We start from the raw sequence: 57,671 nt of genomic DNA, 5'->3' as shown, positions 1-57,671 counted from the left end.
TTTTTGGGTTCGCCAATACTTTATCTGCATAAACTACTGCTTTTGCATATTCTTTTCCATCATAATACGCTTTCATCAGATTCGCTTGGGCATAGGTTCTGTTTTGAGGAAAATCGGCTTCAGACTCTAAACGAAGTAAAACAGGAAGTGCTTTGGTATAATCGCTTTTCTTGATGTAAATTTCGCATAAGCGTGACAGCGATTGTTCTGTAAATTCACTGTGTGGCTTGGAAATTACATATTCGTAATTTGGAACCGAATTAGTGACTGAACCGTCTTTATAATACGAATCGGCTAAATAAAAATTAGCTTTAAGCGAATGAATTCCGTTAGGAAAAGCAGTTACATAGCTCGATAGATTTGTAATGGCTTGCTTGGTATTTCCCTGTAAATATTGCTTTTCTGCTGCTTCCCAGGAATCATTGTCCAATTCGGCATCAGAAACTTCTACAAAATCCAATGTTTTAACCCAAATGGCGTATTCATCAACCCTTCCTTTATCAACATAGATTAGTCTCGCGGTTTTCACTGCTTCCAATGCTTCTTCCGATTTTGGAAAATCAGCAGCTACTTTTTTGAATTTAACCAAAGCCAAATCATCTTTGTCTCCATTATAATAAATTAACCCCTGACGAAGAATTGATTTTGAAGTATAACTTCCGGTTCTGAATTCCGAAATTAACTGATCGTATGTTTTAATGGCAGATGCTGTTTCGTTTTCTGCAGTATAGGTATTGGCCAATTCAAACAACGCATCGTCACGGTATTGTGAATTCGGATAGGTTTTTAAAAATTGATTGAAATCTGAAATCTTCTTATCGTTTTTACCCATAAAACCATAACTGATGGCTTTTTGGTATGCGGCATAATCTGCATCAACCGTTTTAAGTGTAATGGCTTTATCATAAGCTTCCATTGCTGCGGAATACTTGGTTGTCACAAAACGGGAATCGGCCAAACGCAGGTAAGCATCGGTTAAACGGGTTTTATCGTCTTTTGAAACCTCAATGTATTTTTGAAAAAAATCGCCAGCCTGATCGTATTCTTTAAGTTTAAAATGCGAATAGGCAATATTGTAATTGGCATTTTTGAATTCCGGCGTATCTTTTGCTTCTGCATAACCCAAAAATTGTTTAAAACTTAGCAATGCATTCGAAAAATCATCTAAAACATATTCAGTTTCTGCTTTCCAGAAAGTGCCTCGGGCCGAAAAATTAGCGTCTTTTTGCTCTGCTATTGATTTTTTGAAAAGCGTTAGTGCTTCTTTGTAATTCCCATCGGTAAACAATTCTAAACCTCTGTAAAAAGATACTTTCTGGTAAGCTACTTTATTTCCGAAAGATTTATTTTTTTCCAATAAAGACAATGCTTCTTTGTAATTTTTGGAAGTGATGTAGGAATTAATCAAAAGATTTTCGATTTCTGTTTTATTTGGATTGTTTGGATATTTTGTCATAAATCCGTTGAGAACATCCGGAACACTTTGGTAAGAATTTCCAATATCGTAACTCAAACGTGCGTAATTTAAATGCGCATCTTCCTGAATTTTTGCATCAAAAGTCATTTCAGATGCATTTTTGAAAGCATTTAACGCTTGTTGTTTTTTATCGGTTTTCAAATAACTTTCTCCAAGATGATAATAGGCATTCTGGGCTACAAAATCATTTCCGCCAATGATTTTATTGAATTGGGAAATGGCATTCTCAAAATCGTTTTGCTTGTAATAAGCATACCCTAACTGGTAAAAATCAGTGTTATTCCATTTTCCTTTTTTCCCTTTATATTCGGTTAAAAACGGGATGGATTTGTCGTATTGTTTCAGGTTAAAATAGCTTTCTCCGATAATTTTATTCAATTCCGATTTTTCCATGGCGTTAGAGCCTGCCATTGCTGCTTTTCCTAATTCTATGGCTTTGTCGAATTTCCCTAATTTGAAATTCATATCCGCCTGAAAATAAGATAATTTCTCTTTGTATTTTTCTTCGCCTGAAACCTGATCGAAATATTTGGTTGCTTCTTTATAGTCATCCCCCTCATACGCTAAAAAACCCAGGTAATATTTGGCTTGCGAACCATATTCCGGCGAATTAACCACTTTGTTAAAATATTGCGTGGCTTCTTTCTTTTTCCCTGAATTGAAAAAACTGTATCCTTTGTAAAAATTGTATTTATCCAGATCATCTTTAGTTAAACTTCCTTCTTCAACTCTATCAAACCATTGTAATGCCTGCGGGTATTTTCCTTGTTCGAAATAATAAGTGGCCACTTCAGTATAAGCCATGTTTTGTTTAGTACTGGTAGGATAATTTTTTACAAAGCTTTCCATTGCTTCATCCGCATTCATCTGATTTAAACGGATAGCACAATTCGCACTGTAATATGTACAATCCGACTGAATTTCAAGGTTTGAATTCTCTTGCTTGATTCTGTCGAAAATAATTTGGGCCGACTGGTATTGCTTATCATTATACAATGACAAGGCCTTATTATAATCCGCTAAATTGTTGGTGTAAATTTCGGATTGCTGAGAGAAAGCTGTTGAAAACCCTAATAAAAATATGGCGATAACGGAGAATGAGAATTTCTGCATGAAAAGACAATTTAGATTTCAAATATAGCACTTTTATAGCACTTTCTTCTTTCTTAAAACGAGGAAAAAACAGCTTTAGTATTCAATTTTTGAATATGGATACAATTTTATTTTGAATAAGAAAGTTAACTTATTACTTTTACGAAATAAATAATCAAAATCATGTCGAAAACAATTTTATCGTTACAGGACGTTACTATATATCAAGAGGGAAACAAAATTTTATCGAATGTAAATCTGAATGTAAGTCCGGGTGAATTTTTGTACATTATTGGGAAAACCGGAACAGGAAAAAGTAGTTTTATGAAAATGCTTTATGCTGATTTACCTTTGACAGAAGGAGAAGGAACAATTGTTGATTATGATTTGAACGGATTGATTGATAATGATATTCCTTTTTTAAGAAGGAAAATAGGAATCGTATTTCAGGATTTTAAACTGTTACCGGACAGAAGCGTAAATGAAAATATGCTTTTTGTACTGAAAGCAACAGGTTGGACTGATGTTAACGAGATGCAGGACAAAATTGATGAAGTATTGGATAAAGTAGGAATGAAGAATTTATCCGGAAAAATGCCGCACCAATTATCCGGTGGTGAACAACAGCGTGTTGCCATTGCAAGAGCACTGCTGAATGATCCTGAATTAATACTTGCCGATGAGCCTACTGGAAATTTAGATCCTCAAACGAGTGTTGAAGTTTTGGATGTTTTGAGAGAAATTAACCAAAACGGAAAAACAATCATTATGGCAACACACGATTATGCCTTACTGATGAAATTCCCATCGAAAACATTAAAGTGCGAAGACGGAACCATCTTTGAAGTAGTTCAGAGAACGGTTTAAAAATAATTAAAAAAAAAGAGTTCGCTTTAGGCGAACTCTTTTTTTATTTAGGCATATCAGTCGGGCCACTCCACTCGGAAAAACCGCCCATTAGATTGTAAGTGGTTTCAAAACCCATTTGACTCATAATACTGCAGGCTTGAGCGCTTCTTCCGCCAGCTTTACAATACACATAGTAATTTTTAGATTTATCCAGTTCTTCTACCTGATAAATAAATCCCTGACCTTTGTAAATATCGATATTGATCGCATTTGGAATGATTCCGTCGTTCCATTCGTCTTCAGTACGAACGTCTAAAATCACGGCATTTTCATCGGACTGAAGCTTATTCCACCAATCTTCTTGTGTTAAATTCATTGTTTTTATTATTTAATATTTCAAAAATACTACGCTTTAATGGAACAACCAATAGCTTTGGTTACTTTTACAGGAACATCTTCGCTTTTTAATAAAGCATTCACTGCATTTTCAACATATTTAGTTTTTACAGCACTTTCATCTGAATAATTATCATCAATAGCACCGATGTATTTTACCTGATTTCCAGCTTTAGTCTTTTGCAATACATAAACATGCGGTGTTTTGGTAGCTCCGAATTGCGGATATATTTTCTGTCCTTCATCAAACAAATAAGGGAATGTAAATCCTTTTTCTTTCGCTCTTTTTTGCATTAAATCGAAACTGTCCTCACTCTGAACGGCCGGGTTATTCGGATTAATCGCTATAACAGGATAGCCCAAATTCTTGTATTTTTTGTCCAGTGCCATTATCCTGTCCTCGTATGCTTTTGCATAAGGACAATGATTACAGGTAAAAACGACGATAAATCCTTTGGCATCTTTAAAATCGCTTAAGGAAACCTTTTTGGAATTTACATTTTTCAGACTAAAATCGGTTGCAACATCCCCTATCTAGTATCCTGAACCTGATTTAACATAAGTAAAAGCACTCATTACTCCTACAAGAATAATAAACGCAGTAATTTTGATTGTTTTCATAATTTTATTTATTTAATATTGATAAGACTTCTTTTTCTAATTCTTCAAAAGTAAAAGAGCGTTCATAAAACATATGGCTCTTTTTATTATAAATATACGTTGCCGGTATAGCTCCACTCCAATTCTTGTCTACTTTTTCTATCCATGAATTAGCATCGGGATCATCTAAATGAATTACTTCAGACTCCATCTTTTTCTTAAGCAGGAATGGGATTAAATTGCTTTCCACCTTTTTAGACATATCCAAACTTACCAGAATTACCTTTACTTTATCTTTTTTATATTTTTGATTAATCTGTTCAAAAGAAGGCAATTCTTTTACACAAGGTAAACACCATGTTGCCCAGAAATTGATGACATAAGTTGTATCATCATCCAATTTTAAAAACGGTTCAAATGAATTAAAATCATATGATTTTACCTGAATTCCGCTACTTTCATAAAGCTTAGCATTCTTCAGTTGCGCAAAAGAAGTAAAATTCGTCAGAACTAATAAAACAATAAGTTTTCGCATTATCCGTTTTTTAAAGATTTCTAAAATTAATCAAACTAAATACCTTCAAATAAAAATTAACAAAAATTTAATACACATTTGTATATACAAACAAACAAATCATACTACATTTGTACCTACAAATTTGGTATTTACAAATATGAGAATCGAGGACATTATAAAATCAACCGTAACATTAAACAATGCAAAAAGAGTATTGCTTAATATTATGATTGCAGAAATTATAATTAATGATCACTTCAATGAGATTTTGAAACCATTTGATTTATCTCCGGAGCAATATAATGTATTACGGATATTAAGAGGCCAAAAAGGAAATCCGGCCAATATGTGTATGATCCAAGAGCGAATGATTGCAAAAACCAGCAATACAACTCGGTTGGTAGATAAACTTTTATTAAAGGATTTTGTCACCCGCAATGTGTGTCCTGACAACAGAAGAAAAATTGAGGTTACTATCACTCAAAAAGGTTTAAATGCTTTGTCTGCAATTGACCCGCAATCTATTGAACATGAAAATTATTTTGCAGAAAAACTAACACAAGAAGAATTAGAACAGTTAAATTATTTATTAGAAAAATACAGAAGTTAAAAAAACATGAGTAAATTTATAGAACATCAGAATTGGCGTTATGCTACAAAAAAATTTGACAGCACAAAAAAAATCACGGATGAAGATTTGAACATCCTAAAAGAAGCAATCAGATTGAGTTCATCATCATATGGATTACAACCTTATAAAATTCTTATTGTAGAAGATCCTGAATTAAGAGCAAAAATTCAACCGGCTGCTTGGGGACAATCACAAATTGTAGACGCTTCACATCTGTTTATTTTCGCAAATATAATTAATTTAGGTGATGAAGAAATAGATACTTATATTACAAATATTGCTGAAACCAGGGGTATTCCAGCGGAAAACATTCAAGGTTACGGAGATTTTATGAAATCAAAAATCACAACACTTCCTGAAGATGATAAAAACAACTGGACGTCAAAACAAACGTATTTGGCTCTTGGAAATTTATTGAACGCTGCAGCTGAATTAAAAATTGATGCCACTCCTATGGAAGGTTTTGAACCTGAAAAAATAAATGAAATTTTAGGCCTTACAGAAAAAGGATTAAATGCATCTTTAATTGCAACCGTTGGATACCGTCATGAAGAAGATGCGACACAACATAATAAAAAAGTCAGAAAATCAAAAGAAGAATTATTTATCAATTTATAATTATTAACTAAAATCAGATTAAACACATGAAAAATTTAAAATCGATTGCATTAGCATTAGTAGTAGCACTTGGAACACTTACAGCTACAGCTCAAACAACAAAAAAAGTAGATCTAGCGAAAAGTAAAATTGACTGGGTTGGAAAAAAAGTTACAGGACAACATTCAGGAACAATTAACTTGAAAGAAGCTTCTTTAATTTTCAATGGAAAAAAATTAGTTGGAGGTAACTTCACTGTAGATATGACATCTATCAACACTACTGATTTAAAAGCTGGTGAAGGTAAAGAAAAATTAGACGGACACTTAAAAGCGGATGATTTCTTCGGTGTTGAGGCACACCCAACTGCAACTTTAGTATTCAAATCTTTAGGATTGAAATCGAAAAATGTTTACACTGTTACTGCTGATTTGACTATCAAAGGAATTACAAAACCAATCACTTTTGATATCCTTGTTAACAAAAACGATGCAACTGCAAAATTATCTGTAGACAGAACTAAATATGATATCAAATACGGATCTGGAAGTTTCTTCGAAGGTCTTGGAGACAAAGCAATTTTAGACAACTTCGATTTAGTTGTAAATTTGAAATTCTAAGTAAAAAAATCAATATATAAAAAAAGCTGTTCAAATTGAGCAGCTTTTTTTTATTTAAATATAGTAAGCAGTCATCATTACCTTTTTAGACAAACTGTCTACATTTAGTCCGTATTCAGATAAACCGTTTTAATAAAATTCTAAAATTATTTAATCGTTAATAAATTCATTTAAAGTATTTTAAATATTATTTTGTATTATTTTTACTACAATATTAATTTTAACCATTTAAAAATGAAAACAAAATTTGCAACCGCCTTTAAGTTGTTTTTAGTATTATTTGTACTAACCTTCAACAGTTGTCAGGACGACAGCACAGAAACTATTCATGAAAATGCCGTTCAAAAGCAATCCATTGATGATTTAAAAAAAGAATTGACTTTGCCATCATCACAAGAGTTGCCGGAAATTGTTCAAGAGCAACTTACGCTTTCAAAAGCAAACCTTACTGCTTATTTACAAAATCAATTACAAATTACCGAAGTAACTGTTTTAGGAAAACTTTCCACGGAAAAAAGCTTGCTTATTGTACAAAATCTGATTGCTGATGAAGAAAGCCCAATCGCTTTTGGAAATATCAAAACTCCGGCATCAGTAGTGATTGGAAAAATGCAAAATATACATTCCGGAAAGCAATTGACAGACAGTCAAAATAATTTGAAAGATTTAGCTGCTCATGAAATAAAAACCGGAGATAATGTTCTTCAAATTACATGGATAAGTAAAGGAGAAAAACTGACAACGCTTTGTTTTTATGGAAATGATGGAATTATTTGGGACAATATCCTTGGTGGATTAATTATGATGGATGCTGACGGAAGATCGCAATCTTCTGCAACAGATTCAAAAGTAGTATCCAAATGGTACAAACAATGGTGGACTGCAGATTGGATTTGGGGTTCACAACGTGGTGAAATTGGTTACCAGATTACAATTTACTATTCCGGTTCAACGGTTTCTAATACAGATGTAAATGATTGGGGAAATATGTCTTTAGGCTCTGCAAGAAGTGAAAGCAAAATAACAAAGAATACTGGAAGTTACGGACAATGCAGATATGCTCTTGGATTATGTACCCCAACGGGATCATTAAGTTTTAATACTTCTTCTTTTTCCGTGTCTTTTTCAGGCCTTGGAAGTAATATTGTAAGTAATGGTTACAAATCGCTTTATCCTTGATAACTCGGTTCATTAAAAAAACTCCTTTGTTTTATTGAAGAACAAAGGAGTTTTTATTTTAAAACACTTTAAACAGCATTCTGATGCTAAAAACGATAACTAAAAAAGCAACCAGCAATACCGCTGTTTTTTGCTGAAGTTTTCCAGCCAGCCTAGCGGCCAAAGGTGCTGCCATTGATCCACCAATAATTAAGCCCAAAACAATATACCAATTACTTACTCCCAAAGAAGCAAAAAAAGTGATTGATGCAGCCAAGGTTACAAAAAATTCTGCTAAACTGACCGTCCCAATAACGTAGCTTGATTTTCTTCCTTTTGCTAACAGCGTTGATGTCACGATGGGTCCCCAACCTCCACCTCCAAAAGCATCAAAAAGACCTCCAAAAAAACCTAATATACCTGTGTTTTTTATCTTCTGCTTTTCAATTTTTTTTCGGAAAGCAATAGCAATAAGACGGATACCAATAATCATAGTATAGGTAGCCAAAACCGCATAAGTAATGGTCTCATATTTATTACCCAGATAAATCAGTAACAACGCACCAAAAACGGCTCCAATCACACCTGGAATTGCCAGCCAAAACAGTAATCTCTTATTTACATTACCGAATTTATAGTGTGAAAAACCACTGATTCCGCTAGAAAACATCTCAGCAGTATGAATACTTCCGCTTATCGCCGGTAATTTTATTCCGAAAAGCATCATAGCCGTCGCACAAGTTACTCCATATCCTAATCCTACAGCTCCATCAACTAATTGCGCGAAAAAACCAACTAAAAGCATTCCGTAAAAGGCAGGAGGTATTTCATTTATATAACCAGTAAGAGTAGGAACAGAAATTAGAGAAGATAAGCTGTATCCAAAGAAAACTGCCAAAAAAACTACTGCAATTTCAAAGGCGAGTTTTTTAAACTTTTTCCCTTCTTTTTTAGTTTTAGCATGATCAGACAATACGGCTGTTGCCTTGTTAAGAGAACTTATTTTCGTTTGAATATCTCCTTTATGTTTTGCTCTGAACTGATTTAAATTTTCAATGCTATCATTAATATTATCCGGAATTGCTTCTTCTAAATGTTCCCTTAACCGACGTGCTAAAACCGGAGATTTACCGTTAGTGGAAATAGCTATTTTAAGGGATCCTTTATTAACAATGGATCCCAAATAAAAATCACATAAATCCGGCTGATCAGCTGCATTGACTAAAATCCCTTCTTTATTTGCTTTTTGCTTTATTTCCCTGTTTAATGCTGCATTTTCAGTGGCAATTATTATAAAATCAGCATCTGTTAAATCGTGGCTTTCAAAAGGACGTTCTTCCCATTCTACGTGAGGATTTTTATGTAGCAACTGCCGTAAATCATGACCAATTTCTTTTGCTATAATCTTAATAGCCACAAAAGGATTTTGCCGCAATAAAGTTTCGGTTTTTTCCAGGCCGACGTTCCCTCCGCCAACAATCAAAAATCGGGCGGATTCTGTTTTTAAAAATATCGGAAATAATGTATTATTCATGGTTCTTATTTTTTAATGAAAGGCTATGAAATAGCGAAAATCTGATAATGTCTCTGTTGTAAAAATCCACTCCTGAATTTCTTTGCTGAAACCAATTCATATAACCAACTTCCACGGCTATTTTAGGGCTTAAAACATAATTTAAAGCCAAATAAACCCGGTTTTGATCGAAAGTGTTTTTTACAATTTTACTCCCAATGTTAACCATCACTTCGTCTTTTACTTTCAGAATAATTTTATCCGATTTTTCCTTTTTTACTATTGGAATATCAACCCCTAACTGATAGCGAAATCTAAAACTTGAAAAACGATAACCTCCAACTAATTCCTCATTTTCAACATCATGAAAAAACCGGGCTTCTGCTTTATATCTATGAGATATTGTCAAAAAAGAAAGTTTTTGTTTGTTATTAAAACCAATGTCGGGTCGCAATTCAGGAACAATCAAATCACTTTCAGAATACGGATCATTTGGACTCTGCAAAAAAAGTATCATTCCTACCGAAGCTGACCAATTTTCAATTAGTTTTCGCTCTAAATTGGTTCTGAAGACTAACTGATTTTGGACCGAAGGATTAATGAAATGCCGCTCTTGGATTTCACTTTTCAAATCCCAATTCTCATTAATCATCATCGAATTATAATAACCATACCAAATTAATTGCTGGTGCGTTACTTTCTTCTGAGCCAATGCCTTAAATTGAGGAGAGAGCAGTGTATAAAAAAGCACTGCACCACTACCGACGCTATTCATTCTGCGAAATAATTTTTCTATATGTAAAATCACCAAATGTTTCGCTTTCAATCCGTTCTTTTGTATATTGGTTAAAAAGAGAATCTACTTCGGTCAGAATTTCTGATTCTGTTTGCTTCTCTTTGTATAATTTATTCAGCCTTTCGCCGAAACGATCACCGCCCAGCATAAAATTATATTGTCCGGGTCCTGTTCCTATAAAACCTAATTCTGCAACATAAGGACGTCCGCAACCATTAGGACAACCCGTCATTCGAATAGAAATTTCGTCATTTTGAAGACTATATTTCTCTAGAATAGGTTCAATTTTAGTGACTAATTCCGGTAAATAACGTTGTGCTTCAGCTAAGGCTAACGGGCAAGTAGGCAGCGCCACACAAGCCATCGAGTTTTTACGCAAGGCACTATCGTTTTTGTTTATTTCATACTTCAAAAGCAGTTCATCAACTTTGGCTTTATTGCTGTCCTCAATTTCTCCTAAAATCAAATTTTGATTTCCCGAAAAGATAAAATTGGATATTTTCAATTGGGCCAGTTCGTATAAAAATTGTTTCTGATAAGGTTTCACAACACCATGCTCTACAAATAAAGTATAAAACCATTTACCTATGTGATTTTGCTCCCATCCAAAGCGGTCGCTTCTTTCAGTGAAAGTAAAAGGCTCTTCAGGTAAAAAATCAAATCCGATGCGGCTTTCCAGTTCTTTTTTGAAGCCATCAACCGTTAATTTATCAACGGTGTATTTCATTCTGGACAATTTTCTGTCGACCCTATTTCCAAAATCCCTTTGAACAGTTAATATCTCATAAACCGCTTTTAGTGTCTTTTCTTCAAAATCCGTAAACCCAATAATCGACCCCAAACGTGCATACGTATTTGGGTTTCCATGAGTAGTCGCCAATCCACCGCCAATAGCAATGTTGAATCCTTTCAATTTATTATTTTCGATAATCGCAATCAAGCCAATGTCATTGGTAAAAACATCCACATCATTTGAAGGAGGAATCGCAATGGCTATTTTGAACTTTCTTGGCAAATAACGGTCTTCGTATAGCGGATCTGCTTCTGAAGAGCGTTCGTAAATCTTCTCTCCATCCACAAACACTTCATAATACGATTGTGTTTTAGGCAATAGCAACGTAGAAATCTTATCCGCGTATTCATAAATTTCCTGATGTAAAGGTGAAATTTGCGGATGCGAACTCACTATTACATTTCTGTTTACATCGCCACAAGCCGCAATTGAATCTAGTTTTGCCGTGTTAAATGCTTGAATTGTTGGTCGCAGCTGATGTTTTAGCAAACCGTGCAATTGTACCGTCTGACGGGTCGTAATTTTTAATGTTCCAGTTCCGAATTCCTCGGAAATATCATGTGTTGCAATCCATTGATCTGCATTGATAACCCCACCGGGAATACGCAACCGAATCATAAAAGAATACAATTTGTCTAATTTTTTCTCTGCACGCTCCACTCTCCTATCCCTATCGTCCTGTACATACATTCCGTGGAATTTCACCAGCGTTTCATCATCCGGACGAACGTTCCCTGTGTGATTATCTTGATCTATACTTTCCTTTAATGTCCCTCTTAGGCCATCACTTTTCGTTTTTATGGCTTCTATGGGTGATAATTTTTCGCTCATTGTATTTTGTTTTTGTGACAATTCTTCACGTTATACTATATTTCTTATGTTACCAGACGTGGTAATTGGGGTTCCCAACATCATTGACCACGTTATAAGACGTGATGTTTGGCGTTATAGACGTGGTTGACCACGTTACCTGACGTGGTAATTGGGGTTCCAAACGTCATTGACCACGTTATAAGACGCGATGTTTGGCGTTATAGACGTGGTTGACCACGTTACCTGACGTGGTAATTGGGGTTCCAAACGTCATTGACCACGTTATAATACGTAATATTTGGCGTTGTAGACGTGGTTGACCACGTCAGGTAACTGCCGTACTGCCTTCTGAACCCCTTAGTACACGTCTTTTTGATAACGACCTTCGGTCTCTAAAGCTTCTAAATATTCTTTGGCTTCTGTTACGCTAATTTTTTTCTTAGTTTGAATAATTTCCAGCAATGCATTTTCAACATCTGTGCTCATTGGATTTTTTTGACCACAGACATAGATGTATGCTCCGTTTTCAATCCATCGATACAATTCATCCGCATTTTGTTTTAATCGGTCCTGTACATATATTTTATCTTTCTGATCACGTGAAAAAGCGGTGTCTAATTTGGTTAAAACCCCAGTTGACAGCCATTCCTGTATTTCAGTCTGGTAATAGAAATCGGAAACAAAATGCTGTTCGCCAAAAACCAGCCAATTCTCCCCTTCAGCTCCTGTAGCATCACGATGCGCTAAAAAACTTCTGAAAGGTGCAATTCCTGTTCCCGGTCCGATCATGATGACAGCTTTATCGGCTTCAGGCAATTTGAAATTCTGATTTTTGTGAATGTAAAATTCAATCTCGCCTTCTTTTGGAAAATCGGCTAAAAACTGAGAACACAAACCAGTTTTCTCCTCTCCATCAACCGAAAATGTACTCAGATTGACCGTTACGTGCACTTGTTCTTCATGTGCTTCCAAAGCAGAAGAAATAGAATACAACCGCGGAGCAATAGGATGAAGCAGTGCTACTACAGCCGCTGCTGCAACACTTTCTGGTTTATTGTATTTCTTGAGAATATCTAATAAATCAGCCTTTTCTTCCGTAATTTCAGTTTGAAATAGTTGAGATAAAGCGTCCAATGATTTTTTGCTTAGCCCTCTTACATTTTTATCTAAAAACTCTTTGCTGTTTGCTTCTGTTCCAAAAAAAGAAGTGATTTCTGTAATTTCCTGTGCCTTGTTTTTCGGATAAAAACCAATAGCATCACCCGGCTCGTACACAAGTGTATCATCGGCAGTAATTTCGATATGATACGTTTCTTTATTTGAACCGCTGTCATTTAGAACCACTTTATGACTGACAATTCCTGTATAAGTCTTCTTACTAGCAGCAACTTTTTCGGTTGTTTGCTTCTGAATAGGAGCTTCTATCCCTGCATTTTGAAGATTTGCCAGAATTTCATTAAACCAAGCTTCAGCAGTTTGCCCATAATCAACATCTGCCTTTTGAAAAGCAGTAATCCGCTGGCCTCCCAGACGATTCAATTGCTCATCGATAGCTTCACCAGCACGACAAAACAAAGGATAAGATGAATCTCCCAAACCTAAAACACTGAACTTAGTTTTAGACAAATCTGCCGAAGAATTACTCAAGTTATGAAAGAATTTTATAGCATTTTGAGGAGGATCTCCCTCTCCTTGCGTACTCATAATGACTAGGAGCAGTTCTTCTTTAGTCAGTTTTTCAATAGGATACTGAAAAGCATCCACTACTTTCGACTGGATTTTATTTTTTTTCAGCAAAGCCTGCAGCTGAGTTGCCAGTTTTTTAGAATTCCCAGTTTCTGTTCCGTAAACAATCGTTGGTTTAATCGAAATTACCGAAGGTATGACTGAAGCAGGCAAGGTTTCATTTTGCGCTAAAATTCCAGCCAAATATCCTTTAGTCCAAATGATTTCCTCACGTGAATAGTGTCTGACTAAATCTTTAAGTACCGTTAATTTGTTTTCAGCTAGCATGTTGAATGTTTATTATATGATTATCAAAATAAGAATTTGATGTGGCTTGTTCTTTATACCAATTGTATTGCTTGTGCAAGTTGACCACATTACCCACAATTAAAATTGTAGGCACATATTCAAATTGAGGAAGTTCCTTCACTTTCAGCTCCTCAAACGAAAAAACAGTAGTTTTTTGAAAAGGTGTTGTGGCTTGTTGCACAACAGCAATACCTTTATTGGACTGTATTTCATTTAGAAGTAAATAATCCGCCAACTGATGTAATCTTTGTCCGCTCATATAGAAAACCAGGGTATCGTCAGTTTTAGCCCAATCTTTCCATTGGCTTGGTGCTACAGAATGCAGATCGAACAACGTCAAAAAGCGAACACCACGAGCATGCTCACGAGCTGTCAATGGAATCCCTGTATAAGCAGCAGCTCCAAATGCAGCAGAAATCCCAGGAACGATTTCATACGGAATTTCGTTGGCTTTTAATACCTGCAATTCATCCAGAATATTAGAGAAAAGCGAAGCATCTCCGCCTTTCAAACGTAAAACCAGTTTGTTTTGCTGCGCAAACCTGACCATCTGATTATTGATATCTTCCTGTGGTGTATGAATTCCTTTGGAACATTGCTTTCCCACATAAATCACCTCTGCCTCTTTTCGGGCATTGTTAAAAATCATTTCAGGCGACACCAATCTGTCGGTTAAAATGACATCTGCTGTCTGTAAATATTTTAATGCTTTCACACTTATTAAATCAGGATCACCAGGACCAGCTCCGGCTAAAATTACTTTCCCTATTTTTTCTATTTTCATCGTATCTCTTTTTTACTTCACTCTGATTCTTCTAAAAAAGAAGAAAAGAAAATGTGATTAGTTTTCTGGTACACTTTATCGGTTTACCAGATTTTTATTTTCTGTTGTATCATATTCAAATAACCCTTCAATGGACAGGTAACGTTCTCCTGTATCGTAATTAAAAGTCAGAATGGTTGCTCCATCCGGGGTCTGATCCAGCTTTTTGGCAACAGCCGCTAAAGAAGCCCCTGTGGAAATCCCTACTAATATTCCTTCCTGTTTCGCAATATTCCTTGCATATTCAAACGCTTCTTCTTTCCCAACTTGCACTACCTCATCGATTAAATCATTTTGAAAAATAGAAGGCACAAACCCTGCACCAATACCTTGTAAAGGGTGTGGTCCCGGAGCACCACCACTTAATACCGGAGACAATTCCGGTTCGACGGCAATTACTTTCAGTTGAGGAAATTTCGCTTTCAATACTTTCGCTACGCCAGTAATATGTCCGCCAGTTCCTACGCCAGTGATGATGTAATCTAGACCTTCAGGAAAATCTGAAATGATTTCCTGAGCTGTGGTTCTTTCATGGACTTCAACATTCGCAGGATTGTCAAATTGTTGTGGCGACCAGGCATTAGGGATTTGTGCAACCAGTTCGTTTGCCTTTTCGATAGCTCCTTTCATTCCTTTTTCGCGGGGTGTCAATTCGAATTCCGCTCCATAGATTTCCATCAGTTTCCTTCTTTCAACACTCATAGATTCAGGCATTACCAGAATCACTTTATACCCTTTAACAGCAGCCACTAAAGCCAATCCTATTCCTGTGTTCCCAGAGGTAGGTTCTACAATAATACTATCCGGATGCAAGATTCCTTTACGTTCCGCATCTTCAATCATTGCTAATGCAATTCTGTCTTTGATACTGTTTCCTGGATTATTTTTTTCTAATTTGATCCACACTTTTTTATTGTTCCCATATAGTTTATTAAGTTGGACAACCGGTGTATTTCCTATGGTTTCTAAAATATTATTTGCTTTCATTTTACTACGTTTTTATTTCTTTTTAATTGTGTTGTTTCTTTTTTTTCACAGATTTCAATGATTATCATTGATTTTTTGTATTGTCTTACTTCTTGTCTCTAAATCACAAAGTTTAGTGGCTCAGGAAAAGGATCTTTATTCTTTATGACTATTTCACTTTTGTGATAAACCAGTGATTTCGGTGGGATAGAATGGGTAATCCAGACATTTCCTCCAATAACCGATTCTTTCCCTATGATTGTATTTCCGCCTAGTATCGTTGCATTGGCATAAATAATAACCTTATTTTCGATGGTTGGATGGCGTTTTACTTCTGCTTTGTCCTTACTCACCGTTAATGCACCGAGTGTAACACCCTGATAGATTTTTACGTCATTGCCAATTACCGATGTTTCCCCAATTACAACTCCTGTTCCATGATCGATAAAAAAGCGTTCCCCAATTTTTGCTCCCGGATGAATATCGATACCTGTTTTGCTATGCACATATTCCGAAATTAATCGCGGTAACACTGGAACCCCCATTTTCCAAAGATGATTGGACAACCTGTAAACAGCGATGGCAAAAAAGCCTGGGTAAGCCACTAAAACTTCGCTTCGGGATTTAGCAGCCGGATCAAAATTGAAAACCGTTTCCAGATCTGCTTCCAGCCAACTGTGAATCAATTCAAGTGCTGAGAAAAAATCTTCTGTTATTGCTTTAGTATTTTCAGTATAAATGAGAACGCTGTTTAATAATCCGCTTAAATCATCCTTTAATTGTTTTTCCTTTTTCAGAAAAAAATCGGCATCTTCATATGATTCTCCTATTGAAAACAGCCAGTAAAAAAGATCCTCTACCCAGATTTCCGTTTTGATTTTATCCGGCAGTTTTTTGACCTTTGAATTATTCTTTTTATAAATAGGATGTATCATATTCTAAAAAATATTAAGCCAGAAAAAGCAAGGCACCCACTGTATTATGTGTTGTTTCATCGATTAAAATAGCATTCCCGTTTTTTGAATTTTCCGAAAAAGCATCAAAGAATAATGGCTGGTTCGACTTTAATGAAATTTGACCAATGTCATTCAGTTGAATCTCGTTTGCTTCGCTGAACTGCCATTCGTTGCTGTCCCATTTTTTATCAATAGATTGAATTTTTACCCGAACCTTCCTGAAGCGATGCTGTAAAACATAAGTTTTTCCAATTTGCAGTGCCGTATGATCCAGCCAGGAAACCCAAGATTTCAAATCATTCGAAGAAAGTGGCAACTCATTTGTTTTAACGATACTATCGCCTCGGCTGATGTCGATATTTTCAGCTAAATGCAGAACGATATTCTCCCCTGCAATTGCTTTTTGAATAGCTTCCTGATGCTTTTCAATTTTCAGAACAGTTGTTTCAATACCGGAAGGCAAAATAGTGATCTGATCCCCTACCTGATACGTACCGCTTAACACTTGGCCGGCATAACCCCGGTAATCATGGTTTTCCGTATCTTTAGGACGGATGACCCATTGCACCTGAAAACGGGAAGCTAAGTTTTCGCTTGACGGGATTTCGATATACTCTAATGTTTTCAGCAGCGTATCCCCTTCAAACCAAGGTGTGTAGATTGATTTATCTACAATATTATCTCCTTCAAGTGCGCTGATAGGAATATATATGATCTCGTCAAAATTCAGATTCTCTTTCAAGTTCTCGAAATCTCCCTTTATCGAGTTGAAAACAGGCTCCGAATAATTGACTAGATCTATTTTATTGATAGCAATAATGGCTTTTTTGATACCAATCAGCGAACCGATACTTGCATGTCTTTTTGTTTGGGTCGTGATTCCTTTTCGAGCATCCACAAGAATGATAATTAAATTGGAATTGGAGGCCCCGGTAATCATATTCCTGGTATATTGCTCGTGTCCGGGAGCATCGGCAATAATAAATTTTCTCTTTTTAGTTGAAAAATATTTGTAAGCCACATCGATGGTAATTCCTTGCTCTCGTTCGGCGCGCAATCCATCAGTAATTAGTGACAGATCAATATCAACTCCTTCCTGTTTGGTCTGTTTTTGCAAAATACCCAATTGATCCGTGTGAATGCTGTCAGAATCATAAAGTAAGCGGCCAATTAGCGTACTTTTTCCGTCGTCTACATTTCCTGCTGTTATAAATTTTAATGTGTTCATCTTTGTTAATGTTTTAATTTGGTTACCTGAAACCTTTAAAAATATCCTTGTTTTTTTCTGTCCTCCATCGCCGCTTCGGAAAGCTGATCGTCTAACCTTGTCTGTCCTCTTTCGCTAATTCTGGTTTGGATGATATCATCTATTATATCCTGAATTGTTGAGGCTGTGGAAGGAACGGCTGCCGTACAAGTCATATCACCAACGGTTCTGTATCTGACTTTCTCGATAACAACTTCATCAGATGGTAATGGCTGAATAAATTCAGATGTAGCTACCAGCTTATCATGATGAACAATACATTCTCTGTCATGGGCAAAATAGAGGCTTGGTAGTTCAATTTTGTATTTTTGAATGTAATTCCATACATCTAATTCGGTCCAGTTGCTTATTGGAAATACGCGAACATTGTGTCCTTTTTCTATTTTTCCATTTAAGATATCCCACAATTCAGGACGCTGCAGTTTTGGATCCCATTGCCCAAAATCGTCACGGACAGAAAAAATGCGTTCTTTGGCTCTAGCCTTCTCCTCGTCACGTCGTGCGCCTCCGATACAGGCATCAAACTCGTTTTCCTGAATAGCATCTAAAAGTGCATATGTTTGCAGTGCATTTCTGGATGGAAATCGGCCTTGAGTTTCTTTTAAATTGTATTTTTTGATACTATTTTCAACAGAAGCTACAATTAATTTTTCTCCAATTTTATCCGCCAGATAATCTCGGAAGGCAATAGCTTCAGGAAAATTATGGCCGGTATCAATGTGTACCAGCGGAAAAGGAAATTTCCCGGGACGAAAGGCTTTTTGAGCCAAATGCACCAATACGATTGAATCTTTACCTCCTGAAAACAGCAATGCTGGTTTTTCGAACTGCGCTGCCGTTTCCCGAAGAATATAAATAGCTTCGTCTTCCAGTTGATTTAAATAATGTGTTGAATTGCTCATTGTACTTGTATTTATCTGTTTATTATTTTTTAACTATGTAATCCGCATTCTTTTTTTGAGGTATCTTCCCACCACCATCTGCCTGCCCTGAAATCTTCGCCTTCTTTTAGTGCTCTAGTGCAAGGAGCGCAACCAATACTTACAAATCCCTGATCGTGCAATACATTGTAGGGAACTCCTTTTTTTGTTACATAATCCTTTACTTCCTCAGTTGTCCAATGCAATAATGGATTGTATTTGTAGAGTTCGTATTGTTCGTCCCACTGAAGAATTTCGAGTTCGTTCCTGTTGGGTGAATGTTCCGCCCGCAGCCCTGTTATCCAGATTTTCACGTCTTTTAGGGCTCTTTGCAGCGGTTCTACTTTCCGGATATGGCAACATTGCTTTCGTAAATTGACACTTTCGTAAAAAGGATTAATTCCATTTTCATTTATAAATCCTTCTATTTTTTTATTGTTAGGATAATAAGCACTGATTTTCTGTCCATATTGAATTTGAGTTTTATCCCAAGTGGCGTACGTTTCCTGAAATAATCTTCCTGTATCAAGGGTAAACACCTCAACTGCCGAAAGTTTTTGAGAAAAAATCACATCCGTTATTACCTGGTCTTCAATGCCAAAGCTGGTAGAAAACACAATCTTTCCAGAGAAGTTTTCGGCTAAAAACTTCAAATTCTCCCGGATATCCTGATTTTGCTTTAATTGATTACTGATTTCGTGATTCATGTTTTTCTGTTTGATTATGGATATAAAAAAAGCCCCTTGAGATCAAGAGGCTTACGTTTAGGTATACTATTATTTACATCAAATAATAAGATAGACAGCCTCTTGCGAAGTTTCGCATACAACACATCATCATCATACAAATTGCAGATGTTACTATGGCCGTTATTATCATTATTGTGTTCATTTTATTTGTGTAATTTAAATTTAGTGTAAAAAAAAACTCCTCAATTTCTTGAGGAGTTTTGCAAATATGTTTTGTTGTTTTAAAACATTAACGAATAGCAAATACCTCCTCATTATCTGAGCAGCACATACACATCATCATATTTAAAACTTGATTTGTCATTATTTTGTTTCTTTTGAACGGTACAAACTTATAACATTTTTTAAATACATTCCAAATAAAAATTCACTTTAGAACTAAATTTTCATCAAAAAGGAAACATAAAAAAGCATTTTTTACCATGAAATCCTATAAAAACAAGCTTTCCCCTTATTTTTTAATAATTTGAAATTTAATTGACATCTTTCTCATTATCCTCCAAAAAAGTATCAATATTTTTCAGGTTTGGGTCAACAACAATTCGATTTGGATTCCCTGAAACCGTCATTTTACCTTTTACCCGATTGTTTTTTAACTGAAACGTCTGAATTGACAATTTTCCGTTTTCGTCATAAATTCCAATATCAATTGTAGCATCATTTGGAATCAGTTTGCGATTACCTTTTTCACCTTCACTAAATTTAAAACTGCTGATATCAAAAGTAACTTCGTATTTTTTATTTGAAATTTTTCGGCTGCTAACGGATTCAATTTTGGAAGAATAAGTAATTATTTGCTTGAACATTTCATCAATTTTAGGATGCAATTCAATTGGAGAAATTTTATAAATTTCAGCTATTAAATCACGAGTATCAGCAGGTTTATCTGGAAAAGAATAATGCTCACTCAAGTTTTTCAATGCTTTATTCAAATTGGTTTCGCCAATAAGCCATCGTAACTGATGCATAATTATCATTCCTTTATCGTACTGCAGATGTGGCGTATCATAGGTTATTTTATACAAAGGCATTTCCAAATCAAAACTTCTGCTGCTTAAATACAAATCCAAATGTACTTTAATGGTTTCCAGAGCACGTTCGCGTCCATGACGTTTTTCATAAAGCATAAGTTCGGTATACTGTGCCAAAGTTTCAGTTAAAATAACGCCGCCTTCTCTTACTTCAGGACTAAGTTTGTCATTTCCCCACCATTGATGCGATAATTCATGACCTGCTAATTGATTGATAATATCTTCTTTATCACCACGGCTGATGTCACTGTTAAAGCCCATATTTTCTTTCATGTAAATTGTTCCTGGATAAGCTGTAGCTGCAAAACCACTCACAAAAGCAGATATTTCGGCATATCTGATTATTTTATGCGGGTATTTTCCAAAATTTTCCTGACAATAATCCAGCGAGCTTTTAGTTGACCGAATAATTTCATCTACATTCCTGTCATGGCGTTTATCATAGTATATTTCTATTGGGATTCCTTTGTAAATTTCTCTTTTTACTTCGTATTTAGCAGAAGAAAAAGCAAATCGAAATGGCATTTTTCTATCGGCTTTATAATGAAAATAATTACGATTATTGGATTTCCATTGCTTTACTAAATTACCGGAACCCACGGCAATCTGATCTCCAGAAGTGGAAACTATCGCCTCAAAATCAATAAAATTATACGGAACAACAGTAGAATCTTCCAGCTTTTTAAGTGGCGTTATCGGCTTCATTTTCCTCTTAGTCCTTTCATTTTTATCATCAAGTTCGTTATCGCTCTGATACCCGAATTTCGGATAATAACGGCTAATTCTCATAAAAGAACCATTGTCAATAATAGAATTAAAAGAGGTGTGCCCCTTAAATGGCGACCAGAAAGAAGTAAATGAAAAGTCAATTGTTAATTGCTCATTGGGCTGCAGTCTTTTGTTTAATTTATACCAATAATGTCCAAAATCGGAATCATCCTGAATCATTTTTGAATTTGGAATGGAAACGGAGGTCAATGTAGTGTTTCCATCTATGTATAAAAGCAAGCTGTCAATAGCTTCTTTGGAATTATTAACTAATATATATGTTCCTTTTACCTGATAACTATTCGTTTCAGGAAACAAATCAACATCCGTTTTAAGCGAAGTAATTGCAGGTTGTGAAAAATTTTCGAATTTTCGATATTTTACTTCGTATTGCTGGCTCCAGTTTTGCTGATCTTCCTTAATTACATACGGGCATCTGACGTTGGTTTCGTAAAAAATATAGCTTCCAAAACTCATAAAAAACAATCCTCCAAAAATCAAAATTCCTTTTTGCACAAAACTTACTTTAGGGAATTTAATGATTGTTTTTAATGAAATTTTGTTGTTTTTAGGAAAATTTCCGCTTAAAAAGAGTAAAATCAATGTGATTCCAAAACTATAAAGCATTTTAACATGGAAAGAAAAAGCATATTTCCCGAAACCATTCATGTCAAAATATTCCCTGCTTAAAGTTTCGGCAAAACGAAATAGCGGATAATTAATCCCGACCATTTTTCCAACAGAAGTACTTAGTAAAAGTGTGATTACAGTTGCCAAAACCAAACCTACGTAACGATTCCTAATTAAGGTTTGTATCGAAAGAATCAACACGGCCACAAATGCTATCGGAAGCCCCATAAAATAGAATAACGACAGGTATAAACCCCATTCAATTGGTGCATTTCCTTTAATAATCTGAAAAGAAACACCAATCAGAATACTCATAATCAGTAATAAAAAGGGAACGATTACAAGTGAAATCAACTTCGAAATAAAAACAATACTTTGATTGTAAGGTGTGACATTTTCAAGCATTTCAAATCGTGTCGATTCGCTTCTCCAAAGAAGTTCATTGCTGTAAAAAAGCATAACCAGAATCATTACAAAGGATAACCTGTCCATTATTGTTGAAACCATCAATGCAGTATTGGTAATACTTTCAGCCATTCGAATGCCTCCGTTAATTTCATCTTTAATCTCAATAGTAAGCAATCCTCCCAATAAAATAACGATCAGTAAAAATGGAATTCCTTTAATAATCAGTGTACAGTCTATTTTAGTAAAGCTCTTTAAAACTTCGATATTATGCTTTAAAGTCTGAAATTCAATTTTTTGAAGTTGTGTAAATTTCGAAATAATTGGCATTGACTCCAAAGTCTTTTCTTTTTTTAATTTTTTAATTTTCATCTTTCGGAAAGAGAACATTCGGTACGAAAAAAATAAAATCCCTATCGAAATCAGAAAAAACAAAACACGATTGAATAAAAAATTGTCAATCAGCATAATATTATTAGTATTTCGTTCAAAAGCTGTCCAATACCTGCTTTGTTCAAAAAAAGCAGCCATTCCAAAAGGATCTAGTTTTGCCACAACAGACATAGATGCTGTCGAAGCGGGTGAAGCTCCAGCAAATACAGGTGAATTAGAAAATATAGAACCAATCGTGTAGAGTATAAAAATAAACAAACCTCCTACGTAAATGATTAATTTACTTCTTGTTAACCATGCTAAACCAGCTAAAACCGATGTACAAAAGAAAATATTTGGCAAAGCAAAAGTTACAATTGGTATAACATAATTGAAAAACGAAAATGGAGCCATTTCATCTTTTTGCAGCATCAGATGTCCAATCATTATTCCTAAAGCAAACATTACAAAAGAAAAAGCACTAACAAAAAACAGCATCAGAAACCGACTTCCTAAATAATTCCATTTTGAAACAGGAGTCGCATAAACAATCGAGTCAAATTTCGTTTCACTTTCACGTAAAAAAGATTGTGCAACAAATAGCGTAGTTGAAAAAACAGTATTCATAGAAAACAGCCCAATAAAATAAGTAATCATAAAGGGAGAATTCTTATAAATCCCCGGAAAACCTCCATTTATAAAACCTCCAACTGAAATTCCAAAACACAGATAAACCAAAAATGAGGCATAAAACAACAAACTTCTTGTGTGATAATGCCATTCGAATTGTAATAACTTTCTAAACATGGCTTATTTCTTTATGTTGATTTTGAAATAAAACAGTAAAATAAACATCTGCTAAATTCGGTGAAACCGAAATAAAATCAATAGATGGCTGTGTTTCAGAATACACTCGGATATTCATTTTCCCAGCTGATAACTGTGAGGAAATCAAATTTGTTTTTAGCTTATAGTTTTCCAATGCTGATTTTTCAATGGTTTTTGTCCAAATTTTGCCATTCAAAACAGCAATCGATTCATCAGGTTTAGATTCTAAAATCATTTTTCCATCGGAAATTATTGCCATATTGGTACATAAATCACGAACATCGTCTACAATATGTGTCGATAAAAGCACGATAATATTCTCTCCAATCTCACTTAGTAAATTATTAAACCGATTGCGTTCTTCCGGGTCTAAACCAGCTGTAGGTTCATCTACAATAATGATTTTTGGATTCCCTAAAAGTGCTTGAGCAATACCAAAACGCTGACGCATTCCACCCGAAAAAGTATAAACAGCCTTGTTTTTATGCTCCAGCAAATTAGTTTGCTGCAACAAACTTAAAATTTGTTCATGGCGGTCTTTTATATTAACAATTCCTTTCAAAATAGCTAAATGCTCTAATAATCTATAGGCTGAAATTTTTGGATAAACTCCGAATTCCTGTGGCAAATACCCCAAATGTTGTCGAATGTAATTGGGGTTTTCAAGGATGTCAATTCCGTTAAATTTGATACTGCCGCTATCCGGTTGCTGTAAACCGGCGATAGTCCTCATTAAAGATGATTTTCCTGCTCCGTTCGGACCTAAAAGGCCAAACATTCCATTGGAGATTTCAAGCGAAATGTCGTCAATTGCCTGTACTCCATTCGGGTATCTCTTAGAGAGATTTGTGATTGTTAATGTGTTCATTTTTTGATGATTTTTTTCCGCTGCGCTCCAAACAGTTCGGCTGCGCCTCGGGTTTGATGATGATTATTGATTAAAAAAAGACAAAAAAAGTCCTGTCGACTCCAAATTGGCGCCGATAATTACCTGCTATTTAAATGAATTTACTCGCTGACGTATTCCAGAATATCTCCCGGCTGACAATCTAAGGCCTTACAGATTGCTTCGAGAGATTCAAACCGTATCCCTTTGGCTTTTCCCGTTTTTAAGATGGATAAATTGGCTGGAGTTATATCTAAAATTTCTGCCAATTCTTTCGACTGCATCTTTCTCTTAGCGAGCATTACATCTATGTTTACTATAATTGGCATACTTTATATATATAAATCTTGTTCGTCCTGAAGTCCAACTCCTTCTCTGAAAATAGCCCATAAAAAATAAGTAAAAACTCCTATAATTCCATGCGCTATAATCATGGCAAAAAAAGGCATATCCTCAATAGAAAACACGCTCAAAAAACTAAATAATAAAGGAGAAATAAGCAAATTGATCACACAAAAAACTTTTAAGCTTCGAATTCCCTGCTTGGTAAACAAAGGTTTTTGTTTGAAAGTACTAAAAACACTACCTAACATCCAAAAAAACAATCCGTAAAAGCCGATGATTAAAACCATTTCCGTCACGTAATTGAATGAATAATCACTTCCCAATAAAAACTTTTTATCAGTAAATGGATAGTAAATCTCAAACCGATTTTTTTCTAAAAGTTGAAATGTTGGCAACTTAAAAACTACCGAAACAAGCAAATGAAAAGCAGTTAATAAATACCCAATGGCCAATATTCGAGCCAGGTAAAACAAAATAGTTGATATGATTCTTACTAATTTCATGATTTATTTTAATTATTTAACAAAGCAAATATAATAATTAATTATCGTAAAACAATAATTTATAGCTATATTTTAATAAATAATCCCAAAAAGCATTTTTGATGTCAAAATTTAATTTTAAAAAATAGTTGCATTTTAAAAAATCATTTCTATACATTTGCAACATACAATTGAAACAATGAACACATTTTTAAATACTAATTGGTGGTGGAGTAACTTACGTCGAACGTCGTGAGCAAAACCTGCTATATGAATATTTAAAAACCATATATAAAAGGCTTGTCAATCACGACAAGCCTTTTTTTATTCCCAAAATTGAACAAATCACAACATGGAAACATATAAATTACATACCCACTTCAAACAAATCCTTGCCGACACCATTACTCCGGTGAGTATTTACTTGAAAATTAGAGACAAATTCCCCAACAGTCTTTTGCTGGAAAGCAGTGATTACCACGCTAATGACAATAGTTTTTCCTATATCTGCTGTAATCCGATAGCAAGCATAAAAATTGAAAACGAGATTATTTCGAAAACATTTCCTGACGGAACTTCTGAACAATCCAACATCGAAAACGGCAAAGATGTCCTCTCAAATATCCAAGAGTTTGCATCTCAATTTGAATCGGATACAAATCAATTCAAATTCATCAACAACGGATTATTCGGTTTTATAAGCTATGATGCTGTTCGCTATTTTGAAAAAATCGACATCCAAAAGAAAAGCGGCGACTTGCAGATTCCCGATATTTTCTATGCAGTTTACCAAAACATCATCGCTATCAATCATTTTAAAAACGAAGCATATATTTTCTGCCATAGCACTGAAAATCAAAACAATATTCCTGAAATAGAGCAATTAATTCAATCCAGAAACTTTGCTTCTTACACTTTTTCGAAAGAAGGGAATTCAATTTCTAACTTAACTGATGATGATTTTAAAAACAATGTGACTTTAGCCAAAAAGCATTGTTTCAGAGGTGATGTTTTTCAATTGGTTTTCTCCCGAAGATTTACCCAAGGGTTCAAAGGTGACGAATTCAATGTATACCGTGCTTTACGAAGTATCAATCCTTCTCCTTATCTGTTCTTTTTCGATTATGGAAATTTTAAAATCATGGGATCTTCTCCTGAAGCTCAGTTAATCGTTTCCAATCGAAAAGCAGAAATCCATCCTATTGCCGGAACTTTCAAACGAACTGGAAGCGACGAACAGGACGCTATTTTAGCCAAACAATTATCGGAAGACACAAAAGAAAACAGCGAACACGTAATGTTAGTCGATTTGGCCCGAAACGATTTAAGCAGAAACGGACATCATGTCGCTGTAGAAAAATACCGTGAAATACAGTTTTTCTCTCATGTGATTCATCTGGTTTCCAAAGTAACAGGTCAATTGCACGAAAAAGCCACTACAATGCAGGTCGTTGCAGCTACTTTCCCGGCTGGAACATTATCCGGAGCACCAAAACACAAAGCATTACAGCTCATTGAACGCATTGAAAACACAAATCGAGCTTTTTATGGTGGTGCTATTGGTTTTATGGATTTTGATGGTAACTTTAATCACGCCATTATGATCCGTACTTTTTTAAGTAAAAACCATCAGTTGCATTATCAGGCAGGAGCCGGAATCGTAGCAGATTCTAACGAGGAAAGCGAAATGCAGGAAGTATATAATAAATTAGGAGCGTTAAACAAGGCCTTGGATTTAGCCGAAACCATTTAAAAAAACGAAACAGATGAATATAGCAGTCATAGATAATTACGATAGTTTCACGTATAATTTAGTGCATTATCTCGAAGATTTAAATTGTAGCGTAACTGTTTTTCGAAACGACGAATTTGATATTGATGAACTCAAAAGATTCGATAGCATTCTTCTTTCGCCAGGTCCCGGAATTCCTGACGAGGCAGGATTATTGAAAGAGGTCATCAAAACGTATGCATCCACAAAAAAAATTCTCGGTGTTTGCCTTGGCCAGCAAGCTATCGGAGAGGTTTTTGGAGGAACTCTGACTAATCTGGACAAAGTATACCATGGAGTTGCCACAAAGGTTACTATTCTTGTTGATGATGAAATTCTTTTTGCTGGCTTAAACAAACAAATCGAAGTGGGCCGTTACCATTCCTGGGTGGTGAATCCTGATGATTTTCCCGAGGTTCTGGAAATCACTTCTGTCGATGAAAACGGACAAATCATGTCTCTCAGACACAAAACCTACAATGTCAGAGGCGTGCAGTACCATCCGGAAAGTGTGCTGACACCTAATGGGAAGCAAATTCTCAAAAACTGGCTAAACAGCTAATTAACAGAATCATATATTGAAAATCAGGTTCAGTTTTAAGTAAAAAAACTTAAAGCTCAGCCCAACTTATACCTAAAAATCATGAAATCGCCACTAACAATGAGTTTGTTGTAAACAATTGAAAAACATCGAACACCAATAAAGATGGAATATTGTGAGATAAACACCAATAAATATAAGGCGATACCATATGTGACCATAAAAAAATAAAACATACATATATGAAAACAATACTAAACAGACTTATCCAACACGAGACATTGTCTTCCGCCGAAGCGAAAAATGTGCTCGTCAATATCTCTAACGGATTGTATAATCCAAGTCAGATTGCCAGTTTCTTAACCGTGTACATGATGCGAAGCATTACCATTGAAGAACTTTCCGGATTCCGAGAAGCTTTGCTGGAACTTTGCATTGCCATTGATTTATCCGCTTATAATACTATCGATTTATGCGGTACAGGCGGTGATGGGAAAGATACTTTCAACATTTCAACCTTAGCTTCTTTTGTTACTGCCGGTGCCGGAATTCAAGTGGCAAAACACGGAAATTACGGTGTTTCTTCTATTTCCGGTTCCAGTAACGTAATGGAAACTTTGGGAATCAAATTCAGTAATGATGAGGATTTCCTAAAAAAATGTATGGATCAGGCCGGAATTTGCGTGCTTCATGCCCCTTTATTTCATCCAGCTATGAAAAATGTGGCACCCATCCGAAAAGAGCTCGCCGTAAAAACATTTTTTAATATGTTAGGTCCAATGGTCAATCCTTCATTTCCTAAAAATCAGCTGGTTGGTGTTTTCAGCCTGGAACTGGCCCGAATGTATGCGTATTTGTACCAAAATACCGATACGAATTTTACCATTTTACACAGTCTTGACGGCTATGATGAAATTTCACTCACAGGAAACACCAAAACCATTTCCAATGCCATGGAAGGAATGCTCAAACCGGAAGATTTTGGTGTAAATCTTTTACAGCAAACCGACATTCTGGGTGGAACAACTATTGAGGAATCCGCCGCTATTTTTATGAATATTCTTTCCGGAAAAGGAACCGAAGCCCAAAATAATGTAGTCTGTGCCAATGCTGGAATGGCTATCGCTAACGTTAAAAAAGGATCTCCTATAGATGGATTTGCTTTGGCCAAAGAAAGCCTGCTCAGCGGAAAAGCATTGGAAAAATTAAAAATAATGCAGCAATTAAGCCACTAGCCATGAACATACTCGACACAATAATTACAGATAAAAAACGAGAAGTTGAACTAAAAAAATCAATCATCCCTGTTTCCCAATTGGAAAATACAGCGCTTTTTGGAAACAGAACAATCTCCTTAAGCAAGCTTTTAAGAAATGGCAATTCGGGAATAATCGCCGAACACAAACGCCGTTCTCCTTCAAAAGCGGTTATCAATCAAGGTTTTACCGTGGAAGAAGTTGTAAAAGGATACGAAAGCGCGGGTGTCTGCGGAATTTCAGTACTAACTGACAGTAAATATTTCGGTGGTTCGCTCGACGATTTGCTCCTCGCGAGGGCTTCGGTAAACGTACCGTTACTCAGAAAGGAATTTATCGTTGACGAATATCAGATTTTGGAAGCAAAAGCACATGGTGCCGATGTTATTTTACTGATTGCTGCCGTACTGACCCGCTCTGAAATCAAACAACTTTCCGAGTTTGCACAATCGCTGGCACTCGAAGTATTGCTGGAAGTACACAGCAAAGAGGAACTGGACAAATCGATATTGACAAGTTTAGATATGATTGGCGTTAACAACCGTAATCTCAAAACTTTTGAAGTCAGTCTGGATTTTAGCAAGGAACTGGCCGAACACATTCCTGCCCAATTTGTGAAGGTTTCTGAAAGTGGCATCAGCACAACCAAAGCCATCAAGGAATTGAAACCTTACGGCTATCAGGGTTTCCTAATTGGTGAAAACTTTATGAAAACCGAAAACGCTGGAGCTTCTGCCAAAGAATTTATAAATGCTTTAAACTTCAAATCATGAAACTGAAAATCTGCGGAATGAAATACTCCGACAATATTGTGGAAGCAGCAAAATTACAACCTGATTTTATGGGTTTCATTTTCTATGATAAATCCGCACGTCTTTTTGATTCCGAAATCCCTGTATTTGATGAAGGTATTCAAAAAGTAGGCGTTTTTGTCAATGCTTCTTTAGATCAGATTTTAAATAAAATCAAACAATACGATTTGCAGTTAGTGCAATTACACGGAGAGGAAACACCTGAATTTTGCGATCTTCTGAAACATATTAATGTACAGATTATCAAAGTATTTTCTGTCGACAACCACTTTAATTTTAACGAAATACTGCCTTTCGAAAACGTTTGTGATTATTTTTTGTTTGATACCAAAGGAAAACTGCATGGAGGAAACGGGTTCTCTTTTGATTGGCAAATCTTAAAAAAATACCCTTCCAATAAACCTTTCTTCCTCAGTGGAGGCATTGGTTTGGAAGAAATCGAAAAAATAAAAAAAAGCAATTTACCAGTGTATGCTGTTGATGTAAACAGCAAATTCGAAATCGAACCGGGACTGAAAAACATTGAATTACTAAAAAATATCCAACTGTAAAATGAAATATAACGCAAACGAAAACGGATTTTATGGCGACTTCGGCGGGGCATTCATTCCTGAAATGCTGTACCCGAATGTGGAAGAATTACGCCAGAATTACCTCAATTATATGATGGAAGCTGAGTTTCAAAAAGAATTCCAGCAATTACTGACTGATTATGTGGGACGTCCTACTCCTCTTTACTTTGCCAAAAGATTGTCAGCAAAATACAATGCTAAAATCTACTTAAAAAGGGAGGATTTATGCCACACCGGCGCACATAAAATCAACAACACGATTGGGCAGGTTTTACTGGCTAAGAAATTGGGCAAAACGCGCATCATTGCGGAGACCGGAGCGGGACAGCATGGTGTCGCAACAGCTACTGTTTGTGCTTTAATGGGACTGCAATGCATCGTTTATATGGGTGAAATTGACATTCAAAGGCAGGCGCCAAATGTAGCTCGGATGAAAATGCTGGGTGCCGAAGTCCGTCCGGCTACTTCTGGCTCAAAAACATTGAAAGATGCTACTAATGAAGCCATCCGCGATTGGATTAACAATCCAATAGATACCTATTATATTATCGGTTCCGTCGTTGGGCCCCATCCGTATCCTGATATGGTGGCTCGCTTCCAAAGTGTCATTTCTGCCGAAATAAAACAACAGTTGCTCGAAAAAGAAGGTCGTGAAAACCCTGATTATGTAATTGCCTGTGTGGGTGGCGGAAGCAATGCTGCCGGGGCATTTTATCATTTTTTGGATAACCAAAGTGTCTGTTTAATTGCCGTTGAGGCTGCCGGAAAAGGAATAGATTCCGGAGAAAGTGCAGCAACTTCCGTTTTAGGAAAAATAGGGATTATTCACGGAAGTAAAACGCTTTTAATGCAATCGGAAGACGGACAGATTACCGAACCCTATTCTATTTCTGCCGGATTGGATTATCCAGGTGTCGGACCGCTTCATGCGCATTTATTTGAATCGAAAAGGGCTGAATTCATGTCTATTACCGATGATGAAGCCATGCAGGCCGGACTTCATTTATGCAATACTGAAGGGATCATTCCTGCCATCGAAAGTGCTCATGCGCTAGCTGTTTTAGAACAGAAGAAATTCAATGAGAATGACATTGTTGTACTCAATCTTTCGGGTCGGGGCGACAAGGATCTTACTACGTATATCGATTATTTTAACTAATACAACATATCCGTTATTTATTTAAAAAATAACTATATAAATTGAAAGTAATATTCAATTTTTTGAAAAAATAACTATATAAATTAAAAACAATATATAATACATTAAAAAAATAACTATATAAATTGAAAATAATATTCAATTTTTTGAAGAAATAACTATATAAATTAAAAAAATTATTAAATGCATTGAAAAAATAACTGTATTTTTTAATAACAATTAACAATTTATGTCATTATCAGTTATTCTTATTCCGCAACTTATAACACATACAAAATGAACCGTATACATCAAAAATTACAAGAGGAAAAAAAATTATTGTCGCTCTATTTTACAGCGGGATTCCCCAATCTTAACGATACTGTCTCTATTATTGAAGAACTTCAGGAAAACGGCATCGACATGATTGAAATCGGATTGCCTTTCAGCGATCCTTTGGCTGATGGACCTACAATTCAGGCTAGTTCGACCAAAGCTCTAGCCAACGGAATGACTACAAAACTGCTTTTCGAACAATTAAAAGACATCCGAAAAACGGTTCACATACCTTTATTAATCATGGGGTACTTTAATCCTATTATGCAATTTGGGATAGAAGCTTTTTGCAAAAAATGTGCAGAAATTGGTATCGACGGATTGATTATTCCCGATCTTCCGCCGGATATTTATGAAAAAGAATGCAAAGCTGTTTTTGAGCAATACCATCTTAAAAATGTCTTTTTAATTACACCACAAACTTCAAATGAACGCATTCTTGAAATTGATTCGATATCCAGCAGTTTCATTTATATGGTGTCTTCTGCAAGCGTGACCGGCAGTCAAAATGGTTTTGGCGAAGACCAGCAAAGTTATTTTGAACGTATCGCAGGCATGTCTTTAAAAAATCCTCAGATTGTCGGTTTTGGTATTATAGATAAAGACACTTTTAACCAGGCAACTCGATATGCAAAAGGAGCCATCATCGGAAGTGCTTTTATTAAAAACCTAACCGAAAACGGGTCTAAGGGAATCAAAAGCTTTATTAAAAAATTAACATAACTAACTCTATTTCAATAAACAACAAAACAATAAGAATTAGATAAGGATCATTTAAGCATTATTTATGGTGCTTTTCTTACACTTGTTTTTCTTTCTTTTGGCGTCAATTAATTAGTAACCAAACCAATAAAAAAGAATGAAAACAACTAAAAAAACAGGTTTTATCTTGTCAGCTATGGCATTAGGAATGCTATTTGCCTGCAACAAGGACGAATCAGCAGAAAATGCCGTTTCAGAGAAGGCTATCGCGCAGCCAACAGAACTAAACAAAGAATGCAGCTATGTTGATGCGTACTGGAGTTCAACTGCTTACCTGAACACCACTATTATCAACACAACGCAAACTAATTTTATCTATGCACAGAATACTAAAATAGCAAGTGTTTTTGGTCAGGCAGCAGTGCCTTTGAGCATCGTTCATGACAATAGCAATCCAAACTCTACCTACAACGCTATCTCCTATTCTTATCCTAAAAAGATTTATTTCGGTGAAGCTATTTACAAAGCAGCTTTGGCAAAAGGACAAATTGTACCGGCCATGATTTTAGCGCACGAATTCGGGCATCAATTGCAATATACTTACGGATTGCCTTCGGTTTCAGAAAGCACGGCAAGACCAAACGAATTGGAAGCTGACGGATTTGCAGGATACTATATGAGAAAGCCAAGCGGTTACAATGCCACATGGGCTGCCGCCGGGCCTGCCTTCGAATTTGCTTATGCCATTGGAGATTATTCTACTTCAAGCTCAGGACATCACGGAACGCCTCCACAAAGACGTTCAGCAACCCGTTTGGGCTGGTATTTGGGAGAATATAACTTAACTGCCAGATCCTTTGACAGCAACTTCTTCTACTATTATAATAATGTACTAAGCGGTTCTTACAGAGGCCCAAGACCTAGCACTGTAACTCCTGAAATGGATGCGTTCATTAACTCAAAAATGGAAGAACTTAGAAAGATCAATTCCGGAGAAATCGATGGTACCGAATTCGGAAAGCTGAACGATTAAGCACGTCATAACAGTATTAAAAAGGCTGCCTGTGTTAAGGGCAGCCTTTTTTTATGGAGTTACTTTCTCTAATTTCATTTCCAATGTATCTTTATAAAAAATCATTTTCCACTCCATTGACTTACCATTGAAATGATCAACCTGAACCGGTATAGTATCAGGTTCTTTAGGATTCTTCTCGTAAGAAATCATTTTTAAAGTATTCTTTTTATCGTCGTAATTGTATTTCATTAATATTGAAGTACTATCGACATACATACTCGGATTTGGACAATAATAGATTTTTCCTCTCTCTTCAAAATAAATGTTTTTCCATGCCAAACTATCCTTTTCCCATCCATTTTCAGCAATCAGATTTCCGTTGCGGGTCATAGCTGCTACTTTCCATTTTCCAAAATATTTTTTTGAAAGATGTACATCATAATTATAATAAATAACAAATAAGAAAGGAATTACAACACATAATACACGAGCAATTGAACGTGAAATAGCAGTACCGATAGAAGGTAACGTGCTTTTATATTGATTAAAGAAATGTATGATATTAACTTTTTGCTGCAGTAATAAATACAGTAATCCTAATGTAATTGAAATAGATGTAAACAATGTAATCAGCCCGATGCTATAAAAGACATTAATTAAAACTATATTCAGTATAACAGGTAAAAGTATGGCTACACCTACTAAAATAGTACGTTTGAACAATAGAAAAAAGCTTCCGATTATTTGGAATAATGCCAATAGTAAAGAAAGGTTATACGAAAATCCATAATATTTCCAAGTTAACTCCTGACCATTTAAAGCACTTGTTAATGAATCATTTATATGGTATGAATAATTAAAATTAACTTCAAATATTTTTTGAAATCCAAAATCAATCAGAAGAAAAGCAATCCAATAACGCAGCAAAGTTGTAAGCCAGGAAATATATTTTATCGAATTCGAAATGCCTTTTTTTTCTTTATGATGCCAGTACATGGAAAATCCGATGGAGAACAGGATAGCTAATACCAAAGCCAACAATCCGACAGGAACTACAATCTGGCTGAGTTTATTCGGTAAAAGAGGTAAGATGATAAAAAGGGCTGTATTTATAGCACCAACAATTGCTAAAAAACATAAAGATAATTTTGAAAACCATTTTAAATTAGTTTGCCTTTCGTTTGAATTCATACGTTTTATTTTAATTACTGTTTTTTAGTTTCTGTTAGTACCAAATTTTGATTTGTAAATATAGACACATATTATTAACATCTCCTTAGTTTTTTCGCCTCTACTCCTTTAATTTCTCATTTACTTTTAGATTTGACACTTTTGTCATTCCTCACCAGATTCAACTCTGTTAAATAAATGTTAAAATCAATTTAAACAAACGTTTAATTTAAACAAACGTTTAATTTTGTAATCGAATTTAATATCAAACACTAATGACCGAATTTAATGATAAGCAAAATGAGATCCTTCTTGTAGCTGAAAAACTCTTTTCGGAGCATGGTTTCGACGGTACTTCGGTTAGGGATATTGCTAAAGAAGCCAATATTAACATTGCGATGATTTCGTATTATTTTGGTTCGAAAGAAAAACTCCTTGAAAAGTTAATCATCAACAGAATATCAGGTCTGAGACTGGAAATGGAAAATCTTTTCAAAGAAAATCTGACTCCTTTTGAAAAAATTGACAGATTAATCGAATTGTATATAACCCGTCTTAATCAAAACTGCAGGATGTACCAGATTATCCACTTTGAAATTGCGTCTAAAAAAAGAGACATTAATTACGAATCTTTTAATGACGTCAAAAGGACAAATCTTGAAGCTTTAAAGAGAATTATTGATGAAGGACAGGAAAAAGGGCTTTTCACCAAAAACATCGATGTGGCATTAATTGCTCCAACTATCATGGGGCCTTATTTCCACTTTCAGATGAATAAACCTTTTTATACTGAAATTCTAAATCTTAAAACCCCTGAAGATTTCGATAGATACATTCTTAACGATTTGACAAAACACATTCAAAAAACAATTAAAGCATTATTGGTTTATGAAAATTAAAAACACACTCCTACTTGGCGTTTCCTTTTTTGGACTAACTATTGGCTACGCTCAGGAAAGAAAAACGCTTTCGCTGAAAGAAGCTATTTCCTTGGCAACTACCAAAAGTAATGAAGCAAATCTGGCCAACATCAAGGTTGCTACTTCCAAACTGGAAATGGAAACCATGAAAAACAACCAGTATCCTAACCTGAAAATTTCCGGACAATTCCTGCAATTAACAAATGCTAATGTAGATTCAAATATCAAAATGGGTGGGTCTTCATCAGGAGGAAGCTCTTCTCCGGTTGAAGTAAGCCAGTTATTATTAGGTCAGGCGAATGTTTCCATGCCTTTATTTAACGGTTTCAAACTAAAAAACAGTATTTCTGCCTCCGAAAGTCTATACAAAGCAGAAACAGCTAATTCTTCACACACTAAAGAACAATTAGCACTTTATGTAGTTGAATTGTTTGCAAAACTGTACCAATCTCAGGAAACTGCAAAACTTATTGAGGAAAATTTAAAGAGCGCCCACCAGCGTACAACTGATTTTTCAGCTATGGAAGCCAACGGTTTAATTGCACGAAATGATTTATTGAAAGCTCAGTTGCAGGAATCAAACGTGCAGCTTTCATTAGATAGCGCAAATAAAAACGTTAGTGTCATTAACTATCAGCTGGTTACGCTTTTACAATTGCCAGAAACCACTCAGATCGACATCGATATCGAAACTATCAAAAGTGACATGCTCAAAAACCAGAACGTTGCCATCAATGCGCAAAGAAATGATCTGGAAGCACTTAATTTCCAGCAAAAAGCATCAGAATCAGGTATAAAAATTGCCCAAAGCGGTTATTATCCTTCTTTATCACTTGTAGGAGGTTATATTGCTTTCGATTTAAAAGATGTGATTACCGTAACCAATGCCATGAACATCGGTGTAGGTCTTAGTTATGATTTATCTTCTATTTTCAAAAATGGAAAAGAAGTAAAATTGGCTAAAAGCAAATCGGAACAAACCAAAACAGCTGTAGCCATCTTAACTGATAAAATCAAAGAAGAAACCCAACAGTCACAAGAAAATTACAATCTTTCATTAAAGCAAAATACCGTTTACAAACAAGCTGTTGAGCAAGCTACCGAAAATTACAGAATCGTAAAAGACAAATACGATAACAGCTTATCAACTACTAATGATTTGCTTGAAGCCGATGTACAGCAACTTCAAACCAAAATTAATTTAGCATTATCTCAAGCCGATATTGCTCTAAAATACTACCAGTTGCAATTTGCGACAGGAAAATTAATTAACTCATTCAATCTTTCTCAAAACTAAATATTTCATCACAATGGAAAAGAAAAAAACGAACAAGAAATTCATACTGATTTTTGCAGTCCTAATTCTTTTAGGCGGTACTTACGGAGTTTACAAATACCTTCATTCACTGGCTCACGAAATGACAGATGATGCACAAGTAGAGAAAAACATGAATCCGATTATCCCAAGAGTTTCAGGATATATCACAAAAGTATTTGTTAAAGACAATCAATTTGTAAAAAAAGGAGATACTTTATTTACTGTAGATAACAGAGATTATCTGGTAAAAGTAGCTGAAGCTAAAGCCGCTTTAATTGCAGCAGAAGAAAACTATGCTGTTTCTAAAGCCGATATCGGAACGGCTCAGGCCAATGTTTCTGTTTCTGATGCCAATATCCAATCGGCTGGCGGAAGTATCGAAACTGCAAAAATAAGATTGAACAGAGCTTCAAATGATTACGAACGATATAACAATCTATACAAAAATCATTCTATCACCAAACAGCAATTTGAACAGGCTGAAGCAGCTAAATTAGAAGCACAAAGCCAGTTGAGAATTTTACAGGAACAGCAAAAAGCGACTTCATATCAAAAAACAGTAGCTTCTTCAAGATCTAATGTATCAGCAAAACAAGCAGAAGTAGCTGCAGCCAATATTAAACGTGCACAAGCCGTTTTAGACGCTGCCGAACTGAACTTAAACTACACCGTAGTAACGGCTGCCATCGATGGGCAAGTATCAAAAATAGCGATACAACCGGGACAATTTATTCAGCCGGGACAGTCTTTATTTTATGTAATCAATAGTCAGGACGTTTGGATTATTGCTAATTTCAAAGAAACGCAGCTAAACAAAATGGTCGAAGGACAAAAAGTAACTATCAAGGCAGATGCTTTCCCTGACACTGAATTTGAAGGTACAATCGCTTCATTTTCTCCTGCAACCGGAGCTCGTTTCTCTATTTTGCCTCCGGATAATGCCACAGGAAACTTTGTAAAAACCATCCAGCGTTTGCCGGTAAAAATAAGCCTTACCGCCGCTAATGATGCATCAAAAATAAAATTATTACGTCCGGGAATGAACGTGGATGTAGATGTTCACATCAAATAATTTTATCAGGAGCTATTTCCTGCTATCCGCTGCAATCTTTTTTCGGTAAAAACCTCAAAAAAGGATTTCCGCTCCTATCAGGGCTAAGGCATTCTGTTTAAAAACAAATTATCAATTGCTAATTATCAATTAAATATGACAGCAACGACAGCAGATCCGGACGATTTAGTTGAATACGGCTTCAGAAGGATCATTATCACCATTACAGCAGTACTTTGTGCGTTGCTGGAAATTGTAGATACTACCATTGTAAACGTAGCTTTAACCAATATGCGCGGAAGTTTAGGCGCTACATTAACCGATGTAGCATGGGTAATTACCGCCTATGCCATTGCAAATGTAATTGTGATCCCAATGACAAGCTGGTTATCACAGCAATTTGGAAGACGAAATTATTTTGCCGTATCGATTATTATTTTCACCGTTGCCTCTTTCCTCTGCGGAAATGCAACAAATATATGGGAACTTGTAGCTTTTAGATTCATTCAGGGTCTCGGGGGGGGTGCCTTATTAGTGACAGCCCAAACCATTATCACCGAAAGCTATCCGGTTGCTAAACGTGGAATGGCACAGGCAATTTACGGAATGGGAGTTATTGTGGGTCCTACACTTGGTCCGCCTTTAGGAGGTTATTTAGTAGATAATTTCTCTTGGCCTTATATTTTCTATATCAATATTCCGCTTGGTCTTATAGCAACATTTTTGACTTTAACTTTTGTGAGAAGTCCAAAATATGGCGAAAAACTAAAAGCAAACCAAGTCGATTGGTGGGGAATCCTTTTCTTATCGGCATTTATCGGATCGTTACAGTTTGTTTTGGAACACGGGCAACAAGACGATTGGTTTAGCAATAACCTCATTGTTACACTAAGTATTGTTTCTTTGGCAGGTCTACTCCTATTCATCTGGAGGGAACTTACTTATAAACATCCTATCGTAAATCTAAGTGTATTAAAAGACGGGAATTTACGTATTGGTATTCTAATGGGTTTCATCCTTGGGTTTGGATTATACGGTTCAACGCTTGTTATTCCTATCTACACTCAATCCATTTTAGGCTGGACAGCTTTAGATGCCGGATTACTTTTAATTCCAGGGTCTATTACGACTGCCATTTTAATGCCGTTTGTGGGAAGAATGATTCAAAAAGGAATTCCACAGGGTTACATGATTGCTGTCGGGTTTTTAGTCTTCTTCTTTTTTACTTTCTGGATGCGGAACGTAATGACTCCGGATACCGGTGTTGAACATTTTTGGTGGCCATTAATCTTAAGAGGAATTGGACTGGGATTGTTATTTGTACCAATTACTACTTTGTCATTGTCTACGTTAAAAGGAAAGCATATTGGTGAAGGAGCTGCCTTTACCGGAATGATGAGACAATTAGGAGGTTCTTTCGGTATAGCCATTATAACCACTTTTATCACAAGATTCTCTCAGAAACACAGAGTTGATCTGATTGCTCATCTGGACGGAAGCCGAATAGAAGTACAACAACGCATTCAAATATTGCAAAAAAGCTTTATGTCTAAAGGATTCAGTTCAAACGAAGCCTTAAACAAAGCGTATCAGGTAATGGATTTTTCAGTAATGAAACAAAGCACTGTTTTAGCTTATATGGATATCTTTCTTTACCTGGGGATTATGTTTTTATTCTGCATTCTTTTTGTTTTCTTAATTAAGAAAAGTAAAAACGTAATTAATCCCGCCGATGCAATGCATTAATAATTTAAGGAAAAGTTAAACAGAATAACCGATTGAAATAATTGGTATATTTGCAAAAAATTTACAACACATGAATTTACAAAATATCCCTAATATCAAACACTTAGATAGTGGGAATTTCTTCATATTGGCTGGACCTTGTGCTATTGAAGGAGAAGAAATGGCTATGAGAATTGCAGAAAAACTAGTTGGAATAACTGACAAACTGCATATTCCATACGTTTTCAAAGGATCTTTCAAAAAAGCAAACCGTTCCAGAATTGACAGTTTTTCGGGAATTGGAGATGAGAAAGCTTTAAAAATTTTACAAAAAGTGGCTAAAGAATTTGGTGTGCCTACTGTAACGGATATTCATACAAATGAAGATGCTGCTATGGCTGCCGAATACGTTGATGTTCTTCAAATTCCTGCTTTTTTAGTACGCCAGACTGATTTGGTTGTCGCTGCTGCGAATACCGGAAAAACGGTAAATCTGAAAAAAGGACAATTTATGAGTCCGGAGAGTATGAAGCACGCTGTTCAAAAAGTACTTGACTGCAATAACCAAAACGTTATGGTGACAGACAGAGGATCTATGTTTGGTTATCAGGACATGATTGTCGATTTCCGAGGCATTCCAACTATGCAGAATATGGCCACTACTGTTTTAGATGTTACCCATTCGTTGCAACAGCCTAATCAAATGACAGGTGTTACCGGAGGACGTCCTGACATGATTGAAACGATTGCCAAAGCAGGTATTGCTGTTGGTGTTGACGGAATTTTCATCGAGACTCATTTTGATCCTGCAAATGCAAAAAGTGATGGCGCTAACATGCTTCACCTTGATTATTTTGAAGGTTTGATGACAAAACTTGTTGCAATCAGACAAACAATCAATCAGTTTTAATTATTTTTTCAATACTAATGAAACACTCATTTTTGATAGTAGTGCTGTTTTTTTGCGCTGCATTTCAGACAACTATTGCTCAAGACGGTACGGTTAATCCGGAAAAATACACGGCTCATAACAAGGGTAAGTTTTACATCTATTGGGGAGGAAACAGAGAAACTTTTTCAAAATCGGATATCCATTTTAAAGGTGCTGATTATGATTTCACCTTATATGATGTTACAGCTCATGATAAACCAAAAGGCTGGCATGTAGATTATGTAAATCCTGCAAGGATGACTATTCCTCAAACTAATCTCCGTATTGGGTATTTTGTTAGTGATAAATACAACGTTTCTATTGGTGTTGATCATATGAAATATGTAATGTTTCAGGACAGAGCGGTAAATTACAGCGGATACTATCCTAATGAAGGAAGTTATGATGAAGCATTCCCAACAGACAACAGTCAGGTTTTATTAACAGAAAAGTTTTTAACCTACGAACACACTGACGGATTGAACTATGTAAATGCTGAAGTTGCCAGAGTAGATGATATATCTGCTTTTATAGGCCTTCCAAATACCGATAAATTTCAGATTAACGTAACTGAAGGTTTAGGAGCAGGAATTTTATTCCCGAAAACCAATGCTAAACTTCTGGGTAAAGAGCGTCATGATGATTTCCATATTTCAGGATTTGGAATTTCTGCAAAGGCAGGATTAAATTTTACGTTCTTTAAGTATTTCTTTATTCAAACCGAATTAAAAGGCGGTTATATTGACATGCAAGACATTAAAACTACTTTTGAAGACGCTGATAAAGCCAGCCAGCATTTTTGGTTCTTACAAAGAAACATCACTGTAGGAGGAATATTCAGAATATAAAAACAACTTAAAAAATAGTTACCTTTTTATTTGGTAACTATTTTTTTTATTCTTTACTTTGTTTTTCAAAGTACTTTATATGGAAGCTAAAAATTATCTGGAAGACATAAAGGATATCAAACAAATGATGTCTCAATCAACACAATTTATCTCTTTAAGTGGCTTATCAGGAATTCTTGCCGGTATTTATGCACTAATTGGGGCAGCTTATGTAAACAATTTAATTTTAAAGCATAAAGGAGACTATATTACTTTAGAAAGTGCTACTTTCAGAGAAATTACACTAACAGCATTTGTAGTATTGGTTGCTTCGGTCATAACGGCTTCGCTCATGACAATCAATAAAGCCAAAGAACAAGGAGAGAAAGTATGGAATACTTCTTCAAAAAGATTGCTTATTAATTTCGCCATTCCATTATGTACAGGAGGAATTTTCACCTTACTTTTGCTTCGTCAGGGTTATTATGGCTTAATTGCCCCTATTACATTAATGTTTTATGGTTTGGCTTGTTTAAATGCCAGTAAATACACTTTACGTGATGTACGATATTTAGGAATTACTGAAATTATTTTAGGGCTACTGGCCGTTGAATTTTCAGGCTACGGACTGTATTTCTGGATAGTAGGTTTTGGGATCTGTCATATCATATATGGTGCAATGATGTATTATAAATACGATAGAAAATAACGGCTTCTGACAATTAAATGGAAATCATGAAAAAATCACTCATATTATTGTCCTTTATAGCATTTTTTATAAGTGCTTATTGCATCAAAACTAAGTCAGTTGCAAAAGAGGCTGACTATTCTGCTATTTTAGAGACAGTAAAAGATGGGGATATTATTTTTCAATCCTCGCAATCACCCCAATGCGAAGCCATCCGAATTGCTACAAGATCTAAATTCTCCCATTGTGGAATTATTTACGTGATAAAAGGAAAACAATACGTATATGAAGCCGTTCAGCCTGTAAAACTAACCCTATTGGAAAGTTGGATAACAGGTGGTGAAGGTCAAAAGTATGTTGTCAAAAGATTGAAAAATGCAGCTGAAGTATTAAATACTTCCACATTAAAAAAAATGAAAGATTACGGAAAGCAGTTTAATCACAAGGATTACGATTTGTATTTTGAATGGTCTGACAACAAAATTTATTGCTCTGAACTGGTTTGGAAAATCTATAAAAACGGAGCAAATATTGAATTGTGTAAATTAGTGAAGCTTAAGAATTTCAATTTAAAAAATGATAAAGTTAAAGCGGTTTTAAAAGAAAGATACGGGAATAATATTCCTCTTAATGAAGATGTAGTTGCTCCTTCTCAAATTGCCGATTCTAAATTATTAGAAACTGTAATTGATACTTATTAAAATTTGAAGAATATTATCCAAAATATAAACAAAGCTTTTGATCATCGCATCAGACTTGGCATCATGTCGGTACTGATGGTGAATGAATCTGCTGATTTTGCTACCCTTAAAGAACTTTTAGGAGTAACTGACGGTAATCTTGCTTCGCACACTAAAGCCCTGGAAACGGAAAGTTATATTATGATTGAAAAACAATTCATCGGTAAAAAACCGAATACAAGTTACAAAGCAACCAAAGAAGGCCGAAAAGCATTTCTGGAGCACATCAATGCTCTTGAAAAATTAATACAGAAAAGTTAACCTATTTTTTTATCTCTAAACTTTGAATTTCAAAGTACTTTTAAAATTAACAAATGAAAGATTTACTAATTCTATCCATTTACAAAATAATTAAAAAACCCTATCTGCTCATGTTTAAAAAAAATCCGGCTTGGGACTTAACAATTCAGGACTACCTCAATTATTCTGAAGATAGTCTTGGATTTCATTTGGGCAATTTTCTGGTCCAATCCAATTTAGAAATACAACCGCAACTGGAAGATCACGATATACATCACGTACTTACTAACATCGGGATTACTGTTCTTGATGAAATCGACATGCAATTCTATTTATGGGGAAATGGCAGAAAAACACCATCTTCCTTTACTGGAATTTTAGCAGGATTACTTTTCTATCCACTTCATTTTAAACGTTTCAACTCCATATACAAAAAAGGAAAACAGGCCCATCGATTTTATGATTTGGATTTTTCCAAAATGCTCTCACAACCTATTCAAACAATTCAATTTGCATTTAATATTAAATAAACATGAGAAATTTTAACTGGATAAACACTTTTTCGTTTTCAACATTAATCGCCATCTTTTCCTTCCTGATTGGAACTGTTCTGTTCCTTCTTTTTATCATTATTCCTAGTCAGAACTTACTGATAATTGGCTTCTTATATGTTGCAACAGCCGTTTTTATCAACCTGATAATTCTAATCAGCCTGATAGGTCAGTTGCTTTTTATTCCATTGGAAAGAACAGAAAACACCATCCGGATCTTAATCTTATTAAGCAATATCCCAATCGCTATACTATATCTGAGTCATATAATTTATTAAAAATCACAATCTAAATACTAATAAAATGGAAAATCAAACAGAAAACAACAGTCAGAACAAAGGTTCTTTCTTTCAATCAACAACGGCCAAAATGATGATGGTGGGTCTGCTCACCCTCGTGTTATTAATTCCATTGGAACTTGTAAAAGATCTCATCAGTGAGCGATCACAGCGGAAACAGGAAGTTGTCAACGAAGTAACGGAACTCTGGGGAAAAGATGTCTTCTTTTATGGTCCGATATTAAAAGTTCCTTATAAAGCATATAAAGAATATAACGTGACCAATTCCAAAACCAAAGTCGTTACTATCGAGAAAAGTGCCACGATTGAATATGCTTACTTTTTCCCTGAAAAATTAAGCAATAAATCGGATGTAAAGAAAAACACTTCATTAAAACGAGGCATTTATAACAATGTGGTTTTCACTGCTAACATGCATTTTGATGGACAATTCACCCAACCGGATTATGCAAAATTAGGTATTAAAGAAGAAGATTTACTTTGGGATAAAGCCTCCATTATTGTAAAAACAACCAATTTAAAAAGTATTAAAAGTGATTTAAATATCAGATTAAACAACCAAAAATTAGATTTCGAATCGAAACCGGAAGAAGACAATTTCTATGGAACTTTAGAGACCAGTACTTTTAATTATAAGGTTTTAGCCAATAAAGAAACTATTTACTTCAACTTCCTGATGCAATACAATGGAAGCAATAGTGTCAAATTTATTCCTGTAGGAAAAACAACTTCCATTATAGTAGATTCCGATTGGGATTCGCCAAGTTTTGAAGGAACTTTCGCTGCCAATGACACTACCAAAACAATAGGTAAAAAAGGATTTCATGCCGATTGGAAAATATTAGATATCAACCGTTCATTTTCACAGCAATATGCTGAAAAGATTCCTAATCTTAATGAATATTCTTTTGGTGTAAAACTAATTGAAACTGTCGACGAGTACCAACAAAGCGAGCGCGCTTCAAAATACGGGTTTCTCGTAATTGGATTGACCTTTTTGGTTTTCTTTCTGATACAATCCATCAGCAAAATCAGCATTCATATTTTTCAATACAGCATGATTGGATTGGCCTTGATTATGTTTTATACTTTATTGATCTCAATTACAGAACATTCCAGTTTTGCACTGGGTTATGTCATTGCCGGAATTTCAGTAATTGCCTTGATAACTTTGTATTCGGTCTCTGTATTAAAGAATAAGAAATTCCCACTATTTATTGGTCTTTCGCTTACTGCTTTATATACGTTTATATTCGTAATCATTCAACTGGAAAATTATGCGCTTTTAGTAGGAAGCATCGGTTTATTCCTGATTCTTGGGGCAGTAATGTACTTTTCCAGAAAAATTGACTGGAATAATTCCAATTCATAATAAGAGTGAATTCATATTGCATAAAAAAGCCCTGAAATTCAGGGCTTCTTTTATTATTCAATACCGTACTTATCGACCAGATAAATCAGTGAAGCCATAGTAGCTGCTCCCAACTCGAGTTCTCTTTTATTAATCGCATCAAAGGTATCATTTGCGGCATGATGATAGTCAAAATAACGCTGTGAATCAGGCAATAAACCGGCTTTAACGATTTTTGAAGATGTTAACGGTTCAATATCGGAGCCTGCATGCCCTTCTGAAAAAACATGAACATAGTAAGGCTCAAAAAGAGATTTCCAATTAGCAATTTTCTTACGATTTGCCGCATCGCTTTCTAAAGAAAAACCTCTTGGTGTAAATCCACCTGAATCACTTTCCATTGCAAAAATGTGGTTTTCGCTATTTTTCTGTGCCAATTCCTGATATTTACCTCCTCCTCTGCCTCCATTTTCTTCATTCATAAACAGTACTACTCTAAGGGTATTTTTCGGTTTGAAGCCAATGTTCTTAAATATATTGGCTACTTCCATACTTTGAACACATCCTGCACCATCATCGTGTGAGCCGTCAGCGAGATCCCAAGAATCTAAATGACCTCCAACCACAATTATTTTTTCAGGATGCTCACTTCCTTTTATTTCTCCAACAACATTGTAAGACAAAACATCATCTTCCATTTTACATGATTGTTTAAAATAGAATTTTAGTTTCGGATTACTTTTTAATGTCTTACTCAACAATTCAGCACCGTTAGTACTGATGGCTGCCGAAGGTATGTATTGTTCTTTCGGGATATCTCCATACCCCATCCAACCTGTATGAGGAAAATCATCTAATCTGTAAGTAAGCGAACGAACAATTGTCGCTATTGCTCCATATTTTGAGGCTTCTTTAGCCCCTGCTCTTCTCTGATCTCCGGCTCCGAAATAAGCACGAAATGCCTCAATTTGAGAAGCATCCATAGGACGATTAAAGAAGATTATTTTTCCTTTAATTTTAGCTTCTCCTAGTGTTTTCAGATCATCCATTGACTGGACTTCGATAATTTCAGCCATAATTCCGGCTTTCGGAGTTGCCACAGAGCCTCCCAAAGCACAAATAGGTACTACCGTTTTTTTCTTTCCATCAAGGAAATAGGCGGTTTCTTTTTCACCACGAACCCATTTTGGCACCATAACTTCCTGAAGATATACTTTATCGAAAGCTCCCAAAGCTTCCATTTGGATTTTAGTATATTCTACTGCTTTTTGAGCTCCATCCGAACCTGATAATCTGGATCCGATAGAATTAGATAAATAATCAAGCCAGGAATAGCATTTAGAATTAGTTAACGCTGATTTGTATATTGTTGCTAATTGGCTTTCATCCGAATTTTGAGCTAATCCAACAATGGAATTTAATAAAAGTAATGTCAGGAGTTTTTTCATTTTAGGGCATCTTTTTAATGAATAGTAAATTAACAAAATAAAAAAGTCCCGACAAAATCGGGACTTTCATTTATTTTCCATCTACATAATCTTGCAGATATTGGAATCTTTCAGTGAGTTTTCCGTTCTCAGTAATTTTTGCTCTCTGTAAAATGCCATCTTGATCATTGTTATAAAAAGCAGGAATTACATGCTCAAGGAACATTTCTCCAAAACCTTCGCTGGCATCTTTAGGCAATTCGCAAGGCAAATTATCAACTGCCATTACAACTATTGCAGCCGGATGCAAATAATCTACTTCCTTGTGCTCACTTGGCAAATAACCGTATAATGGCTCAGCAATTGTCGAAGCGCGAACCGTACAAGCAATTGGTCCATCAACATCACAAGAAATATCAGCAACAACCTTTATCTTGTTATCAGCAGCTTTAAGCATGTCCTGAGATAGTATTACCGGAGCACCGTTCCCGTAAAAATGCCCAGCCATGAAGATATCCGAAACTTTAGTAAAACGCCCGAAATCTGAAGTATAATACTCTGGATTTGCATAAAAGTCTTTTTTATCAAATGCATTTCCATCAATTCTTTTATTGTAATCTTCCAAATCTAAATGCGTATAAACAGGAATATCATAGCTCTTTGTCAAATAATCCGTAATGGAAACTTCTTTGATTTTCATCGCATCAAGCATTTCTTTAGCGCCTAATCCAACTTTACCATGACCTGTTAATACGATTTTTATAGGAGGTAGTACCGGTCTGCGCAGACGTTCGACCAAAGCATTTTTATCGGTTAATGTTTCTGCTTTGACTAAATTAAATAAATCGTATTTCATCCCAAATGCACGGATTCCGTTGTAAGCTCCCACAATTCCTGCATAACGCCCAAAACCGATTAGCCTATGATTTGCTTGATTTACAACGGTTTCATGGTCAAATAATTCAATGTTTTTTTCCAAGCAGGAAAGCAATAATTTTCTGTTATACGGTTGTTTTTTAATCGTATGTGAAAAGAAGAAATACTTTTTATTTGGAATCAATGACTCTGTAGGAACCTCTTTAACTCCAATTAAAACATCACAATCTGAAACATCATTAGTCACTTCAAACCCTAAATTGCTGTACAGTTCGTCTGGAAAAACACGTATGTCAGATGATTCGACTTTTATTTCAGCCTGAGGAAATTGTTGCTTCAGTCTGACCAATTCATCAGGTGTAAAAACAACACGTCTGTCCGGTGGGTTTTTTCTTTCTTTTATAATTCCAAATTTCATGTAACTGCTTGATTTTAAAGTTTAAAATAATTATAACTAATTATTTGATATTTGTTACAAATATAACAATTCCATGATATGAAACAAGCCAAAATAATTAGTTTTAACCTATTTTGAATGTCAATACTTTAATTATATTTGTTTTGTAAGTACTTAAAAATGACATCGAAACTAAACATAAAACTTCTCCTACTTTTTATATTGTTAACTATTTGTTTTTCATGCACTGAGAAAAAAAAGGTATTAAAAACAAAAGAAGAAAGCAAAGTAGGTTCTGTATACTCAATGCAGCCGTTTGAAGGCAATTTACCTGACGTAAGTCCTGCAGACAAAAGTAAGCTGCAACATACAATCCAGCACTTTTATGATAAAATTTATGTTCCGAATAATTTTTCAGGCAGTTTTTTAGTGGCTAAAAACGGACATATCATTTTTGAAAAATACCGCGGAATGTCTAATTTCGAAAATAAGGACACCATTACTTCGGAAACTCCGTTGCACATCGCTTCTTTAAGCAAGGTACTTACCGCAACGGCTGTTTTGTTTCTGATAGATTCAAAAAAAATCACTCTGGATCAAAGGGTAAATACCATTCTTGAAGGTTTTCCCTATGAAGATATAACTGTAAGAACTTTATTGAATCACCGTAGCGGCCTTCGTAATTACAGCTATTTTACCGATAAAAATAATGTCTGGAACAAAAGAGACACTTTGCATAACAGTGACTTGATTCCATTTATGGTTAAAAATGATATCGAATTAGAATTTAAACCTGATTCCCGTTTCAGTTATTGCAATACCAATTATTCTTTTTTAGCATTAATTATTGAAAAAATAACAAAAATGGATTACCGCACAGCGATGCAAAAACTCATTTTTGAGCCTCTTGACATGAAAAATACTTTTGTTTTTGATTTAAAAAGAGACGGAAAAACAGCAAGCCAATCGTATAAAGGAAACAAAATAAAGTACCCGCTTAACTATCTTGATGATATTTATGGAGATAAAAATATTTATTCAACTCCCAGGGATTTGCTGAAATTTGATATGGCAACTTACAATCCCACCTTTCTAAATAAAAAATTACTGAAAGAAGTATTTAAAGGATACAGTTATGAAAGCCGAGGTACCAGAAATTATGGTCTGGGAATCAGAATGTTTGAATGGGAGAATGGCAAAAAAATGTTTTATCATAATGGCTGGTGGCACGGAAGCACTTCGGCATATATCAAACTGAAAGATGAAAAAACGACATTAATCTGTATTTCAAACAAATACACGCGATGCACTTACAGATTGAAGCTTTTATCAAGCCTTTTTGGTGATTATCCTTTTGAATTAAAAGGGAAAGATGAAACTTTGGAATAAAAATTGATATAAATTAAGTACTTTTGCAAACTCACAAATGGGGTCGACTGGTTTTGACAGCAAGTCGAATTGAATTGTAAGCATGTTGAGCATTGAGGTGTTGCTCATTAATATAATGTCTCGAACTTTTACACGGCGAAAATAATTACGCTTTAGCTGCTTAATCTGAATTATAGTAAGATTTGCCTAGTTCCTACAAGGTAGGAAAGCTGGATTCTCCTGAAAAGCCTTGGTTTGTGGCGTTTCGCAAAGGAGAACCGTAAAAATAAACCTAGAAACGGTAATGCTTTGAATCCGTTTTGACACTAATAAAGCTAAGTATTGTGTTGCTGTTTCTGGCTTAGCACAATATCGAAAATCTAATCAGGAAATAAACATGTAGAAAGCTCTTTAGTTGCTTGTTTGGACCCGAGTTCGATTCTCGGCGACTCCACAAAATAAAAAACCGTCTCGTTATCTGAGGTGGTTTTTTATTTTTTATACCTGACGATGCCCAATCAATATCAGCTCATAAAAACTTGCTACCTGCAATACATTTTGCTCTTGTGTTGTCCAACAAAACATTGTTGCTCAAACAAGTAAAAACTATTTATATTACTTGTGCTTCCGCCCTATCCTATCACGTTTCGGCTAGCTGAGAAAAACTGTATTTAAAAACAATGTTAATACTAATAAAAAGCAATTTTTATTATTTATTTTAATTTATTTTTAATGTTTTGATGCAATTTCAATAAAATAAGTGTTAAATAAATCTTTTTTTATTAAATTTGATTACAACAAACACCCTACTAATTATGTCTAAACAAACACTTTACATTTTGGGCATCTTAGCAACAATCATTCTTGGGGCCATATTATACCCTAAATTTTGCTGTAAAGATTGCTGTGAGGCAAAGGCAGAAAATCCTGTACCAATCTCAAAAAACAATGAAATAGGAAGTAGTGCCATTTTCAAATTAACCGGAAATGATTTCGACTACTCTTGTAATGACAATTTCAGATTTTTATCCAACGGTTTTAACAACATTCAGCCCGTGAGCGACTCCATTAATTCTGGAATCGATTTATTAAAAAGGTTTTTCGATAAACAAACAAACGAAAAACTTCTAATTACAGGTTATGCATTAAACACGGAAAAAAATACTTCTGCATTTCCAAATTTAGGCATGGCCAGAGCGAACGATGTGAAAAATTATTTCGTTTCAAAAGGGTTTGTAGCCAATAGATTTGAAACCAGCGGTGAGCTTCGGGAGGAATGGAAAGTAAGCAACGACACAGTTTACGGTGCTGTCAGTTTTACCATCAAGCATAACGAAAATGCGACAGCTTCAAATACCACTGAGGATTGGAATGCATTAAAAGAAAAAATAACAGCAAATCCTTTAGTATTATACTTCAATACAAATCAGACGGAAATCAGTTTAACATCGGAAGAAAGACAAAAAATAGCTGATTTAAGCAGGTATCTGGACAATGTTCCTAGTGCCAAAATAAGCTGTACAGGTCACTCAGACAGTTCCGGAAATAGAGATGTGAATATAAAATTAGGTCAAAAACGTGCCGATTTTGCCAAAAATTATCTAGCAAAAAACGGTATTTCCTCTGACAAAATCGAAAGCTCTTCCAAAGGTCAGGACGAACCTATTGCAGACAACAGGACTGCTGAAGGCAAATCTAAAAACCGAAGAACAGTCATAACTCTCAAATAATCTATCAATATAAAAACTTAATATTATGAATATACCATGCTTTTTAATCCCAGTTATAGTAGGTCTTATCAGTGCATTTTTAGGGTATTTATTAGGAAAAACGAAATCCGGCGGAGGTGATTTAAAGTCAAAACTCGATTTCAGTAATTCTGAAAACACCAAATTAAACAGCAGGATTTCACTTCTGGAAAGCGATTTGGCTTCTGCCAAAGCAGGAACAGCTTCCGCCTCACTTCAAGCTGATTTAGACGTCTGCAAGGAAAATACCGCAAAACTGAATGCCACTATTTCTTCTTTACACACAGAAATCGATTCGATAAGAGCCAAACACTCCAGCACACAATCCTTTACTGCAGTTTCAGATATACCAATCCCTTTTGATGCTGATTTAGCTGCCTCTGTTTATGGTAAAAAAATAAAACAGGACGATTTAAAGATTGTGGAAGGAATAGGTCCAAAAATTGAAGAATTATACCATAATGCAGGAATCACAACATGGAAAGCGCTTTCTGAAACTTCATTGGAAAGATCACAGGCCATTCTTCGCGAAGCAGGAGAAAGATATGGAATGCACAATCCGTCAACGTGGGCGAAACAATGCCTGCTGGCATACCAAGGCAAATGGAATGAGCTGAAAGACTGGCAAGAGAGCTTAGATGGCGGGAAAGAATAATTTATCAAAATGTTATAATATCAAACCACACTTTTCAGTGTGGTTTTTTTATCTTTGAAAAAAAGAATGAGTTATAATGATATCATAGGAACAATAGGTGTTGGAATTATTCTAATCGCTTACTTTTTAAATATATTCTCACTAATTACTAAAGAAGGCAAACTCTATTTCATATTAAATGTTTTAGGCGCTTTAATTGCTTGTTACGCCTCTATTTTAATCAATTATATGCCTTTTATAATTCTGGAAGGAACCTGGGCTGCAGTTAGCATTGTCGGATTAATTAAATGTCTGAAAAAATAAAAAAACATGGAAAATACTTCTTTAATAACCAAATTTTATACCGCTTTCTCCAATTCAGACGCAATTGAAATGGCTTATTGTTATCATGATGAAGCTGTTTTTGAGGATCCGGCTTTTGGAAAATTGAACCATGACGAAGTTGTTGCCATGTGGAAAATGCTCCTGGAAAGAAGCAAAGGAAACTTAAAAATTGAATTTAAAAATGTTATTTCAGATGAAAAATCAGGTTCTGCAACTTGGATTGCAACCTATATTTTCAGTCAAACCAATCGAAAAGTTGTCAATGTAATTGATGTCGAATTTGAGTTTAAAGACGGATTAATCATAAAACATAAGGATAATTTTGACATTTACAAATGGTCAAAACAGGCTTTAGGATGGAAAGGTTTTCTATTGGGATGGACACCTTTTATGCAAAATGGAATCCAACAAAACGCTAAAAAATCACTAGCAAATTACATTAAAAAAACGACTTAAAACAGTCCGAAAATCAAATTATTTTACTTTAAAAGAGCAGTTGTTTTATCATTCCATTTACGATTGGAATTATAAAACAACCGGCCGTTTTTAACTTCTAAAGGACCATCAAAATTATTGGTAAAAAGTGCTCCCGTACCCAAACCCTGAGGCATGGAATTATACTTCAAAAAAGTAAATTGAGCAATCGCATTTAATCCTATATTCGACTCTAAAGCTGATGTAATCCACCAACCGATGTTGTGTTTTTCAGCCAGTGAAATCCACTCATCAGTCCCTCTGATTCCGCCTATAAAACTTGGCTTTAAAATGATATATTGAGGCTTAATTTTAAGCAATAAATCTTCTTTTTCCTGATATGTAAAAACACCAATGAGTTCTTCGTCTAAAGCGATGGGCAAATTCGTGCTTTTACACAAAACTGACATCGTGTCAGTATGGTTTTTTTGTATTGGTTGCTCAATACTATGCAATTGAAAACCAGTTAATTGATTTATTTTATATAAAGCTTCATTTTCACTAAAAGCACCGTTAGCATCCACACGGATTTCTATTTGTTCCGGAGAGAAATTCTGACGAATATAACGCAGTAACTGCAGTTCTTTATCAAAATCTATGGCTCCGATTTTAAGTTTTATGCATTGAAAACCCTGAGCGATTTTTTCTTCGATTTGCTGCTTCATAAACACCTCATCACCCATCCAGATTAAACCATTAATCAGAATGCTTTTTTCTCCTGAAGTAAAGTCCGAAGGAAATAGCAAAAAAGGGTTCTCACCCGTAAGAGAACGGAACGCCATTTCGACTCCAAACTGAATGGAAGGAAACTCCATTAAAGCTTCCCAAAGCATTTTTTCACCCAGATGAATATGATCACAAACCCATTGTAATTTTTCTTCATAATCAGGTCTGTCGTCTGCACTGAGACCACGCAAAATTCCACACTCACCTATGCCCTTTTTCCCGTCGTTTTCCAACACCAGGAACCAAGTTTCTTTTTGGGTTAAAACACCGCGGGAAGTTCCCGATGGTTTTTTAAAATCGAGGATGTATTTGTGATAGACTGCTTTCAATTTGGATTGCTTATAACGTTAGTTTGAACCGGCTTCATAATTTCCAGATTTTGAATGAAAGGGCTAATTGAGGCAAAGCCATTTTTAATCGACCAGCCTCAGCACCTTTTTGAAATTATCTGACGGCAGATTCTTTTTTTGGAAAGTATCCAAATCGTTGATCGTTTTATTTTTCCAGGTTTGATTCACCGAAACATTTTGTGCTTTGAATTTATTATGAATTTCTTTTGAAGCCGTCATGTTATCCAGAAACATGTAAGTGTGTGCCAAATTAAGCTGCACCAACAGTTCACTGGAATCTATTTTTTCGGCGGTTTTAAGCGATTTAAGCGACTTTTCGAATTGTTTGGTGAAAATGTATTGCTCAGCCAGAGAATTGTAATCTAGAGCCGTCCCTTTGCCTTTATCGATGATTTTATCGCTAAGGAGCTGGATGGCATTTTCAAATTGACCTTTCAAGGACATTGTTTTGGCCTCCATGCGGATGATTTTATTAAAAACCAATGTATTTCCGGTTTCGGCTAAAGAAGCATCTTCAAATTTAGCAAGCAACGCATTTTTCTCTGAAGCAGTCAGTTTCTGAAACTCCTGAAATTTATATTCTTTCTGGATTTTCTCCATGATATTAAAGCAAAACGAATCAGAATTCGTCAATCTTGAAGCCGTTTCTGAGGCTTTTATAAAAACAGCGGCTATTTTCTTATTGTCCTGACTCCAGCCACGACTGGCTTTCTTATCGACCCAAGGCACAATTTCCAGCACAATTTTCTCATTCATGATCCAGTTCTGATTTTCAAAAGCAAACCAAAGAATCTTTGTATTTTCATTGAGGCAGGTAGATTTTAACATCGAAACCACTTTGGCGTCTTTGCTTACCGAATTGGGCTGATACAGACAAGCCGACTTGAAATCACCTGATTTTGTGTACTCGGTGGCTTTATCGTTATCCGTAAAAATACCATACGTGCATTTATCACTTCCTGAAATACTTGAGGCCAGAGAAATAGCTCCGCCGGCACCTTTCCCAATGTAGTATGGATCAGGAATGGATTTAAGAACAGAAGCCAGATCATTGACCATCTTCTGGTTTTCATCCAATAAGGTAATTCTGTACACGAATTCAGTGGTTCCTACCGGAAGATCTTCCGATTTGATTACAATTTTATCGCCTGCAGACAGCTTGATTTCTTTATTTGTAATTCGTTCTTTATCCCAATAACCGTCCATTTCCTGTGAAAATGACGTATGGAAAGCAAAAAGCATGAAAAAGGGTATTATCTTGAATTTCATTATAAATTTTTAATGGATTACAGCAATTAGAATGCCATAGTTTTATTGGAATATAAAAGGGTCCTGCAACCTTACTGCAGGTATGCGGCACTTTGACGGCACTTTGACGGCGCTTAGTAGCAATGGAAAAACTAGAGGTCGATGCTTTCACCAATTTCGAGCAGCATCAGATCTTTACCGGCATCAAAAAACTTCTTTTTGGCTTCGTCATGATTGATAACGATATAGCCGAAAGTATCGAAATGGTAACCCAAAACCTTGTCACAGTCTACAAAATCAGAAGCAATGATGGCATCATCGACATCCATCGTAAAATTGTTACCTATTGGCAAAATTGCCAAATCAAGTTTAGTGCGCATCGGAATGAGTTTCATGTCCATTGTAAGAGCAGTATCACCCGCGATATAGATATTTTTATGTTCGCCTTCGATTACAAAACCTCCGGGTTGACCGCCGTAACTGCCGTCAGGAAAAGAACTCGTATGAATAGCGTTGACGTATTTTACATTCCCAAAATCAAAGTCCCAGCTTCCGCCGTGATTCATCGGATGAAACTGCAGTCCTTTGCTTCCGAAATGTGTCGCAATTTCATAATTGGAAACAATCACCGCATTAGTCCTTTTGGCAATAGCCTCTACATCGAGGATATGATCCTGATGCGCATGAGTTAACAGAATATAATCGGCTTTCAGCGTATCGATATCGACATGGGCTGCTTTGGGATTACCTGTAATGAAAGGATCTACTAAAATATGTTTTCCTGAAACTTCAATACCGATTGAAGCATGTCCGTAGAATGTTATTTTCATCTTTATTGAATTGATTTTATTTAAGTTAACTACTTATCTTCCGCCTAAAAAGACATTTACAATAATATCCGAAAAAAAATAAATCAGACATAAGGACAACAATAACGAAAGTAAAAAGGTACTTATCGCTACTTTCTTTAATTCCGGATCCAAAGCTCTCGGATCTTTATTCTTATACACCGTAACCAAATGTTTTACCAACGGGATATAAGCCAGCAGGAAAAGATACTGATCGAAATGGAAATGTTGCAGAACAGCAAACAGCAGGATTAGAGCCATTGCTGTTACAATCAGGAAATAATGGTAGATTTTGGCTTTTTCGCCTCCTATTTTAACTACAATCGTGTTTTTTCCCGCTTTTTTATCAGAAGCCTCATCACGCATATTGTTCAGATTAAGAACTCCAACGCTTAGCATTCCAATGGCGGCAGCAGGTAAAACCAATTGCCAGTCGAATTGTTTTGAATATAAAAAGTTGACTCCCAAAGTACTCACCAATCCGAAGAAAACAAATACAAAAACATCACCAAACCCTTTATAACCATAAGCAGAATTCCCTACTGTATAACGGATAGCCGATGCAATAGCCAGAATACCCAGCACAAGAAAAAAGATCGAATACCCTAAATGGTTGTCGTGAAAAGAAACATAAATCAGTAAAACCGCAGAAATGAATGTTAAAGCCGCTGTGATAAACATAGCTCTTTTCATTGCTTTTGGTGTAATTACACCACTTTGTATGGCACGCGCAGGTCCTACCCTGTCTTCATTGTCCGTTCCTTTAATCCCGTCGCCGTAATCATTAGCGAAATTGGACAGAATTTGCAATCCCAACGTAGTCAGCATGGCGAAACCGAATATTTTCCAGCTAAAAACTTGTGTTGGCGTTAAAATATCATTTGTAGGGTTTGCCAATGCGTATAAACTGCCCACCATAATTCCGGAAACAGAAAGAGGTAAGGTTCTTAATCGTGCAGCTTCAATCCAGTGTTTCATTTTTGATGAATTAATTAAATCGTTATAAATACTGTAATCTGTTTTACATCCAATTACTGTCCGATGTTTCTATTTTGTACAGCCAAAGATTGACATATGCCTTGATTTTTGTAAAATCTCCCAATTGGAAAGCCACATTTCCGCCGGCAGTATGCAGGGTAAGATATCCAATATCTGCACCCTTATGCCAAAAAAGCTGTGAAGTAGTTATTGCCTGGATTTTCATAGGCTCTATAATATCATGTGCAATATCCCAGGCACCACTCTGTTTTATGATAAAATCGTCGCTGATAAACAACCGGTAATTCCTGAATCCGAAAAAGTGTACCAATCCAAAAAACAGGATATAAAATGGCGTTAGATAAGCAAATTCCAACAGTTGCGGAGCAGCATAATTGCCAACTATAAAAAATCCTGTCAAAGGTATTACTATTGTAAGGAATATTGAAAAAACAAGTTTGCGAAAATTCGGCTGCAACATGATGCCTCTTTCCGGAATTCTTCCAAAAAGCAATTTCAGTATTTCGTCCTTTTCTAATTCGTTACAGCCCGGAATCTCAATAGCCGATTTGCGTTCGTCTCTTCCATCACTTACAGCTTGTCTGATTTTAAGCTCCAGAATATTCATTTTTTTCTGAAAATAATTCCGAGACACTGTTGTAATCTGGACTTTTTCAGGCTTAATAATGGTACTTTTCGTATTCAGCAAACCAAAAGACAACAACAGTGAGCCGCTTTGTCTTTCAATCTTGTAATCGAAATACCGTACAATAACACGAAAAAGGTTAATCACTAAGACAGAGACAAGCATCAGAAAAACAATAAATGCCACAGATTGTAACGCAAAACCTTGATCAACAGCTAAGTTCTTATCAATATAGGTACCTATTTTATCCTTATCAAACTTGGAGTGTTCTGCCAGATTATTAACGTTTTCATAAACCGTAGCAAAAAAAGCCAAAATGATACCCAAACTTCTGATAT

The 57,671-nt window shown here is 35.5% G+C and carries 55 protein-coding genes, 1 other RNA gene and 1 pseudogene (2 of these 57 running past the window's edge); 31 read left to right on the top strand and 26 right to left on the bottom strand.

Features of this window, described 5'->3' with window-relative positions:
* Positions 1–2,590, bottom strand: partial view of a tetratricopeptide repeat protein gene (locus ACRDEC_RS01005; protein ID WP_431496470.1) — the 5' portion only. It extends 425 nt beyond the left edge of the window; only the first 2,590 of its 3,015 coding nucleotides appear in the window; the start codon lies at positions 2,588–2,590; its stop codon lies beyond the left edge, outside the window.
* A 162-nt stretch (positions 2,591–2,752) separates the two neighbouring features.
* On the opposite strand from ACRDEC_RS01005, the gene ACRDEC_RS01000 reads away from it, so the two are divergent.
* Positions 2,753–3,436: a cell division ATP-binding protein FtsE gene (locus tag ACRDEC_RS01000; protein ID WP_431496469.1), complete on the top strand. Its 684-nt coding sequence runs from the start codon at positions 2,753–2,755 to the stop codon at positions 3,434–3,436.
* Positions 3,437–3,479: 43 nt separating this feature from the next.
* Here the strand turns inward: ACRDEC_RS01000 and ACRDEC_RS00995 are convergent, their stop codons facing one another.
* The 3 genes and pseudogenes from ACRDEC_RS00995 to ACRDEC_RS00985 all read right to left on the bottom strand — a co-directional run bounded on the left by ACRDEC_RS00995 (position 3,480) and on the right by ACRDEC_RS00985 (position 4,949).
* Positions 3,480–3,794, bottom strand: a complete 315-nt coding sequence (locus tag ACRDEC_RS00995; RefSeq protein ID WP_431496468.1) for a rhodanese-like domain-containing protein — start codon at positions 3,792–3,794, stop codon at positions 3,480–3,482.
* A 29-nt stretch (positions 3,795–3,823) separates the two neighbouring features.
* Positions 3,824–4,435: pseudogene (locus ACRDEC_RS00990) on the bottom strand (thioredoxin family protein).
* A gap of 4 nt (positions 4,436–4,439) precedes the next feature.
* A complete protein-coding gene (locus ACRDEC_RS00985; RefSeq protein WP_431496467.1) occupies positions 4,440–4,949 on the bottom strand; it encodes a TlpA disulfide reductase family protein in 510 nt (169 codons plus the stop codon).
* Between the two features lie 139 nt (positions 4,950–5,088).
* Between ACRDEC_RS00985 and ACRDEC_RS00980 the strand changes: the two genes are divergently transcribed.
* The 4 genes from ACRDEC_RS00980 to ACRDEC_RS00965 all read left to right on the top strand — a co-directional run bounded on the left by ACRDEC_RS00980 (position 5,089) and on the right by ACRDEC_RS00965 (position 7,958).
* Positions 5,089–5,541, top strand: coding sequence for a MarR family winged helix-turn-helix transcriptional regulator (locus tag ACRDEC_RS00980; protein ID WP_431496466.1), 453 nt, complete (start codon positions 5,089–5,091; stop codon positions 5,539–5,541).
* Between the two features lie 6 nt (positions 5,542–5,547).
* The gene (locus ACRDEC_RS00975; protein ID WP_431496465.1) at positions 5,548–6,180 is read left to right on the top strand and encodes an NAD(P)H-dependent oxidoreductase; all 633 of its coding nucleotides are present in this window, start codon (positions 5,548–5,550) and stop codon (positions 6,178–6,180) included.
* Positions 6,181–6,206: 26 nt separating this feature from the next.
* Positions 6,207–6,779: a YceI family protein gene (locus tag ACRDEC_RS00970; RefSeq protein WP_431496464.1), complete on the top strand. Its 573-nt coding sequence runs from the start codon at positions 6,207–6,209 to the stop codon at positions 6,777–6,779.
* 234 nt (positions 6,780–7,013) lie between these two features.
* Positions 7,014–7,958 carry a hypothetical protein gene (locus tag ACRDEC_RS00965; protein ID WP_431496463.1) on the top strand — a complete coding sequence of 315 codons (945 nt, stop codon included), beginning with the start codon at positions 7,014–7,016 and terminating at the stop codon, positions 7,956–7,958.
* Between the two features lie 58 nt (positions 7,959–8,016).
* On the opposite strand, the gene ACRDEC_RS00960 is transcribed toward ACRDEC_RS00965, so the two are convergent.
* The 14 genes from ACRDEC_RS00960 to ACRDEC_RS00895 form a co-directional block, all read right to left on the bottom strand.
* The gene (locus ACRDEC_RS00960) at positions 8,017–9,471 is read right to left on the bottom strand and encodes a TSUP family transporter (protein ID WP_431496462.1); all 1,455 of its coding nucleotides are present in this window, start codon (positions 9,469–9,471) and stop codon (positions 8,017–8,019) included.
* Positions 9,464–10,225, bottom strand: coding sequence for a DUF2490 domain-containing protein (locus tag ACRDEC_RS00955; RefSeq protein WP_431496461.1), 762 nt, complete (start codon positions 10,223–10,225; stop codon positions 9,464–9,466). The genes ACRDEC_RS00960 and ACRDEC_RS00955 overlap by 8 nt, the downstream gene beginning before the upstream one ends.
* Positions 10,218–11,891, bottom strand: a complete 1,674-nt coding sequence (locus ACRDEC_RS00950; RefSeq protein ID WP_431496460.1) for an NADPH-dependent assimilatory sulfite reductase hemoprotein subunit — start codon at positions 11,889–11,891, stop codon at positions 10,218–10,220. The genes ACRDEC_RS00955 and ACRDEC_RS00950 overlap by 8 nt, the downstream gene beginning before the upstream one ends.
* 318 nt (positions 11,892–12,209) lie before the next feature.
* Complete coding sequence (locus tag ACRDEC_RS00945; protein ID WP_431496459.1) at positions 12,210–13,865, bottom strand: diflavin oxidoreductase; 1,656 nt, start codon at positions 13,863–13,865, stop codon at positions 12,210–12,212.
* A complete protein-coding gene (cobA, locus tag ACRDEC_RS00940; protein WP_431496458.1) occupies positions 13,855–14,670 on the bottom strand; it encodes a uroporphyrinogen-III C-methyltransferase in 816 nt (271 codons plus the stop codon). The genes ACRDEC_RS00945 and cobA overlap by 11 nt, the downstream gene beginning before the upstream one ends.
* A 75-nt stretch (positions 14,671–14,745) precedes the next feature.
* Positions 14,746–15,696 (bottom strand): cysteine synthase A, encoded by a 951-nt coding sequence (gene cysK / locus ACRDEC_RS00935; protein ID WP_431496457.1) that lies wholly within the window; start codon positions 15,694–15,696, stop codon positions 14,746–14,748.
* A 98-nt stretch (positions 15,697–15,794) separates the two neighbouring features.
* Positions 15,795–16,610, bottom strand: coding sequence for a serine O-acetyltransferase EpsC (gene epsC / locus ACRDEC_RS00930; protein WP_431496456.1), 816 nt, complete (start codon positions 16,608–16,610; stop codon positions 15,795–15,797).
* Between the two features lie 13 nt (positions 16,611–16,623).
* Positions 16,624–17,859: a sulfate adenylyltransferase subunit 1 gene (locus tag ACRDEC_RS00925; RefSeq protein WP_431496455.1), complete on the bottom strand. Its 1,236-nt coding sequence runs from the start codon at positions 17,857–17,859 to the stop codon at positions 16,624–16,626.
* 35 nt (positions 17,860–17,894) lie between these two features.
* The gene (gene cysD / locus ACRDEC_RS00920) at positions 17,895–18,800 is read right to left on the bottom strand and encodes a sulfate adenylyltransferase subunit CysD (protein ID WP_431496454.1); all 906 of its coding nucleotides are present in this window, start codon (positions 18,798–18,800) and stop codon (positions 17,895–17,897) included.
* 29 nt (positions 18,801–18,829) lie between these two features.
* A complete protein-coding gene (locus ACRDEC_RS00915) occupies positions 18,830–19,525 on the bottom strand; it encodes a phosphoadenylyl-sulfate reductase (RefSeq protein WP_431496453.1) in 696 nt (231 codons plus the stop codon).
* A gap of 515 nt (positions 19,526–20,040) precedes the next feature.
* A complete protein-coding gene (locus ACRDEC_RS00910; protein WP_431496452.1) occupies positions 20,041–23,580 on the bottom strand; it encodes a M1 family aminopeptidase in 3,540 nt (1,179 codons plus the stop codon).
* The gene (locus ACRDEC_RS00905; protein ID WP_431496451.1) at positions 23,573–24,469 is read right to left on the bottom strand and encodes an ABC transporter ATP-binding protein; all 897 of its coding nucleotides are present in this window, start codon (positions 24,467–24,469) and stop codon (positions 23,573–23,575) included. Before ACRDEC_RS00905 ends, ACRDEC_RS00910 begins: the two co-directional genes overlap by 8 nt.
* Before the next feature lie 140 nt (positions 24,470–24,609).
* Positions 24,610–24,816 carry a helix-turn-helix domain-containing protein gene (locus ACRDEC_RS00900; protein ID WP_300570078.1) on the bottom strand — a complete coding sequence of 69 codons (207 nt, stop codon included), beginning with the start codon at positions 24,814–24,816 and terminating at the stop codon, positions 24,610–24,612.
* 3 nt (positions 24,817–24,819) lie between these two features.
* Positions 24,820–25,335 (bottom strand): hypothetical protein, encoded by a 516-nt coding sequence (locus tag ACRDEC_RS00895; protein WP_431496450.1) that lies wholly within the window; start codon positions 25,333–25,335, stop codon positions 24,820–24,822.
* A gap of 331 nt (positions 25,336–25,666) precedes the next feature.
* Between ACRDEC_RS00895 and ACRDEC_RS00890 the strand changes: the two genes are divergently transcribed.
* From ACRDEC_RS00890 to ACRDEC_RS00855, 8 genes are all read left to right on the top strand, one after another.
* Positions 25,667–27,067 (top strand): anthranilate synthase component I family protein, encoded by a 1,401-nt coding sequence (locus tag ACRDEC_RS00890; protein ID WP_431496449.1) that lies wholly within the window; start codon positions 25,667–25,669, stop codon positions 27,065–27,067.
* Positions 27,068–27,080: 13 nt separating this feature from the next.
* A complete protein-coding gene (locus ACRDEC_RS00885) occupies positions 27,081–27,647 on the top strand; it encodes an anthranilate synthase component II (RefSeq protein ID WP_431496448.1) in 567 nt (188 codons plus the stop codon).
* A 221-nt stretch (positions 27,648–27,868) separates the two neighbouring features.
* A complete protein-coding gene (gene trpD, locus ACRDEC_RS00880) occupies positions 27,869–28,861 on the top strand; it encodes an anthranilate phosphoribosyltransferase (protein WP_431496447.1) in 993 nt (330 codons plus the stop codon).
* A 2-nt stretch (positions 28,862–28,863) separates the two neighbouring features.
* Positions 28,864–29,655 (top strand): indole-3-glycerol phosphate synthase TrpC, encoded by a 792-nt coding sequence (gene trpC, locus ACRDEC_RS00875; RefSeq protein WP_431496446.1) that lies wholly within the window; start codon positions 28,864–28,866, stop codon positions 29,653–29,655.
* The gene (locus ACRDEC_RS00870; protein WP_431496445.1) at positions 29,652–30,245 is read left to right on the top strand and encodes a phosphoribosylanthranilate isomerase; all 594 of its coding nucleotides are present in this window, start codon (positions 29,652–29,654) and stop codon (positions 30,243–30,245) included. The genes trpC and ACRDEC_RS00870 overlap by 4 nt, the downstream gene beginning before the upstream one ends.
* 1 nt (position 30,246) lies before the next feature.
* Positions 30,247–31,425 carry a tryptophan synthase subunit beta gene (trpB, locus tag ACRDEC_RS00865; RefSeq protein WP_431496444.1) on the top strand — a complete coding sequence of 393 codons (1,179 nt, stop codon included), beginning with the start codon at positions 30,247–30,249 and terminating at the stop codon, positions 31,423–31,425.
* Positions 31,426–31,701: 276 nt separating this feature from the next.
* A complete protein-coding gene (gene trpA / locus ACRDEC_RS00860) occupies positions 31,702–32,463 on the top strand; it encodes a tryptophan synthase subunit alpha (RefSeq protein WP_431496443.1) in 762 nt (253 codons plus the stop codon).
* Between the two features lie 136 nt (positions 32,464–32,599).
* Positions 32,600–33,475: a metalloprotease gene (locus ACRDEC_RS00855; RefSeq protein WP_431496442.1), complete on the top strand. Its 876-nt coding sequence runs from the start codon at positions 32,600–32,602 to the stop codon at positions 33,473–33,475.
* Positions 33,476–33,526: 51 nt separating this feature from the next.
* On the opposite strand, the gene ACRDEC_RS00850 is transcribed toward ACRDEC_RS00855, so the two are convergent.
* Positions 33,527–34,648, bottom strand: coding sequence for a hypothetical protein (locus ACRDEC_RS00850; protein ID WP_431496441.1), 1,122 nt, complete (start codon positions 34,646–34,648; stop codon positions 33,527–33,529).
* 254 nt (positions 34,649–34,902) lie between these two features.
* Between ACRDEC_RS00850 and ACRDEC_RS00845 the strand changes: the two genes are divergently transcribed.
* The 12 genes from ACRDEC_RS00845 to creD all read left to right on the top strand — a co-directional run bounded on the left by ACRDEC_RS00845 (position 34,903) and on the right by creD (position 45,289).
* Entirely contained in the window at positions 34,903–35,526 is a 624-nt protein-coding gene (locus ACRDEC_RS00845) for a TetR/AcrR family transcriptional regulator (protein WP_431496440.1), read from the top strand.
* Positions 35,516–36,844 carry a TolC family protein gene (locus ACRDEC_RS00840; protein WP_431496439.1) on the top strand — a complete coding sequence of 443 codons (1,329 nt, stop codon included), beginning with the start codon at positions 35,516–35,518 and terminating at the stop codon, positions 36,842–36,844. The genes ACRDEC_RS00845 and ACRDEC_RS00840 overlap by 11 nt, the downstream gene beginning before the upstream one ends.
* A gap of 13 nt (positions 36,845–36,857) precedes the next feature.
* Positions 36,858–37,937: an HlyD family secretion protein gene (locus tag ACRDEC_RS00835; protein WP_431496438.1), complete on the top strand. Its 1,080-nt coding sequence runs from the start codon at positions 36,858–36,860 to the stop codon at positions 37,935–37,937.
* A 135-nt stretch (positions 37,938–38,072) separates the two neighbouring features.
* A complete protein-coding gene (locus ACRDEC_RS00830) occupies positions 38,073–39,662 on the top strand; it encodes an MDR family MFS transporter (protein WP_431496437.1) in 1,590 nt (529 codons plus the stop codon).
* Between the two features lie 70 nt (positions 39,663–39,732).
* Positions 39,733–40,551 (top strand): 3-deoxy-8-phosphooctulonate synthase, encoded by an 819-nt coding sequence (kdsA, locus tag ACRDEC_RS00825; protein ID WP_431496436.1) that lies wholly within the window; start codon positions 39,733–39,735, stop codon positions 40,549–40,551.
* Between the two features lie 17 nt (positions 40,552–40,568).
* The gene (locus ACRDEC_RS00820) at positions 40,569–41,420 is read left to right on the top strand and encodes a hypothetical protein (RefSeq protein WP_431496435.1); all 852 of its coding nucleotides are present in this window, start codon (positions 40,569–40,571) and stop codon (positions 41,418–41,420) included.
* A gap of 79 nt (positions 41,421–41,499) precedes the next feature.
* The gene (locus ACRDEC_RS00815) at positions 41,500–42,108 is read left to right on the top strand and encodes a hypothetical protein (protein ID WP_431496434.1); all 609 of its coding nucleotides are present in this window, start codon (positions 41,500–41,502) and stop codon (positions 42,106–42,108) included.
* 26 nt (positions 42,109–42,134) lie between these two features.
* Positions 42,135–42,788: a YiiX family permuted papain-like enzyme gene (locus ACRDEC_RS00810; protein ID WP_431496433.1), complete on the top strand. Its 654-nt coding sequence runs from the start codon at positions 42,135–42,137 to the stop codon at positions 42,786–42,788.
* A 3-nt stretch (positions 42,789–42,791) separates the two neighbouring features.
* Positions 42,792–43,088: a winged helix-turn-helix domain-containing protein gene (locus ACRDEC_RS00805; protein WP_431496432.1), complete on the top strand. Its 297-nt coding sequence runs from the start codon at positions 42,792–42,794 to the stop codon at positions 43,086–43,088.
* Between the two features lie 53 nt (positions 43,089–43,141).
* Positions 43,142–43,597 (top strand): hypothetical protein, encoded by a 456-nt coding sequence (locus ACRDEC_RS00800; RefSeq protein ID WP_431496431.1) that lies wholly within the window; start codon positions 43,142–43,144, stop codon positions 43,595–43,597.
* A 2-nt stretch (positions 43,598–43,599) separates the two neighbouring features.
* Positions 43,600–43,896 (top strand): hypothetical protein, encoded by a 297-nt coding sequence (locus ACRDEC_RS00795; protein ID WP_431496430.1) that lies wholly within the window; start codon positions 43,600–43,602, stop codon positions 43,894–43,896.
* Between the two features lie 25 nt (positions 43,897–43,921).
* Complete coding sequence (creD, locus tag ACRDEC_RS00790) at positions 43,922–45,289, top strand: cell envelope integrity protein CreD (RefSeq protein WP_431496429.1); 1,368 nt, start codon at positions 43,922–43,924, stop codon at positions 45,287–45,289.
* A 53-nt stretch (positions 45,290–45,342) separates the two neighbouring features.
* Here the strand turns inward: creD and ACRDEC_RS00785 are convergent, their stop codons facing one another.
* A complete protein-coding gene (locus ACRDEC_RS00785) occupies positions 45,343–46,716 on the bottom strand; it encodes a M28 family peptidase (protein ID WP_431496428.1) in 1,374 nt (457 codons plus the stop codon).
* 70 nt (positions 46,717–46,786) lie between these two features.
* Entirely contained in the window at positions 46,787–47,989 is a 1,203-nt protein-coding gene (locus ACRDEC_RS00780; protein WP_431496427.1) for an NAD(P)-dependent oxidoreductase, read from the bottom strand.
* Positions 47,990–48,148: 159 nt separating this feature from the next.
* On the opposite strand from ACRDEC_RS00780, the gene ACRDEC_RS00775 reads away from it, so the two are divergent.
* The 6 genes from ACRDEC_RS00775 to ACRDEC_RS00750 all read left to right on the top strand — a co-directional run bounded on the left by ACRDEC_RS00775 (position 48,149) and on the right by ACRDEC_RS00750 (position 52,519).
* Positions 48,149–49,357 carry a serine hydrolase domain-containing protein gene (locus ACRDEC_RS00775; protein WP_431496426.1) on the top strand — a complete coding sequence of 403 codons (1,209 nt, stop codon included), beginning with the start codon at positions 48,149–48,151 and terminating at the stop codon, positions 49,355–49,357.
* 39 nt (positions 49,358–49,396) lie between these two features.
* Positions 49,397–49,793, top strand: a transfer-messenger RNA (tmRNA) gene (gene ssrA / locus ACRDEC_RS00770).
* Between the two features lie 358 nt (positions 49,794–50,151).
* Positions 50,152–51,066 carry an OmpA family protein gene (locus tag ACRDEC_RS00765; RefSeq protein ID WP_431496425.1) on the top strand — a complete coding sequence of 305 codons (915 nt, stop codon included), beginning with the start codon at positions 50,152–50,154 and terminating at the stop codon, positions 51,064–51,066.
* A 25-nt stretch (positions 51,067–51,091) separates the two neighbouring features.
* Complete coding sequence (locus ACRDEC_RS00760) at positions 51,092–51,739, top strand: hypothetical protein (protein WP_431496424.1); 648 nt, start codon at positions 51,092–51,094, stop codon at positions 51,737–51,739.
* A gap of 66 nt (positions 51,740–51,805) precedes the next feature.
* Positions 51,806–52,042: a CBU_0592 family membrane protein gene (locus tag ACRDEC_RS00755; RefSeq protein ID WP_431496423.1), complete on the top strand. Its 237-nt coding sequence runs from the start codon at positions 51,806–51,808 to the stop codon at positions 52,040–52,042.
* 6 nt (positions 52,043–52,048) lie between these two features.
* A complete protein-coding gene (locus ACRDEC_RS00750) occupies positions 52,049–52,519 on the top strand; it encodes a nuclear transport factor 2 family protein (RefSeq protein WP_431496422.1) in 471 nt (156 codons plus the stop codon).
* A gap of 23 nt (positions 52,520–52,542) precedes the next feature.
* Here the strand turns inward: ACRDEC_RS00750 and ACRDEC_RS00745 are convergent, their stop codons facing one another.
* The 5 genes from ACRDEC_RS00745 to ACRDEC_RS00725 form a co-directional block, all read right to left on the bottom strand.
* Positions 52,543–53,592: an o-succinylbenzoate synthase gene (locus tag ACRDEC_RS00745; protein ID WP_431496421.1), complete on the bottom strand. Its 1,050-nt coding sequence runs from the start codon at positions 53,590–53,592 to the stop codon at positions 52,543–52,545.
* Between the two features lie 84 nt (positions 53,593–53,676).
* Complete coding sequence (locus ACRDEC_RS00740) at positions 53,677–54,882, bottom strand: tetratricopeptide repeat protein (protein ID WP_431496420.1); 1,206 nt, start codon at positions 54,880–54,882, stop codon at positions 53,677–53,679.
* Positions 54,883–55,013: 131 nt separating this feature from the next.
* On the bottom strand, positions 55,014–55,691 hold the full coding sequence (locus ACRDEC_RS00735) for a metal-dependent hydrolase (protein ID WP_431496419.1): 678 nt from the start codon (positions 55,689–55,691) through the stop codon (positions 55,014–55,016).
* Between the two features lie 33 nt (positions 55,692–55,724).
* A complete protein-coding gene (gene menA / locus ACRDEC_RS00730; RefSeq protein WP_431496418.1) occupies positions 55,725–56,687 on the bottom strand; it encodes a 1,4-dihydroxy-2-naphthoate octaprenyltransferase in 963 nt (320 codons plus the stop codon).
* A gap of 43 nt (positions 56,688–56,730) precedes the next feature.
* A protein-coding gene (locus ACRDEC_RS00725; protein WP_431496417.1) for a PH domain-containing protein crosses the window boundary here: on the bottom strand, positions 56,731–57,671 show its 3' portion. 580 nt of this gene lie beyond the right edge of the window; only the last 941 of its 1,521 coding nucleotides appear in the window; the start codon falls outside the window, past its right edge; the stop codon is at positions 56,731–56,733.

It is taken from the genome of Flavobacterium sp. (assembly GCF_050696275.1).
Lineage (GTDB): Bacteria > Bacteroidota > Bacteroidia > Flavobacteriales > Flavobacteriaceae > Flavobacterium.
The sequence above is the reverse complement of the archived record's forward strand: the minus strand, read 5'-3'. Positions and strand labels throughout refer to the sequence as shown.

What these genes read in the sequence shown, in the direction of transcription:
- ACRDEC_RS01000 (WP_431496469.1), top strand. Translation starts at nt 2,753, where the DNA reads ATGTCGAAAACAATTTTATCGTTACAGGACGTTACTATATATCAAGAG.
- ACRDEC_RS00995 (WP_431496468.1), bottom strand. Translation starts at nt 3,794, where the DNA reads ATGAATTTAACACAAGAAGATTGGTGGAATAAGCTTCAGTCCGATGAA.
- ACRDEC_RS00985 (WP_431496467.1), bottom strand. Translation starts at nt 4,949, where the DNA reads ATGCGAAAACTTATTGTTTTATTAGTTCTGACGAATTTTACTTCTTTT.
- ACRDEC_RS00980 (WP_431496466.1), top strand. Translation starts at nt 5,089, where the DNA reads ATGAGAATCGAGGACATTATAAAATCAACCGTAACATTAAACAATGCA.
- ACRDEC_RS00975 (WP_431496465.1), top strand. Translation starts at nt 5,548, where the DNA reads ATGAGTAAATTTATAGAACATCAGAATTGGCGTTATGCTACAAAAAAA.
- ACRDEC_RS00970 (WP_431496464.1), top strand. Translation starts at nt 6,207, where the DNA reads ATGAAAAATTTAAAATCGATTGCATTAGCATTAGTAGTAGCACTTGGA.
- ACRDEC_RS00965 (WP_431496463.1), top strand. Translation starts at nt 7,014, where the DNA reads ATGAAAACAAAATTTGCAACCGCCTTTAAGTTGTTTTTAGTATTATTT.
- ACRDEC_RS00960 (WP_431496462.1), bottom strand. Translation starts at nt 9,471, where the DNA reads ATGAATAATACATTATTTCCGATATTTTTAAAAACAGAATCCGCCCGA.
- ACRDEC_RS00955 (WP_431496461.1), bottom strand. Translation starts at nt 10,225, where the DNA reads ATGAATAGCGTCGGTAGTGGTGCAGTGCTTTTTTATACACTGCTCTCT.
- ACRDEC_RS00945 (WP_431496459.1), bottom strand. Translation starts at nt 13,865, where the DNA reads ATGCTAGCTGAAAACAAATTAACGGTACTTAAAGATTTAGTCAGACAC.
- cobA (WP_431496458.1), bottom strand. Translation starts at nt 14,670, where the DNA reads ATGAAAATAGAAAAAATAGGGAAAGTAATTTTAGCCGGAGCTGGTCCT.
- cysK (WP_431496457.1), bottom strand. Translation starts at nt 15,696, where the DNA reads ATGAAAGCAAATAATATTTTAGAAACCATAGGAAATACACCGGTTGTC.
- epsC (WP_431496456.1), bottom strand. Translation starts at nt 16,610, where the DNA reads ATGATACATCCTATTTATAAAAAGAATAATTCAAAGGTCAAAAAACTG.
- ACRDEC_RS00925 (WP_431496455.1), bottom strand. Translation starts at nt 17,859, where the DNA reads ATGAACACATTAAAATTTATAACAGCAGGAAATGTAGACGACGGAAAA.
- cysD (WP_431496454.1), bottom strand. Translation starts at nt 18,800, where the DNA reads ATGAGCAATTCAACACATTATTTAAATCAACTGGAAGACGAAGCTATT.
- ACRDEC_RS00915 (WP_431496453.1), bottom strand. Translation starts at nt 19,525, where the DNA reads ATGAATCACGAAATCAGTAATCAATTAAAGCAAAATCAGGATATCCGG.
- ACRDEC_RS00910 (WP_431496452.1), bottom strand. Translation starts at nt 23,580, where the DNA reads ATGTTTAGAAAGTTATTACAATTCGAATGGCATTATCACACAAGAAGT.
- ACRDEC_RS00905 (WP_431496451.1), bottom strand. Translation starts at nt 24,469, where the DNA reads ATGAACACATTAACAATCACAAATCTCTCTAAGAGATACCCGAATGGA.
- ACRDEC_RS00900 (WP_300570078.1), bottom strand. Translation starts at nt 24,816, where the DNA reads ATGCCAATTATAGTAAACATAGATGTAATGCTCGCTAAGAGAAAGATG.
- ACRDEC_RS00895 (WP_431496450.1), bottom strand. Translation starts at nt 25,335, where the DNA reads ATGAAATTAGTAAGAATCATATCAACTATTTTGTTTTACCTGGCTCGA.
- ACRDEC_RS00890 (WP_431496449.1), top strand. Translation starts at nt 25,667, where the DNA reads ATGGAAACATATAAATTACATACCCACTTCAAACAAATCCTTGCCGAC.
- ACRDEC_RS00885 (WP_431496448.1), top strand. Translation starts at nt 27,081, where the DNA reads ATGAATATAGCAGTCATAGATAATTACGATAGTTTCACGTATAATTTA.
- trpD (WP_431496447.1), top strand. Translation starts at nt 27,869, where the DNA reads ATGAAAACAATACTAAACAGACTTATCCAACACGAGACATTGTCTTCC.
- trpC (WP_431496446.1), top strand. Translation starts at nt 28,864, where the DNA reads ATGAACATACTCGACACAATAATTACAGATAAAAAACGAGAAGTTGAA.
- ACRDEC_RS00870 (WP_431496445.1), top strand. Translation starts at nt 29,652, where the DNA reads ATGAAACTGAAAATCTGCGGAATGAAATACTCCGACAATATTGTGGAA.
- trpB (WP_431496444.1), top strand. Translation starts at nt 30,247, where the DNA reads ATGAAATATAACGCAAACGAAAACGGATTTTATGGCGACTTCGGCGGG.
- trpA (WP_431496443.1), top strand. Translation starts at nt 31,702, where the DNA reads ATGAACCGTATACATCAAAAATTACAAGAGGAAAAAAAATTATTGTCG.
- ACRDEC_RS00855 (WP_431496442.1), top strand. Translation starts at nt 32,600, where the DNA reads ATGAAAACAACTAAAAAAACAGGTTTTATCTTGTCAGCTATGGCATTA.
- ACRDEC_RS00850 (WP_431496441.1), bottom strand. Translation starts at nt 34,648, where the DNA reads ATGAATTCAAACGAAAGGCAAACTAATTTAAAATGGTTTTCAAAATTA.
- ACRDEC_RS00845 (WP_431496440.1), top strand. Translation starts at nt 34,903, where the DNA reads ATGACCGAATTTAATGATAAGCAAAATGAGATCCTTCTTGTAGCTGAA.
- ACRDEC_RS00840 (WP_431496439.1), top strand. Translation starts at nt 35,516, where the DNA reads ATGAAAATTAAAAACACACTCCTACTTGGCGTTTCCTTTTTTGGACTA.
- ACRDEC_RS00835 (WP_431496438.1), top strand. Translation starts at nt 36,858, where the DNA reads ATGGAAAAGAAAAAAACGAACAAGAAATTCATACTGATTTTTGCAGTC.
- ACRDEC_RS00830 (WP_431496437.1), top strand. Translation starts at nt 38,073, where the DNA reads ATGACAGCAACGACAGCAGATCCGGACGATTTAGTTGAATACGGCTTC.
- kdsA (WP_431496436.1), top strand. Translation starts at nt 39,733, where the DNA reads ATGAATTTACAAAATATCCCTAATATCAAACACTTAGATAGTGGGAAT.
- ACRDEC_RS00820 (WP_431496435.1), top strand. Translation starts at nt 40,569, where the DNA reads ATGAAACACTCATTTTTGATAGTAGTGCTGTTTTTTTGCGCTGCATTT.
- ACRDEC_RS00815 (WP_431496434.1), top strand. Translation starts at nt 41,500, where the DNA reads ATGGAAGCTAAAAATTATCTGGAAGACATAAAGGATATCAAACAAATG.
- ACRDEC_RS00810 (WP_431496433.1), top strand. Translation starts at nt 42,135, where the DNA reads ATGAAAAAATCACTCATATTATTGTCCTTTATAGCATTTTTTATAAGT.
- ACRDEC_RS00800 (WP_431496431.1), top strand. Translation starts at nt 43,142, where the DNA reads ATGAAAGATTTACTAATTCTATCCATTTACAAAATAATTAAAAAACCC.
- ACRDEC_RS00795 (WP_431496430.1), top strand. Translation starts at nt 43,600, where the DNA reads ATGAGAAATTTTAACTGGATAAACACTTTTTCGTTTTCAACATTAATC.
- creD (WP_431496429.1), top strand. Translation starts at nt 43,922, where the DNA reads ATGGAAAATCAAACAGAAAACAACAGTCAGAACAAAGGTTCTTTCTTT.
- ACRDEC_RS00785 (WP_431496428.1), bottom strand. Translation starts at nt 46,716, where the DNA reads ATGAAAAAACTCCTGACATTACTTTTATTAAATTCCATTGTTGGATTA.
- ACRDEC_RS00780 (WP_431496427.1), bottom strand. Translation starts at nt 47,989, where the DNA reads ATGAAATTTGGAATTATAAAAGAAAGAAAAAACCCACCGGACAGACGT.
- ACRDEC_RS00775 (WP_431496426.1), top strand. Translation starts at nt 48,149, where the DNA reads ATGACATCGAAACTAAACATAAAACTTCTCCTACTTTTTATATTGTTA.
- ACRDEC_RS00765 (WP_431496425.1), top strand. Translation starts at nt 50,152, where the DNA reads ATGTCTAAACAAACACTTTACATTTTGGGCATCTTAGCAACAATCATT.
- ACRDEC_RS00760 (WP_431496424.1), top strand. Translation starts at nt 51,092, where the DNA reads ATGAATATACCATGCTTTTTAATCCCAGTTATAGTAGGTCTTATCAGT.
- ACRDEC_RS00755 (WP_431496423.1), top strand. Translation starts at nt 51,806, where the DNA reads ATGAGTTATAATGATATCATAGGAACAATAGGTGTTGGAATTATTCTA.
- ACRDEC_RS00750 (WP_431496422.1), top strand. Translation starts at nt 52,049, where the DNA reads ATGGAAAATACTTCTTTAATAACCAAATTTTATACCGCTTTCTCCAAT.
- ACRDEC_RS00740 (WP_431496420.1), bottom strand. Translation starts at nt 54,882, where the DNA reads ATGAAATTCAAGATAATACCCTTTTTCATGCTTTTTGCTTTCCATACG.
- ACRDEC_RS00735 (WP_431496419.1), bottom strand. Translation starts at nt 55,691, where the DNA reads ATGAAAATAACATTCTACGGACATGCTTCAATCGGTATTGAAGTTTCA.
- menA (WP_431496418.1), bottom strand. Translation starts at nt 56,687, where the DNA reads ATGAAACACTGGATTGAAGCTGCACGATTAAGAACCTTACCTCTTTCT.